The sequence below is a fragment of the Bacillus sp. FCW2 genome (genome assembly GCF_021228595.1).
GTDB lineage: Bacteria > Bacillota > Bacilli > Bacillales > Bacillaceae > Bacillus > Bacillus velezensis.
In genome coordinates this window covers 339430-395488 of sequence record NZ_CP089436.1, presented here as the reverse complement: position 1 = coordinate 395488, position 56059 = coordinate 339430, and the positions used below count along the sequence as shown (strand labels likewise).

The window sequence follows — 56059 nt, the reverse complement described above, 5'->3', positions numbered from 1 at the left end:
TAGAAATCCCGAGCACCGCAAGGCTCATGGCCGCATAATCGAGAAAGCCGCCGCGCCTGAGAGCGGCCATTATGCCGAGCGTGAGCCCGGAAATAACAGCGATGATGATCGCCGTTATCCCAAGCTCAAATGAGACCGGAAACCCGCGTTCAAGCATGGCGTTTACACTGTCTGACGGTTTTTTAATTGAAGGACCGAAATCAAAGGTAAGAATGGATTTTAGATAGATGGCGTATTGAGTGATAAGAGGTTCGTTCAGATGGTAGTAGGATTCGAGATTTCGCTGGACCGCTTCGTTTGTGCCCCGCTCTTCGTTAAAAGGCGAGCCGGGTATCACTTTCATCATGACAAATGTCAGAGTGGTGATGACGAGGACGGTCATAATCATGGCGATAAAACGTTTGATAAAATACCGCAGCAATGCCGTTCACCCCTTTAACAGAATGTTGTTCTCATGGCGAGTTCTGTCATGACGAGCATGGCCTGATAAGCTTCCGGCATGTTTTTTGCCTGAAATTGAACGATTGTCGTTCCCGGGATGATTTCTGTGCCCGGCATTAAATGGGCCCATTCAGCCTGTCCGTAGTTGGCAAATTCAATGCCTAATACAGGTCTTTCAGGCGGAGTCAGCGGTTTGACCTTATCTTTATTTTTGAGCGCATAGGCTGTTTTTTCCGTCAGGAGCCGTCCGGCTTTTTGAGGGGACAGGCATTTGACCGCGGTTCTTGAAATGGTTTGTTTGACGGCGGCAGTCGTCACATTCGGGATCAGCTCCTCCGCTTCTTTTGCGGCGCAATCATCTCCGGCAGCCATGATGACCGGGACATCGTAAAATCCGGCGAGATAGGCATTTAACCCCAGTTCACCGACCGGCTTATCATTTATGTAAAAGTGGCGGACGCCGAATATCATGCTGTGCGACATGACGCCCGGCATCGACGCTCTCGCATGATAGCCGATAAACATCACACCCGAATACGATTCATCAAGCCCCTGCATCATGGAAAACGGCTTGACATCCCCCGTAATCAGCTCTGCCTCAGGGTGAAGTTTTTCCGCGAGCAGATTATTCATCTTTGAGTGGCTGTCATTCACGGTCACTTCCGTGCATCCGTTATTAAACGCTTCTGCGATGCACCAGTTTGCTTCTTCGGTCATCAGAACTCTGCCGCGCTCATAATTGTGCATGCGGGAATTGACAAATGTTTCATCAGGCAGTCCGGAAATCCCTTCCATATCCACAGATAGATACAGTTTCATGTAATGCCTCCTTTTTTACTTAAAATTTCGATATTAAATTATGAATATTCTAACAAATTATATTAAAAAAGGATGAAACATGCAATATACCATTCTGCTATTATGGGAAAAAACAAACCCTTTTCACCGGGAAAAGGGTTTGCTGATAGAAAAAGTTACATACCGTTTTTGCTTATATGATGACGCTGAAACTGTCTGACCGCACTTCTGTATTCACGATCGGGAATGACCTGATGCCTGATCGGTTCAGGAGCCTGCGGCGAAGGCTCTTCAGCCGCCTGCTTACGGACGGCATGCGGTTTATGCGCCAGCTTATGCCCCATGCCGGTCGCATTCATGACAAATGATAAACACACTAAAAGCAAGCTCAAGATGAAAGCAATAAGAAACAAATCGCTGTATGTCCCCATCAGCAGGTCATGCGGCGATTGTGTGCCGCGCGCGCCCCGAAGCATGCCGGAAGCATCTCTTTTCGTAAAATACCCTATTAAAACAGGTGCGCCCATATAAATGAACAGCCTTAAAAACTGAACTGCCGTCATGCGTTTCACCAGTTCCGGAAGCGGTCCGCCCAACGCGGCTCCCATCAGTCCGGCTGCCACAATAAGCCCTGTCCCGGCCGCCAGCATCACGAAAAGCCCCGCAAATAGAATAAGCGGTATATGATGATCCGCCGTCATCCATTGAAAATTCACGAATACCAGTATAACAGAGCCTGTTATGCCGAGCATGCCCGGACCGACTTTATCATATGCTAATGCACTGATGACAGCGGCGATGGCCACGCCTCCCAAAAGGCTCGCATATAGGAATATCAGTTGAGTTTGTGACATATGATATGCGGTCTGAAGCTCCCCGTGAAATGCAGAAAGACTGACCGCTATGGAAATACTGCCCGCAGCGATCATGAAAACACCCAGAATCGGCTTTGGAATCAGCATAAGTTTAATCGAAATCAGCGCATGTTCGTTTCTGTACTGCATGATCAGCAAGATCAGAAGAATGACGATGCTTCCTCCAAATCCCGCCAATGTCTGCCATGATGAAAAGCCCCATTTCGGCAGATGAATAAATGTATAGGCGGTCAGCACGGCTGATACACCCGCTAACAGAAAACCGATGCCGTCAAATGGAGATTTTTCAGCATTTTTATGAGCGTCATCCCGCAGCCACATATAACTGAAAATGAGGCCGAAAAAAGACAGCAGGCCAAAAATGCCGAACAGCCAATGCCAATGGCCGGCGCTTGCCGCCGCCGTGCCTAAAACGGTCCCCATAATGACGGACCCGTAAAATCCGCCGATTAACACAAATAATGCGTAATTCCGGCGCTCAATCGGAAACGAAAGCACCAGCATCGGGATCATAATCATCAGCATAGTGCCCGCCGCAGCTCCCTGTAAAAAACGGCCCGCGGCGAGCGGATAAATATCATTTGTCACAGCAGCAAGGAGCGCTCCGATGACACCCGCGGCCATCGAAATCATATAGACAGGCCGGGAGCCGAATCTTTTTCTTAAATACGGCCCCGCCGGCACGAATAAGGCAAATGCCATATTACCGATAATAATCGGATGAAAAGAGTCAAAGTTTTCCCCGCCGACCGTCTGCCGGACAAGGCTTTGGACAGCCGAAAGTGCGGTATTCGACATCAGCCCCGGCCCGACCGCCAATACAGCGAGCAGAGAAATAATCCAATGATGTTTTTCTTTCATTTGACAACTCCTTTCTGACTATTTAACAAAGTGAAAAAGCTAACAGATTTCCCCCATTAGCTTGACAGAATTTTTCATATCTTTTCATGTGAAGGATTGAACATAATATCTCATTTATTATTTCAAATCCGATGGAAATTGTCAATATAAAGCGCCTCCGTCCGATTACGCCTTTTTCACAATTTCCCACAATCTTTTCATTATTATCCCACACTTTTTGTTTAAGATGGAGTCAGTAATAATAGGCAAATCATGCTATGATGAAAATAGAGAAACGGAGTGAACATGATGGATAACTATCGTGATGAAAATCGGACAGACCAAAAAGAACAGGAAGTCCTTTTAGTAAAAGAAAACCCGCAGCCGGCCAGATATTCCGCGTCGGACGAGGACAAGAAAAAACGAAGCTTCGGCTGGTTCAGACCGCTTCTCGGCGGAGTGATCGGCGGAGGGCTCGCCCTCGGCATCTATACATTTACGCCGCTTGGAGACCATCAGACTCAAGATACTTCCAATACGGCTCCCGCTCAGGAAACGTCATCGGTAACCGCCAAGCAGACATCTTCTGATTCCGGCAGCAGCAAATCGGCAAACAGCTCATCGGCAAATTCAAGCAGCATTTCGAATATGGTGGAAGACATTTCACCGGCGATCGTCGGAATCACCAATCTGCAGAAGCAGCAAAGCAGTTCCGATTTATTCGGATTCGGATCAAGCTCAGATTCAAACTCAAATTCATCGGGTGAAGATGCGGAAACGGGATCGGGTTCAGGCGTTATTTTTAAGAAAGCAAACGGCAAAGCGTATATCATTACGAATAACCACGTGGTCGAAGGCGCCTCTTCCCTTAAAGTGTCATTATATGACGGCACCGATGTAACAGCTAAACTCGTCGGCAGCGACTCTCTGACAGACTTGGCCGTTTTAGAAATCAGTGATAAACACGTGACAAAAACGGCAAGCTTCGGCAGCTCATCCGCTCTCAGAACGGGTGAATCCGTCATCGCCATCGGTGATCCGCTCGGAAAAGACCTTTCCCGCACCGTCACACAGGGCATCGTGAGCGGCTTAAACAGAACCGTCTCGATCTCTACGTCAGCCGGCGAGTCAAGCATCAACGTCATCCAAACCGATGCCGCCATCAATCCCGGAAACAGCGGCGGACCGCTCTTGAATACAGACGGCAAAATCATCGGCATCAACAGCATGAAAATCAGCGAAAGTGATGTAGAAGGCATCGGCTTTGCCATCCCGAGCAACGATGTAAAACCGATCGCCGAAGAGCTTCTCACGAAAGGACAGGTGGAGCGCCCTTATATCGGCGTGAGCATGATCGACTTGGAACAAGTGCCGCAAAACTATCAGGAAGGCACACTCGGGCTTTTCGGCAAACAGCTGAATAAAGGCGTTTATATTCGCGAAGTGGCGCAGGGCTCACCTGCAGCCAAAGCCGGATTAAAAGCAGAAGACATCATTATCAGCTTAAAAGGGAAAGAAACCGACACGGGCAGCGAACTTCGCAATATTCTCTACAAGAATACGAAAGTCGGCAGCACCGTTGACGTGAAGATTATCAGAAACGGCAAGGAAATGACGAAAAAAATGAAACTGACTCAAAAAGAAGAAACATCTTCTTAACAAAAATCCAAGGCAGCCGCCTTGGATTTTTTATATACGGATGAAACTTTAGGCCTGGATCAGCCGTATGACTTAGTGTACAAAGGAGGATACATACACATGAAACAAACCGGACTTTTGCTGGTCGTTACCGGTCTGATCTTGCTGCAGCTGAGCATTCAGCTTCCTCAGCAAAACGCTGCTTGGGGAATGACGCTTGGTGCAAGCATTTTACTGAACCTTTCGGGAACCGGACTGATCATGCTCTCTCTGCACACGCAGACCGGCCGCAGATGAATAAAAAAAGCCGCGGGACATTCTGTATCCCGCGGCTTTTATTTCACATAAAAGCACCCTGTCCGCTGGCCGGACAGGGTGCTTCGGTTAAGACATATGCTGGTCCCGATAAATCTTTTCATTTTTAATGCCGTACGCTTTTTGCACGATATAGAGCGGACGATCTTTTGCTTCGTCATAAATCCTTCCGATATATTCGCCGATCATTCCGAGCATTAATAGAACGATGCCGCTGAATAACAGCTGTATCACAATCAGAGAGGACCAGCCCGTAATGGTGCTGTTCGTAAACAGCTTCATGTATAAAACGATAAACATATAGAGAAAACCCGCTCCGGACATGATCATTCCCGCATAGCTTGCCGCCTTGAGCGGTTTATGAGAGAACGTTGTGATTCCGTCCATGGAAAGCTTCAGCATTTTTTTAAGCGGGTATTTCGTTTCCCCCGCAAGCCGCTCATCTCGTTCATATTCTACAGCAGTCTGCTTAAAGCCGACCCAGCTGACGAGCCCTCTGACAAAAGGATTTTTTTCTTTTAATTTTTTCATCTCATCACAGACTTTTCTGTCCAGCAGGCGGAAATCTCCGGTGTCGAGCGGAATATCAATATCAGTCACGTTCCGCAGCAGCCGGTAAAACATAGAGGCCGTCTGTTTCTTGAAAAAGGTTTCTCCCTTTCGTTTCGTTCTGACGGCGTACACCACATCGTAGCCTTCTTTCCACTGCTCAATCATATCAAGGATTAATTCAGGAGGGTCCTGCAAATCGGCGTCAATGACGGCGATTGCATTCCCCTCTGCATAATCCATACCCGCTGTGATCGCGATCTGATGTCCGAAGTTTCTGGAAAAATCAATAATTTTCACTCTCGGATCAATCAGACTTTGCTCTCTTAAAATCTCAATACTGCGGTCTTTGCTTCCATCATTGACAAAGATCAATTCATAATGCTCTTTTGTTTGATCCATCACTTCTTTCAGACGCTGATAGGTTGTCTGAATGACGAGTTCCTCGTTATAAACCGGGACGACTATTGAATATTGAATATGTCTGCTCATGTTTTTTCCTCCTATTCATCAGATTGAAGTTCGTATAGTGAAGCTGATTGATTCATTCCGCCCGGCCCGCCGCTCATTCGGCTGTTTTTACCTGAGGCCTTGCTGCTTTTTTTATCAGCTGCATCACTATTTTTCGTTTTCTGATCTGTGTTTGATTGCCATTTATCTGAAGATACTTTCTTTCCGTTTTTCTCAACCCACTGCACAATATCGTTATTTCCGCCTTTGCCCATTCCGGATGCTAAGAAGTATTTTACTTTCCCTTCTTTTACGAGCTTTTTAAATTGGGCCAGCGTAATGGCCGGGTCAGACCCGCTGTATCCGCCGATCGCCATGACCGCTTTTTTCGTTTTAATAATGTAAGGCGCCGCAGTGTTGGAATCGGTTGTTGCAAATAGATAGTCCGCTCCGGCGTTGTGTTTCTCTAAATAGTTGATCAGTTTTGTATTGACAGATGCGTTATCCATTCCCATGCCTTTTCCGCTTGTTGAAGCGAGCTGAGGGCCTGTTTCAGGCAATGAGCTGTTGCCTCCGTACAGAAGCGGTGTGCTCGCCCAATAAATCGGCATGACCATCAAGACGAGAAGGGCTGCAAGTGAAACATAGTAACTGAGCGGTTTTTGGCGCTGTTTGAATACGAACAGAGCGATGGCAGCCACTGCGCCGATAACGCCTACTCCGATGCTCCAGCCTGCGCCGATTTGATCATTGTAGTTTCTGAGGATAAACAGCTCAAATCCGGTTGTCACAAGAATAGCGGCCGGCAATAGCCAAGTTTTCCATCCCGCCTGCTTGCGGTACAGATGAACGAGGGCGACCCATCCCGCACCGACAAGTGCCGCGATCGGAGGCGCCAGCATAATGAGATAATAATGGTGGAAAAATTCTGCGACACTGAAGAATCCGGCAATCGGCACAAGCCACGCTGCCCAAAAGATCGTTTCCTTCTGTTCTGCTGATAATCGTCTTCTTTCTCTCACCCCGGCGATCAATAAACCGGCCATTCCAAAAATCGCAAACGGCAGGAGCCAGCTGATCTGATCAGATAATTCCGTTTGGAAAAGGCGCAGCGGACCAGGGGTTCCCGTACCGAACATTCCTGAACCTGATTGCATTTTCGAGCCGGTGCCTGTACCGCTTTTTCCTCCGCCGCCGGGACCGCCTCCGCCGCCATCTCCGCCGCTTGGAGGGCCTCCTTGACCGCCGCTTGGCATTTCGCCGCCGCTTGGCATTTTCCCGTTAGATGGAGGTGCCGTCATACTGCCGTTTTGTGATTTGTCTCCGCTTGCTGAACTGCTGCTTGAAGACTGGCCAGGCGGTTTTTGCATTTGTGAAGAACCGCCGGAAGAAGACATCTCTTTCGATGCGTTTCCGTCCGGCCCGCCCTGGCCGCCGCCGGAACTTTGCCCTGTCAGCCGCTGAATCCCGTTATATCCGAAAGCCAATTCCAATACGGAGTTTGTCTGGCTGCTTCCGACATATGGCCTTTTGCTGGCAGGAATATTGTCAACAATGAGCGGCCATGACAATGAAACGGCTGCTAAAACGGCTAACGCGCTTACCAATGAAATGATTTTTTTCTTAATCGTGGTGTTTGCCGCAATCATATAGAACAGCAAGAAGGCCGGCAAAATCATATAAGCCTGAAGCATTTTTGTGTTAAAGCCTGCTCCGACGACAAAAAATGCCGCCAAAAGCCAGATCAGTCTGCCCTTTCTGATCGCTTTAAAGAGAAGCCATGTGGCGAACAAGAGGAAAAAGACCAGTAAAGCATCGACATTGTTCGTCCGCGCGACCGCTACTGCGATCGGTGTACACGCCATGACAAATGAGGCGATGCGCGCCGCCGTTTTTCCGAACGTCGGCTTTATTAATAAGTACATGAATAGAACTGAACCTACACCCGCCAATGCCTGAGGCAGGATGACGCTCCACCCGTGCATACCGAATATCAGCGCGCTGATCGTTTGAATCTGGTATGTCACAGGCGGTTTATCTACCGTGATAAACCCGGCTGCGTCAAATGAAGCGTAAAAGAAATTATGAAAGCTTTGAAGCATACTCGTTACCGCTGCGGTGTAATAAGGATTCACCGTATCGTCATTCCAGATGTTGTACATATTCAAGAATGCGGAAGCGAGTAAAATGAGAATTAAGACTGCGTCTATCTCGCGTTTTTTCATTTTCACCTGTGTTTTCACTCCTTTTGTTTAACTTTGAACAAGTGTAACAACCAAATGTGAAAAATTTATTAATAAACAAAGACAATTATTTTGCCGTTTACAAATAGGTAAAAAGAATGACAAAACGGGTAAAAAAGAAAAAAAAAGATGCCCCCGTCAAGCCGGGAGGCATCTGTCATGATTTCTGATTTACTGAATCGGTTTCAGCCGCGCTTCTATTTCAGAACGGCGGTGTTCGAGATAAGGCGGGAGCGCAACCGTTTTGCCCAGCTCTTCAGGTTTTTCATCAACCATAAATCCCGGACCGTCCGTTGACAATTCAAACAGAATTCCGTTCGGCTCCCGGAAGTACAGCGCTTTGAAATAATAACGCTCTACAATGCCTGAGTTGCTGAAACCTTCTTTCGTAATGATGCGGTGCCATAAAGCAAGCTCCTCTTCATTCTGGACGCGGAAGGCCACATGGTGCACGCTGCCTTTTCCAGGACGCTCGCGCGGAAGATCGTTTCTTTCAATGAGATGGACTTCTGTACGCGCGCCTCCGTTTCCGGATTCGAGTACCGTAACCGTGCCCCGGTCTTCATGCGTTTCTTTCCCGATTTCAGTGAAGCCCAGCACATCGGTTAACACACGCAGCGTCGGTTCTGCATACGGGACGGTCAATTCAACGGGACCAAGACCGCGGAAAGAATATTCTTCCGGTATGCCGCTTTGCTTCACCGCTTCACCGATGTCTTTTCCTTTTTCGTCAGCTGTCAGCACAAGCCGCTGTCCTTCATGATCCTGAAAAGCGAGTGTGTCCCTGCCCGCTATTTTCACGATCTCACTGTGAGAGACCTGATGCTCTTCAAATCGTTTTTTCCAATATTGGAGCGCTTGTGCATCCGGGACACGCAGGCCGATTGAAGAAATACTGTTTGTTCCCGCATGAAACGGCGCAATCCGCGGAATCTCGAAAAACGTCAATTCAGATCCCGGATTGGCTGTTTCATCACCGTAAAACAAATGATACATCGTCGGTTCATCTTGGTTTACGGACTTTTTCACAAGCTTCAGTCCCAGGATGTTCCGATAGAAATCTAAATTTTTCTGCGCATCAGCCGTCAATGCTGATACATGGTGTATTCCATTAACTTTCATTATGTTATCCTCCAGTCAATTATCTCGATTTCGAGATATTTATATATACAATTTATGTTATCCGGATCGTAAAGTCAACCCATCTGCTTCACAGACGGTCTGCAGACTGCCGCTCCCTAAATAACGAACCTTTGATATAAAAAAACCATTAATGTTCGCTTTTAAAACGGTATTTTTTCCTTCTCAAAAGCAGAAACCTTTATCTTTTAGGGAAAACAACAAAATCAGAAAATTTATTTTATTCGTGTTTCAGCAATTAGGGTTTACAATATGGAAAATAGTTTTTTCATCATGACGATTTTACATCTGGAGGGAAAGGATATGCAGATTGAAGAGAACGGACTTAAAAAAGAGATCGGCCTTACCATCGCCCTCTCACTTGTTATCGGCACCATCATCGGTTCCGGCGTATTTATGAAACCAGGCGCCGTGCTTGCCTACTCCGGTGATGCGAAAACCGCGCTTATCGCGTGGCTGTTAGGAGGTATTTTGACGCTTGCAGGCGGATTGACCGTTGCGGAAATCGGCACTCAGATTCCGAAAACGGGCGGACTTTATACATATCTCGAAGAAGTGTACGGCGAATTTTGGGGCTTTTTGTGCGGATGGGTTCAAATTATCATTTACGGCCCGGCCATTATCGGAGCAATCGGCTTGTATTTCGGATCTTTGATGGCGCACTTGTTCAATTGGGATTCCGGCTGGTCTAAATTGATCGGGATTTCAGCCGTTTTGTTTTTAAGCATCATTAATATTATCGGAACGAAATATGGCGGCATCGTACAGGGAATTACGACTGTCGGCAAATTGATTCCGATTATCTGCATGATCGTGTTCGGCCTTTGGAAAGGCGATCAGCATATTTTCACAGCCGTTACAAGCAGCATGTCGGACATGAATTTCGGCGCTGCCATACTGGCCACCTTGTTTGCTTATGACGGCTGGATTCTGCTTGCGGCACTCGGCGGCGAGATGAAAAATCCGGAAAAGCTGCTCCCGAGAGCGATGACGGGCGGACTGCTGGTCGTCACCGCCATTTATCTTTTCATTAACTTTGCGCTGCTGCACATTCTTCCTGCGACCGACATCGTCAAACTCGGTGAAAATGCGACCGGCACCGCTGCCGGAATGCTGTTTGGCGACATCGGAGGAAAATTGATCAGCGTCGGAATCATCGTCAGCATCTTCGGCTGTTTAAACGGAAAGATTCTCGCTTTTCCGCGTGTCTCGTTTGCGATGGCGGAACGGAAACAGCTGCCGTTTGCCGGACAGATTTCGCGGGTTCATCCGACGTTCCGCACCCCGTGGATTGCCGTGTCATTTCAGATCGCGCTGGCCATTATTTTTATGATCGCCAGCAATCCCGATAAGCTGTCTGAAATCTCTATTTTCATGATTTATATTTTTTACGTCATGGCCTTTTTCGCCGTGTTTATCCTCAGAAAAAAAAGCGGCGGAAAACCGCGCGCCTACAGCGTGCCTTTGTATCCGATCATTCCTGTTTTGGCCATCGCGGGTTCACTGTTTGTGCTGATCAGCACGATCATTACAGATACACTGAGCTGCGCGCTGTCCCTCTTGATCGGCCTCGCCGGGCTGCCGCTTTATTTTTGGCTGAAAAACGGCAGAAAAAACTGATAAAAACGGTTCCTTTTACGGGAGCCGTTTTTTTTCTGGCAAAATCACGTGCAAAAGTTGACAGCAAATTCACATCTTTTGTTATACTTTTTAAGCAAGATGTCTGAATTCGAAGTATGTTACGTTTTTTTGGCGAAGTGGGTAACATAAGAAAAACAGGATGAGACACGTTTTTACGAAAAAATCAAGAGGCGTTTTTTTCGACTTTATCTGTTTTTTTTCGACAAAAGGCTATATAATAATTTGATGTGTGCATTGTCTCATTCAAACAATGGAGGGTTTTTAATGATAAAAAGAAAAAAAGATAAGTTCTCACTCCTTTTAACAGAAATCGCAAAAAACATAGACGAAACCGCAGAATACTTTGTCAACTTTAAAGTGACGAACCAGACGACTTTAAAGGAATTTGCCGATACGTTAAAAGAGTTTGAAACAAAAGGAGATAATCATGTTCATGTCATGATTAAAGAGCTGAACAAAGCTTTTATCACTCCCATTGAACGTGAAGACATCCTTGAGCTGACAAACAGCCTCGATGACGTGCTTGACGGAATCGAACATTTTTCAGCAATGATGGAGATTTTCTCGATCACTTCTTCCGATGAGCATATCGATAAGTTCAGCGGATACATCAGAGAGTGCGCGAAGGAAATTTTAATCACGATTGAGCTGCTTGCAGAAAACCGATTGAAGGACATTCACCCTCACGCCATTAAAATTAAGGAATACGAGCACAGCTGTGATAACCTGCACCGTAAATCATTAAAAAATCTGTTCGGCACAGAAACCGATCCGATTAAAGTGATTCAGTACCGCGAGATTTACGAAACGCTTGAGGAAATTGCCGACTCTTGCCAAAGCGTTGCCAATAACCTTGAAACCATTATTATGAAAAACGCGTAACGAGGGGTTATAATGGATACTCTATTACTTTTAACGATATTAATTGTCATATGCGCTTTGGTATTTGACTTCATTAACGGATTTCACGATACCGCAAACGCAATCGCCACCTCAGTTTCGACAAAAGCGCTGAAGCCGCGGCACGCAATCGTCATGGCCGCCATCATGAACTTTCTCGGAGCGATGACATTTACCGGTGTGGCGAAAACCATTACAAAGGACATTGTGAATCCTTATACATTAGACAATGGGTCAGTTGTCATTCTGGCGGCTCTACTCGCCGCAATCGCCTGGAACTTGATCACATGGTATTTCGGCATTCCGAGCAGCTCTTCACATGCGATTATCGGAGCGATCGCCGGAGCGGCCATTGCAGCGTCAGGTTTTGCGACGCTTAATTATAAAGGGTTCATTAAAATTATCGAAGCACTTATTTTATCACCGATCATCGCCTTTGTTCTCGGCTTTATCGTATATTCGATCGTGAAGCTGATTTTTAAAGACAGCAATCTGGCGAAAACAAATAAACGCTTCCGCAGAGTGCAGATTTTGACGGCTGCCATTCAGTCCTATACACACGGAACGAACGACGCGCAAAAAGCGATGGGTATCATTACGATGGCGCTTATGACTGCCAATTTACATAAAAGTGATGCCATTCCTTTTTGGGTGCAGCTCTCTTGTGCCCTGGCAATGGGTCTCGGCACATCCATCGGCGGCTGGAAAATCATTAAAACCGTCGGCGGGAAAATTATGAAAATCCGTCCGGTAAACGGCGTATCTGCCGACTTAACCGGCGCAGCCATTATTTTCGGGGCCACGTTTATTCATCTCCCTGTCAGCACGACACACGTCATTTCGTCTTCCATTCTCGGTGTGGGCGCTTCCCACCGCGTAAAAGGCGTAAACTGGGGAACGGCTAAACGGATGCTCATTACATGGGTCATCACCCTGCCGATTGCAGGTACACTCGGCGCCATCGCCTTTTTCATCTTAGATCTGTTTTTCTGATGACATCCGCTTCTTTACAGAAGCGGTTTTTTTTGTGACAGGAAAATGATGTCATGACATAGAATGAACATAGCAGACCATTTTTCAAATTGTGAGGGATGCTCATGCTTTTGTTTTTTCAGATTATGGTGTGGACGATGGCGGCCGCACTCATTTTATATGTGTACGCATCCTGGCGGTATGAGGCAAAGGTAAAAGAAAAAATGTTTGCCATCCGTAAAACGTGGTATTTACTATTTGTACTGGGCTCCATGGTCTATTGGACATATGATCCCGAATCGCTCTTTGCCGCATGGAGACAATATTTGATTGTTGCCGTCTGCTTTGCCCTTATTGATGCGTTTATCTTTTTGAGCGCGTATATCAAAAAGCTCGCCGGCAATGAATTAGAGACGGATACGCGGGAAATTTTAGAAGAAAATAACGAAATGCTTCACTCCTATCTTGAAAAACTGAAAACCTATCAATATCTGTTGAAAAATGAACCGATCCATGTATATTATGGAAGTACAGAAGCTTATGCGGAAGGCATCAGCAGACTGCTGGCCGCTTATGCCGAAAAAATGAATGTCACGGCTTCCTTGTGCGACTATTCCGCACAATCGGATAAGGACCGCTTGACGGAGCATATGCCTGATGCGGCAGACGTTCAGTCCCGTCTTAACCGTAAAGACGTCTACTATGATCAAAAAGGCAGGCTTGTGCTTATTCCGTTTACAGTCCAGAACCGCCATTACGTGATCAAACTCACGTCGGAAAACCTGTTGACGGAATTCGATTATTTGCTTTTCACATCGCTAACGAGCATTTATGATTTAATGCTGCCAATAGAAGAGGAAGGTGACGGTTAAATGGAGCAGGCATTTCAAAACGGGCAGCCGGAACAAAGAGCGAAACCGTTCAAAATGTTTAAAAAACGTTCAATGACAAGTATCGCAAGTTACCAGGTCAGCCCTCATACCGCCAGAATTTTCAAAGAAAACGAGCGGCTGATTGACAAGTATAAACAAAAAAAAGCTTGATTACACTAAGGACAGGAGACACGGCTCTTGTCCTTATTCCTTTTTTTCTTATCTTTCATATAATAAAACTAACAAAGAGATGCGACAGGTGATGATGTGAAGAAAATTGTCAGGCGCGTAAAGTTTGTGGATTACGGACGCTTCGGGCTTTCCGCTTATTCGCTGAGGATGCGGGCGAGGAATCTCGGGCTATTGAACCGGTTAAAAAAGAAAAAAGGCTGAATCCCGCAATGTGAACGGGACTCAGCCTTTTTTGTTAAAGCTGCATCAGAATTTTCGCTTTTACAGCGGGACCGTAGACGCCGTCAGACGTCAGTCCGTTTACAGATTGGAAGCGGGCCACGGCATCTGCGGTTTTCGGGCCGTAGATACCGTCAATGCCGTTATTGACAGCTCCTTTTTCAGGATAGAAATAAAGCGCGGCGAGCGCGTTTTGCACCTGGTATACCTTTTCACCGGACGTGTACGGCTCTGTCAGCTGAATCACCTCGTCCGGAAGAGAATACAGTGCTTCAACCGGCGGGCTGACGATCAGTACTTGTCCGACTTTAATCAGGTTCGGGTCAGCGATGTTATTCCATTTCTGCAGATCGGCCACGCTGACGCCGAATTTCCGCGCGATCGCTGACAGCGTATCTCCTTTTTGGACGGTATACGTCTGTCTTTCCCCAGAACCGATTCCCGCTTTAAACTCATCCCATGTATCCAACAGTCTTCTCGGACAAAGCTTTCCTGACCAATGCTTGTGCGCAACGACATTCGCAAGCGGGATGCCGTGCGACGTCATTAATGTGCGGATGAGCCATTGGGCGTTTGCCACGGCCTGTGAAAAGTTGCCGTCTGCGTTTTCACAAATTTCAATACCGATGGATTTACGGTTGCCGTCCCCGTTTCCGTCACCGGCATGCCAGCCGTTTTCGTTCAGCGGAAGATGCTGATAAATTTCCGTATCATCGACTGTGAAATGCCAGCTTGTCGGTGTATCGGGATTTTTCACATAGCTTGCGTGACTTTTGGCGTTAGCTCCGACTGCGGTATTGGCTGTATTGTGCACCGTAATGTAAATCGGTGTCATTGCATAGCCTGGGCGGTTATTGTTTCCTGCCGGGATAAAATCCTGTGTGATTTTTACCATATTCTCATCTCTCCTATTTCGATAAATTGTTTATTTTTAATAAAGCCTGCTGTTTTTTCCCTTTTGCTGTAACGTAATTGTTTTTAAACCAGGCGGCGGCAGTCGTTATGATTGTAAAAACGGCCGACCCGGCGGCATACAGCGTATCTGCAAGCTGATTGACCTGGTCCTCCTGAATATTCAGCGGCGATTTGCCGAACATCAGCAAAGTTTGATTCAATAAAGCAAGCAAAAGAAGCACCGTCCTGACGACCGTGCCTTTGTCCGCGAATTTCATATCGGTTTCCCCCCTACTTTTGCAGCAGATTGTACATGATGGCGATGGCTCCGCCAATGACGCCCGTGCAGATTGCTGTCACGATCGCTCCTGTAATGGTCCGCTTAATCCATGTTGTGTTTTCGTCAATTTTATTCAGTTTTTCATTCAGCGTCATGATTTGCTGATCGTGCCGGTCGGATACCCGCTCTAATACGGCCACCCGCTGTTCAAGCACCTTTTGTTCACCTTTGATTCCTGCGAATTCTTTTTGCACCGCTTGTTCATCCAGAAGCACTTCCGCTCCCCCCTCTTACATTGTTCTCACCTCCCTTCGGAAGTTTCATTCTTACGAAAATGCCGTGCCTTTGACAGAAAGGCTCCCGCCGGAAATGCTTTTGATTTCCATGACGATTTCCTTAAAGCCGGCAATATCAAATGACCACACTTCGTCTGTGCCTGATGTACCGGCGGCTGATGTTCCGTCTTCAGACCTGATTCCTCTGATCGGCACATTTCTTCCCGAGATGGATCTCCCCCAAAACGCGATATGGCCCGACTCAGCCGTGCCGGTGATTTCGATGAGAAGTTTTTTCCAAGCGCCCGCTGAGAAGATGCTTCCCTCGCCCGCCTCTGCTGCATTTTCATGAAAAATCACGTCTGTATATGAAAACGCCATATCACCGCCCGTACCGACAGATTGGTATAAAACAAATTCGGACTGCTTTTGATTTCCATTTTCAAAACGGAACCGGTAATATCTTTTTGTCAGACTGACCCACCCCGAAGCGGTCAGCACTCCGCCTTTGACTGCGACAGAATGTGAAGCCGTCCACGAATTGTTATCCTCGCTCTCTTCGATAAAAAGAGTTCCGCTGCGGTCCGAATAAGCCCACCCCTGTGCTCTGTCTATTAAGACGGCTCCTAAACGGTCTTGTCCGAATTGGCTGTATACTTCAATCGCTTCTAGCGGCGTATTGGTAAGAAGCTCTGTCATTCCGGACAAATCAGCAACCGGTGTGACATAATCGTTTTTGTTACCGCGATAAGCTTTTACTGCGCCGGGTCTGCCAAGTTGATCGGCAGGAAATTCAAATGAATGCTTTTTCATCGGCCGTCCTCCTTTTCTGATTTATTAAAAATGACAAATAAAAAAAGCCGTTCGGCTTATGACACAGCATTTTTATAGTTTTCGTATGTTTCACCCGTTATTTCTTGAAATTCCTCAGGCGTGATATACTTCGCGGCCACACCTTCCGCCAGATCTTCGGCAGAGCAGTCATCATAGCCCATAGCCTGTTTTACCATTTCTATTGAGGCCCACTTATAAAACAAAGCGTAAACCCAAAAGTTAAGTCTCTTCATTTTTTCATTCTCCTTTTATGTTTAATAATTCTAATTTTAAAGATACTAATTGTTCACCTAAAGCTTTATTCAGCATCTCTGTTTTCTCCCTTGCCACCACTTCGGCAGACAATTGTACACCTAAAGCATTTTGAGCTTGTTCTGCTTGTTTTCTCACAAGTTTTTCATCTGCCAGTTGCTGTCCGATTTCTTTCAACTGTTCCACGATGGGATCCGGCTCCACCACATCCTGATACTTGTTTTTTTGATTTTCCTTATATTCTTTATCAGCAGATTCGTTCCAAATTTTATTTACTTCATCAAACTGCGGTCTCCATAAGCCGTCCGGAGGTTTTATGGTTGTTGAGTTTTGCGGCATTGAACTTGATGTACTGTTTAAGATTTCAGGCCTTTGAAAATAAAAATTCTCATCATACAAAAAGACTTGCATATTCATCCCCCATTACAAAGTGAAATTATTATCTATTGAAATCCCTGTAATATTCCCCTCTATTTTGGCGTATTTTCCGTTAATTCTCAGTTCTCCCGTTGGTTCGGCATAATATTTTGTTATCCCGGTTGTTCCAAAGAGTGGGGCAGCCATTGATTTCTGTGTTGAAGGGTGAGCTTCAGAAGGAAGTACAGCGAAAATGCTGTCGAAATCTGGAGGAACCACTTCACCACGAGTGAATACCTGGTTGCCCCACACTGCATACTGAGGATTTCTTGCGCCAGCCTTATGCCCATTAATTAGTGTTAAATCATACCAGGTCATTTTATTAAATTCTTCTTCAGTAAATAGACGTTTCCACCCCTTAAAAACACCGTCTGTATGAACAGTCGCAATCCATACATTATTATCGTAACTTCTCCAAGCCAAAATCGACTTTCTACCTGACTCACTCTCAATCACATCATAGTTAAAAAAGGAATTATCATTTTCAACCGGATTGTTTTTCAGCTGAGCACCCATTCCATAATAAAATCCCGAGCTCAGTGCCAGTATGTCTGATCCGCTTTCTAAGCGTGTCCGTTTCCCATCATCCTTTGTCAATTTCGCCAACTGGCCGCCGTTCCATTTGTCTCTTTCGATAGGACTTATATGAATTGATGAATCTATCGCATGTGCATCGACCTTTGACTGCGCTCCAGCTATGGATTCAATTGGATACCAATTGATTGCTGTTTGATTAGAGTTATAGTAAAACCACCATGCGTTACCCTTTACGTCTACAGCATAACCATTACCTATTCCCGGCTGCCCCACTAACTGCATACCGCGCAGACTCGTATTTGACGGGTTGTCTGTTACTGCATTGGTTCCGTAAAATGTTACAGAACCAACGTCTTTTAACGAGTCATAAAACGAGCCGGAAGTTAAATTGATTTTTTGGGTGCCATTATCGGCGGTGATTTTAAACAGCTGGCCTGCGTTCCATGTATCCTTCTCAGCTTTCGTTACATGGATATCAGTCTGCTTTGTGTGGGCATCGACTTTTTTTTGGGCGCCTTCCGAAGTTTCTAACTGAACCCAATCAGTCCAGCCGGAAGCTTTAAGGGTTTTTCTCCATGTGCCGCCTTCATAATCCATCGCCAGAGCCTCACCATAAGACTTGAATCCGATATATAAACCTCTGGCGGATAGCGGGGGAGTATGAACTCCCGTGTTATTTGTGTAAAAGAAAAAAGATTGATTAAGCTGATCTACAATTTGATGAAAATCCAAGCCATCTTGTATACTTATTAAATATTTCCCTGAATCATCCGTCAGCTTTGTTAATTGCCCGTTATTCCACTTCTGGCGCTCTTCCTTCGTCACATGCCGGTCCAGATCTTGATTGTGCCGGTCGAAATCTTTTTTTGCTGCCTGCTGGACGTTGTCCACGTTTCCGAGGCCGATTTGGGCCTTTGTCGTTTTGTGCGGGTTGTTCATGTCGTTTTTATGGGCCGCCAGATCCGTGTGGGCGTCTTTTATGCCTTTTTCCCAGCGGTTGACGTCATCTTCGTTAATCGGATCGTCCGGAAGCCAGTCTGTTTTTTCTTCGTAAGCCATCGTTACACCACCTCAAAGGTAAATCTTAAATCAAGCGTTCTGTTATTGCTGAGATCTAAATTTGTTTTTCGTTCTGTGATAACGCTTCCTGTTTCGTCAAGCATCTGCACGGTTTCAATGTGTTTGACGTCTTCTTCCCTGCGTGTCAGAACGGTGACTGCGGCATCTTTTACGGAAATATCCGCAATCGGAGTTTCTTTGCCGTTTAACAGCACTTTTGTGATCCTGTTTTTCAGATCGGCTGCGGCACGCTGTCTGTAAGCGGCTGATATCATGGTAAGACCACCTCGTTATTGTTGAGTGTGACGGAATAACCGACCTTCAGTTCACTGACTTTTCGGTATCTCCGATTGTTGAGAATGACCCGGTCTTTGATTTCCAGTGTTTCGTTTAATGCGGCTCTCAGTGTATACGCCAAATGAGCGGGTTTGATTTTTTCAAGCGTTTCAATCAGCTCGTTCATGTGCTGCAGGTCATCAAGCCCGATATCGGCATAAAAACGATACTGCCCCGGAAACATCCGAACGTAAGCTGACGGATGTTTTAAAAAACGGTTTAGCGCCTGCTCGATCGCTTGATGTGTGATGGGCGGAATATTCGACATCTTCGAAATCAGCCTGAGCCGTCTCATATCCTCCGTGTCACCTGATTCCCGCGGTATTTTTAATATTTTTTCCCAGCGGTCAAGCCCCCACGTCGCCGTCGTGATAAAGAGCTGATCCGTTAAATCGAAAATATCGTTATTCTGCCGCTCAAACTCAGGAACTTCCGCCTCAAGCAGTTGTGCCATCTCCTTTAATCGGGTTAAAAACGGCGGGAGGTACGCCGTCATCTCATCGAGTCTGCTCAAGGATTGTCACCTCTTTGAGTTTAGGGATTTCCACATCACTGAGCACGAGGTTTTCCGCCGCACCGTTCATTTTGATATCGGCGTAGTCACTGACGGATGCCGAGTTATAAACGATGTTGTTTATTTGTGATAAACGGACGGTGTTTTCTTCGAAGGCCATTTTCTTAAATAAATTCAGGACGCCTTTTTCAATCTCCGCTTTTACGTCATCGATCGAGCTGTTCAGCTCAGGCAGCACGGAAGCGGAGATTTCGATTTCCTTCCATACGGCGCTTTCCACCGTTACTGCCGCTCCGATCGGCGCCTGTCCTTCTCCCTGCCCTTCGTCCGGATCAATATAATCCTTTACTTTCTTGATCAGAATACCTGATGCCGGTTCCAAATTCGCATTTGTGATGACAACCTTCACCGTTCCGGCACCGTTCCAAAGCGGGAAGATTTTCGCCCTGCCGACGCCGTCAACCTCTTCGGCCCATTGTTTATAATGCTGTTTATTTGCGCTGACTGCCTCCCGGCGGACACGGGTAAAATAGCGCGCCCTTAAGCTGTTGTCGTCTTCTTCCTCACGGCCGGGAATTAATATATCGCGCATGACTGCTTTCTCAAGCCCGGGTATCGTATCAAGCGGCAGCAGGTTCTGCCCTGAAATGCCGGCATTGCCCGCTTCACCGGCTGTTTCACATTCAAGCGTTCCATCCCCCGTATATTGAAAATACAGGTTATCAACGAAGAAACGGGAGCCTGGCGGAATGGTGATGCCCGCTGTGAATTCTCCTGCTCTGACCGCTTTTGTGGCAGGTGTTCGTTCAATTCCCGCTTCAGCAGCACGCCTGTCCAGAAATTCTCCCTGAGCCGTATCGGAAAACACGAGTTCCAGCACGGTATCAAGCCAAATATAAGACTTTGCGAGCTCAGCGGCCGCAGGCGCGAGCGCATTGTAAATGACGCTCCCTTCTCTTGTATCAATATCCGCCGTAATGCGCGCCAGCATTCTGTCCATAATGTCGTCAAACGTCTGAGCTTCAAACATCCTCACCCAGCACCTCCTCTATCTCAAGCATGCCCTCATCAGTTTCAACGGTAAAAGAGACGGTGAAGGCATCATCTTTTTTCTCAATCTCAAAATTGGTAACGGCCAAAATACGGTCATCATACAGCAAGGCTTCTTCTATCAGTCTTGGAATCTCCATTTTTTTATAAGCATCCGTCGTGTTCTGATCTGAAAGCACTTCCTGCAGTTCATTTCCGATATCATGGCTGAAAACCGAATATGAATACCGTTCTGTGTGAAGAGCGATATAGACGAATTGTCTGATTGCGTCCAGTCCGTTTATCAATTCATTGGTAATCCGGTTGTTTTCAAAATCAATTCGGTAGGTTTGTGAAGTCTCAACGGCCTCACTCGCATCCTCCAAATCTTCAAATTCGATTTCCGGTGTCAGGGCCATTGCACCCGCTCCTTTTAGATTTGATCATGTAAAAAAGCCCTCTTCGGATGATGAAGCGGCTTTAATAGGCTGATATTCTGGTACAGTTCCGTCCGGATGCCGGTTAAATTTTGTCCAGTACAAAGAAAGACTGTCCTCCTGTTAAAGCGGCGGTCATCACCCGATCTCCCGCTTGGAGCTGATCATCTTCTCCGGATCTCAACCGCTTCGGCAAAATGAGTGCATCAGACGGAATCAAAAGTTTGTCGTGATCTTTCAGTTTCAGCTCGAGCGGCGAAACGGAGGTCACTTCGGCCGGCATCAGCTCCACCGGCGCTTCGGCGTCAACCGCTCCAACGGCTAAATGTTTAATGGCATCACTTAATCTCATCAGGATGTCCCCACCGGAAGTGAATTTTTCTCCGTGACGTCAATCGTCATGGTATGTTTTGTTCCTTGGAATTCATGGCGGTCCGTATCTACATAATAGGTTTTCTTCAGCCCGATTTCCGGAATTGAAATATAGACAGGCAATCCGCTTTCCAGCCCAGGAATACCGATCGCCTGTATATTTTTCAGCTCTTTCTTAACACCTTTTTTCTCAGCCTGCTTCACTTTTGCGCGCTGTTTCAGCTGGGCTTCATTAATGTCGTCAGAAACCGTTTCGGTATACTGCAAAACGCCGAATGTTTTCATGCCCGCGCTGTCTGACGCGGAAGCCTTCACGGTTTTATTGTCTTTTTGCAGCCGCATGACGACACGGGTTGCGGTGTCATCAATTGAGGTGCTGTATTGATACCCTGTGATATTAACTCCTGTTTCCAGCACCCATATGTCAGACGGCTCCGGCCATTCACGCAAGCCGAGCCTGCCTTTTTCTGAATAGAGCTGATAATTGCGCCCCGTCTGGCTTTTTGTCTGCTTTAAAGCTTTTAGCATCATATCGTAAAGGCTTGTATCATTTTTAAAAACGAGTGATTTAATGGTATGGCCTGTGTTGGCAATGGATGTGACGGGAATTTGAAAATCGCTGGCAATCCTTTTTAATATTTGATCGGCGCGCTTGTTGGAAAACACGTAAACGTCCTGGTTTTTCACAAGGTATTGAAGCATATCGTATGCGGTGAAGGCGACGGTATGCTCATCGGGCGTTCTTGCAAAAACAACGCCGCGGAACAGCTCTTTTCCGTTCCATTTGAACAAAACCGTGTCCCCTTCTGATACGCCGTAATACGTCTGGCTGCCCTGCTTTACGACAATCTTCGCTTCGATGGAGCGGGGCGCCTGATATCTGTGTCCTTCCAGCGTGACGCTTTCTGTGACAAGCTCGAGCCACTCCGTTTCTTTTATGACAAATAGTTCAATCATCTTTTCACCCGTTTCATTGCGGTATCTTCAGCTTCTGCCCCGGGAAGATCCAATGCCCCGGCTGCCGGATATTCCGTTTGCTGCGCTTAATCATGGCGGTTTTATTCGCGTTCCAGATTTTCCGCCACTCCGTGTGTTTTCCGTAAAACTTGCCGGCGATGTCCCAAAGCGTATCCCCTTTTTTGACGGTATATGTTTTGGGTGACGCTTTGGACGGGCGCTTCGCTTTCGTTTTTTTCTTTTGTTTGATTTTTCTTGGCGAAGCGGTTTTATATTCTTTCAGTACGATATCAAAATTCCGGTCGCCGATTTCATTGTCACCTTCGCTGTAATTAAAGCTTTCAATGCTGCATGTGACATTGATTTTTGTCCCTGTAATCAAAAACTGAACGGGTTTTTTCGCTTTCATCCATGCTTCAATGGCTGAAATGGCTTTTTCCGGCGAAGGGATGCTTTGATATTCGGCAATCGGGCTGTACCGTTTCGGAAAAAAAGAAGAGAACGAAATTTCTTTCGCTCCCGGTTCTTCGATAAACGTCACCTCTCCAAGTCCGGTGACTTTCACGGAATCATTCTGCACGCTGTTTGCGATATCAATCGCTTCAGGGAGAACGGGAAGCCGGAGCTTGTCCTTTCCCTGAGAAAGCCAAAATTCGTAAACAGATTTAGTCAAAAGCAACGGCCCCCTTTGCTCCGGTATAAATGTCTTTTTGCAGTTCATCAATCAGCGCCTGTTTGATTTTGGCGGCGAGGCTGTCGGCGTCCTGTCCGTTATGGAAATGCTGATCGCCGCTGAATTCGATTTTAATTTCTTTTGTTCCCGTTTTTTGAACGGTTTGTCCGCCGCCTTTAACGGCTGCGGAAACCGTGCCGGCTGAAAGCGCCGCCGGTTCCGTCTGTGACGGGTCGGACACTTCCATGCCGAGCGCTTGAGCCGCTTTTTGCAGCAGATAACGGCCGCGGATGCCCCGCTCTTCAGGGATGATCCACTCCCGTTTGTTCCCTTCGCCGACACGGGCGATCTGCTCCTTGGTAATCAGACCCCCATTGGCATAACCGACGTAAGGGCCTCCATGAGCCATACTTTTAATCCCGGGGACATTGCTGATCGAGCCGTATCGGCTTTTAATATAGCCGATAGCGGCAGCGGCGTTGTGAATTGGATTTCTGATATCATTCATGCCCGGCGCTTTGTGATCTTCAAAGGTGCTCGGAATCGTCTGCATAAGCCCCTGTGACGGGTGTCCGGCCTTGGCGTTGCTGTCCCATAGATTAATGGAATTAGGGTTGCCGCCTGACTCATGCTGTGCGATCGTCATTAATCCCGGAAGCCAGCTGATCGGCGTATTGGTTGCTTTCATTGCGGCCAAAAGCCACTCTTTGACGCTTCCTCCCGCTGCACCCATGCCGGAAAAGGCTGCTGCAAGCGAGCCTGCCTGTTTTTCGGCGTATTTTTTTACGTCAACTGAGCCGAGACCTTTGACGACGCCGACTGAAGCAAAGCGTCCGAGACTCATCATGACACGGGAAGGAGAGTGAATATCAAGCTCTTCCCTGAATGCGTCTTCGACTTTTTTGGCCATATCTTTGGCCGCCTGTTTGACTTCGCTTCCTTTTGCAGTCATCCCTGATACAAAGTGTCCGATCAGGCCTGACCCCCAGCCGTTCGCGGAATCTCTTGATTGCACAAACGGTTTATTGATATGTGTGCTTACGTATTGCGACGTTCCCGTATCTTTTGCATTCTGTCCGGCCGAATATCCTTTCACCGTTGCGGCGCCCCATGATGACGATTGATTAACCGCCGATTGATAAGGTGTTTTCACCTTTGTTTTTAAAAATGAATCGGTGCCCGTCGGCGAAGTATTCTGACCTTTGGCATAGCCCGCAACGACTTGCTTTCCGTAACCGGATGAAGACGAAATGAGGGCATTGAACGGCGTTCCGATGTTTTTTTCCTTCCAGCCGTCCATATCCACCGCTTTTTTGCTGATTCCGCTGTCAAAGCCTTCAGTAAACTGTTTGCCGAGTGATGAAGCCGTACCGCCAAGTCCGGATGCCTCTACAGACGCCGCGGCCGATACAGATGCAGAAGAAGAAACACCGCCCGCTCCCGCCGGCACAGCAGAAGACTGAGCCGAAGCCGCGCCCATATCATCGACAACACGCATGCCGAGCTTAGACGCAGCTTGTGAAAGCAGCATCTTCCCGCGGCCGCGATTGTTGTCGACGGGGATGACAAATTCTTTACCGGCTTCACCGATCCAGGAAATGGTCGGCTTTGTAATGTAGCCGCCCGTGGCGTTTTTGTCCGTTTTTTTCTTTTTATCTCCGCCGCCTCCTGTGACAAAGTTCATTATGCCTGAAATCATTTTGCCGCCGGTTTTATCCCAAATCTTTTTCACCCAGTCGAATGCTGCAGAAAAAGCATCTGATATGGCCGTTCCCACTTTTACAAGAGGTTCTTTTATATGTTTCTCAAACCAGCCGCTTAACCCTTTCCATATATCCTTTACCGTATCTAAAGCAGTCTGGAAAGCATCTGATATTCCTTTACCGACATTTTTCACCATGTCTTTCACCGGATTCCAGACAGTATCCATGAACCAGCCGGAAACCGTACTGAAAACCGATTTAATTTTATCCCAAGCTCCTGTGATTTTACTCCAAATGGACGTCGCCACTCCGACGACAGCCGATTTTACGGGGGTCCACACGGTGCTCATAAACCAGCCGGATACTGTGCTGAAGACACCTTGAATCGTCGTCCACGCATTCACGATATTTGACCAGATGCTGGTTGCCACTCCGACGACAGCCGATGAAACCGGCGTCCATACATTCTCCATGAACCAGGATGAAACCGTGCTGAAAATCCCTTGAATCGTCGTCCACGCATTCACGATATTTGACCAAATGCTTGTCGCCACTCCGACGACAGCCGTTGAAACCGGCGTCCATACATTTTCCATGAACCAGGATGAAACGCTTCCCCAAGTATCTTGTATTGTTGTCCAAGCACTTTGCGCCGCTTTGGAAATATCATTCCACGTGTCTTTCAAAGCCCCTGAATCAAAGGCCTCTCCCAAGCTGGAACCGCCTAAACTGCCGGCGATGCCGCCTACCGCGCCGCCGATTAATGTGCCCACTCCGGGAACAACGCTGCCGATTGCCGCTCCGGCCGCAGCTCCGGCAAGACCGCCGCCTGCTGAGCCGACCTTCTCTCCTGCATTATCTTTATTGATGCCGGCTAAATCAGTAAGTGATAACAATTCACCTATGCCGGGAATTCCTTTAGCGGCACCTTTTAACCCTTTCAAACCGCCTTTTAGCGCCTTTGAATCTCCTAAGCCTTTCAAAAGCGCGCCGATGCCTTTACCTGCCCCTTTTGTTTTCGGCGTGTTTACGGATGCCTGTTTGCTTTCCTTTACGGAGGAACCTCTTTTCGAGGATTTATTTCGCCCTTCGACTTTACTGCTTTTGCCCCTCGTCACTCCGGTACAGCAGCAGCAGCCCCCCAAAGCCCCGCCGGTTTTTTTGGCTGACTTTCCTGAAGATTTTGGCGCTGTTACCGTGCGCTGCGGACCTTTTGTCAGATCAGGACGCTTCGGGCTGTTGGAGCCGCCGGCAGTAAGGCTGCCCTTACTCTTTTCTTTTTTCGTGCCGCCTCCTAATAATCCGCCGATATTGAGTTTGCCTAATTTTTCAGCGATTCCTGAAAATATTTTTTCTATTAATTCCCCGGCTTTTTCGATGATTTTGTCCGGGCTGAATTTCTCAAATTTCTTGGCAATCTTGCTGACAATTTTATCAACAAATGCCTCGGCTTTTTCGATGATCGCATCAGGACTGAATTTGCCGAACTTTTTATCAATGCCTCCGAACAGTGAGGATGTAAACTGCTCCACTTTTTCCAAAATCTTATCCGGATTGAGAAAATCGAATTTCTCAGAAATCCGGTCAATCGTGTCATTTACAAATTGTTCGGCGCGGTCGATTAGCTTATCAGGACTGAATTTACCGACAACGTCGTCGACTTTCTTCATAAACGAATCAGTAAAATGATCCAGCTCTTTCAATATGGTCTCCGGACTGAATTTGCTGACAACGTCATCAACCTTTTTCATAAATGAATCAGTGAATTTATCCAGTTCTTTCAATATGGCTTCCGGACTGAATTTACTCACGACCCCGTCTACCTTTTTCATAAACGAATCAGCGAATTTGTCCAGCTCTGCTAAGATTGTTGCCGGACTGAATTTGCTTGCGATTTCGTCCACTTTCCCCATGAATGAGGTCGTGAACTTGTCCAGTTCGGTTAATATCGTTGCCGGGCTGAATTTGCTCGCGATTTCGTCTACTTTTCCCATGAATGATGTCGTGAACTTGTCCAGTTCGGTTAATATCGTCTCAGGGCTGAATTTGCTCGCGATTTCGTCTATTTTTCCCATGAATGACGTTGTGAACTTGTCCAGCTCTGCTAAAATCGTCTCAGGGCTGAATTTGCTCGCGATTTCGTCCACTTTTCCCATGAATGATGTCGTGAACTTATCCAGTTCGGCTAATATCGTCTCAGGGCTGAATTTGCTCGCGATTTCGTCTACTTTCCCCATGAATGACGTTGTGAACTTGTCCAGTTCGGCTAAAATCGTCTCAGGGCTGAATTTGCTCGCGATTTCGTCCACTTTCCCCATGAATGACGTTGTGAACTTGTCCAGTTCCGCTAAAATCGTCTCAGGGCTGAATTTGCTCGCGATTTCATCCGCTTTCTTCATAAAGTTTGCAGCGAATTTATCCAGTTCCGCTATGATTGTTTCCGGATAAAATTTGGATGCGATGTCATTGACTTTTTTCATGAAGGTGTCTGAAATGGAGTCAAGCATTGAAAAATCGTTTTTCGGCGAAGCAGGAGCAGCAGATGCAGAAGCTTTTCCGACGTCCGGCATATTCTTTTGCATTGCAGCCAGCTGTGCTGTCACCTTTTCGTTTAACGATAATTGAATGACATTGTTTTTTCCCGTCAGCGAAGCAATGCCCGCTGAAATTCGGCCGACTGTTTTCATGACGTGATCTATGACGCGTATAGTGACAGAGTACCCGTTCTTTAACGCAGATTGCATATAGCGTTTGATACGTTCCATGGCAGGGGTCACTTCGTCTGACGCATAAAGTGAAACGGTAAATCCTTTAAAACCGGCACCCAGATCCCGCAATCTCTCAAATGCCGCTGTCGCGCTGTCTTTTGCTCCTATTTTAATGGTTAAAGACGCAGGCAGACCCGCTAATTGGGCTTGCACCTTTTGAATGACGGCACTGGCTCCGTCTTCAGCTGAAATAGAGATCATTTGTGCGCCCAGCTTTCTTTTCATAGAGCGCTGGATGCGGTCAATTGTTCTTAAAACAGATTTACTCTCCTTGCGTATATCAATTTCACTTTGGCGTTTTGTCATTTTCCTGTATTTCTCAAGCGCTCTGAAGCCATTTTGGATTTTCCTTATTTTCTTTGAAACCCGATCTTCCAATTCAAAACGGGCGGTCAGCTTTGCCATGATGTCGCTCCCCCTTTCTTCGCTTGTTTTTCAAGAATGTCCAGCTTGTAACCGATTAAACCGTACAACAGCGCCTTAAAATGTCTCGGTGCTTCATATAACTCTTTCAGTTCTGATGGAGAATAATGAAGCTCATGCATCGCGTAATAGAGATACACGGCTTCCTTATTCCCATCTTTTATCAGTTTTTTGCTTCTTGCTCCAGATCTTCTAATTCATCTTCAAAACCGTTGATCTCAATCGCTTTATTCAGCCAATTTGCATACTCACCGCCGACTGAAAGAACGCGTTTTGCCACCTCGACCGGATCTGCCGTTTTGTAAGCGTCGCGGAGCTCCTTAGAACGGAAATCAGGGTAAATCGTAGATTCAACCGCGATCCGCGCATAAAAGCGCTGGCTGTCTAAGTCTTTTACGCGGCCTCTGCCCTTCACATTTTTATATGTCGTGCTTTCCTTCTCCAGTTCGTCAATGCGCTCAGTCGTAATGGCTTTAAAAATAAAAGGCACGATGTTTCCTTTTTTATCGACAAAGCGCTTTGAAAGCGGAACCCGAATCTCCTCAGCCTCTACTGTTTTACCCGGCATAAAGAATGACAGATCATATACTTGTTCGTTTTTTTCGCTCATGATGAAAACTCCCTTACTTTTTTTTATAAAAAACAGGCCTGTAAAAAGGCCTGTTTCACTCATACCGATCTTAATTAAAACGTTTCAGAAAGCTTTTCCGGCACATCGAAATCTTCAAAGGTAAACGGCACTTCTTCTTCGAGTGCTTCTGAGTCTACGTCCAGTCCGGCGATTTTTGCAGAATCAAAGTTGACGTCATACAGAGTGACGCGTTCTGTTCCGCGGCCCGATGATTTGTCATCAAGAACGGCTTGCAGCGTAAAATACGGGTCGCTGCCTTTTTTGACATAATCCATCATAAGAACGGCGAATTTGGATGTGACCTTGTAGAATGTTGCCGTGCCCGTTCCGTTGGCGCCTGTTGTTTTATGTCCCGTCATGCGGCGGCCCATGATGTTTACTTCTGATTTGTTTTTTTCCACGTTTGCTTCAAACGTTTTAATATGCGCCATCTCTTCTCCGTCAAGAAATAAACGGCCTTCTTTTCCTGAAATCGTGTTTTGCGCTTTTAATGCCATCTTAGTTTACCTCCACGTTAAAGTAGAATTTTTCTGCCGCATCCACAGGCTGTACGGCGAGATCGATTAAAAAGCCGTCGCGGTCTTCATTCAGCCCGATTGTAATGTCTTTGTCTGAATCAAAATTTGCGATGCCGCCCGCATCCTGAAGCGTAGTCAAATATTGAATGATCATCGTTTTGACGAATTGAAGGCCGTCATTTGTCGCAGGAAGATCGCTGCCCGTGCCTTTTTTCGATTTAATTAAGGCTTTCAGTTCACGTGTCAAATCGTTATTCACCGCATCAAGCACACGGACGATTTTGTTTTTCGCGAACTTTTTGTTTTTCTCTGCCGTAAATGTCACCAATGAGTTGATATCTTTTTCAACGCTGACTGACTTATCACGGGCATCATAAGAGAAAAGGAATTCACCTTTAGAAAGACGTTCGATCACTTCATCATGAGTCAGGCGGTGCAGCACATCGACGGCGCCTTCGTATTCAACGAATGTTAAGGATTGATTAAATGCGGCGCTGGCACTTGCGCCTGCCACCCAGGCGGTCGCATCTTCAGCTTTAATCTCGGTTCCGTCTTCCAGCAGCACACCTTCAGTAACATTGATAATGCCTTCATAATCCCCGCTGTAATGGGCGGTCACCCCTTGCACTTTCTGTCCCTGCGCATCGCGAAGGCGTTTAATGAATGCGGCAAATGTCGCTTTCAGCTGATCGTTTTCCGCGACAGGAAGAGCGATGACATCAAAATTCTCCGTTTCAGCCGCAGCTAAAAAATCCGTATAGTCTGAGTTGACCGGTGCTTTATCAGTTCCTCCCGCAAGACGGATGCCTGCCTGCGGGTTTAACGTTTCCCCGGATTCTTCCTCAGTGCCTGTCAGCGGGATGGAAGCCGACAGTTCGCCGGTTCCCGTGAATGTGACATAGCCGTTTGCTTTTAATTCTTCGGCTTTTTTCACCGTTTGTTTGTCAACTTCCGCTTCATCCATGTAAGTGGTCACATCGAAAGCGGTCTGATCAAGGACGTTTTCACTGATGCGGATGATGATGTCATTTCCTTTTGACCCGCCGTACAAAGCGGTTGCTTTAACACCTTGCGAAAGATCGGCGCTCGCTCTGATTCCCTCTGTCAGACGGTACATCAAAACGGTTTTTGCTTTCTTTTTCGCCTCACGAAGCAGAATCAGTGACGGATCTTCAATACTGAGCCCCACTTTTTTATTCAAATCTTCAATGCTTGAAATGGAAACGAATGTTTTCGCTTCCCCCCAGCCGGATGCGACGGGAAGGGCGACAATCCCGCGTTCACCGATCGATACCCGCTCCTGGGCGGTTGTTTTAAAGTTAAAATAGATTCCGGCACGTTCTTTTTCTTTTCCTTGCGTAAATGTTCCGCCGTTCATTATTGCATGACCTCCTTGGTTAAAAATGCTTCAATGTAAGACTTGGCTTGCGCTTTTGTCATTTGTTTTTGCTTCACGCCGAATAAAGCCCCCTGGAGAATCTCAGGTTTTACGCCGAAAAGCTCCTTCGCGTGCTTTGTTAAATCCGCCGTGTCATAAAGAACCGCTCGTTCCGCCGCTGCGGCGTTTTTCTTTTTATGTTGTTTCACTTTTGTTTCACCCCGCTGTTAATGTCCACATCCCGCAGTGCGGGAGATGTTTGTTTCTGATAGTAGTAGCGGCTCGTCCAGCGGATTGTGATCACTGCCTCGCCTTTGTCTCCGACTCTTGTTTCGATACGGCTGATGCGGACGAAATCACCGGTATCCTCCCCTGATTCCGTAAGCAGCGGAATCAGCTGTCTTGATTCTCTCACCGCATCGGCGATCCGGTCGGCTGCATAGAGCGCCTGCACCGAGTCGGCATGGAACAGCTTCACATTCAGACTGTACGTTTTCTTATAAGTGGAGACTGTATCATTTTCGTCAAAAACAAATGGGGGCGGAATGTATAGTGACGGCACCTGAAATTGTTCAGGCAGTTCATTTTCATATACGGGCACGCCGCACTGCTGATACAAAAAAGCGGCGATTGAACCGGTTTCGCGATTCATCCGATATCTCCCCCCAACGTGTTAAGCCACTGATCGAAACGCTTGTCCAGCGATTCGGCGAAGAGTGTTTCATACAAAAGAAGGGCTTTGTCCCAAAACCCATTCCCGCTGATCCACTGTTTTTTGAGCGCCATTCCCGTTGAAGCTGACGGATCATAGATGAACCGGGAGCCTTGAAAATACCCGGGCACCCATCTGACATTTTCATCTGGGACGGTCCAATGTCCGTCATTTATGAATGAGGCATACTCTGCATTGGTGCCGATTTCAAGGGTCAGTCCCCCGTTTTCAATGATCCATACATGATCCTGCGCCCCTTTTCGGAAAGAAGACAGCAGGCTTTCTGTATCAATCCCTCCCGAATGAATAAGCTCCTCCCGTACCAAGTCGAGAAAATCCTCTCCTGACTGTTCCAGCCATTCGCCTGCCTGACGGGCAAATTCTCCGGATGATGCCTTTTGCAGCGACCGATTCCATTGTTCAAGGTTTTTTATGCTCATAGTCTGTCATCTCTCACAGCGATAACCTCCCAATGGTGCTGTCTTGCTTTCTTCGGCATTTCCAGAATATACGCCTGTCCTTCCCAAATGATTTTGTCATTGACACGCACAACGGCCTCTTTCGGAAAATGAACGAGAAACCGCTGATATACCTTATGATCAGGATCAAGCTGAATAAGCTGCTGCTGTTTTTCAACAAACAGACACGGCACGTCTTCAGCATCGGGAACTTCCCGATAAGAAAAGACAGGCTGGAGCTTTTCGGCGGGAATCCCGAAGCGTCCGGCCTTCGGAACTGACACCGTCTCATGATAAATATCGCATCTGTCAGTGAGCAGCCGTTCGTAGCTCATAACGGTCTCACCTTTGCGTTTGCAGAAACCGGGGAATAACCCGGCGCGATATATTCACAGAGAAGATGGCGCACAGCCGGTTTTCTGATCCCGCCTTCACCTGCCACCGTATAGGAATAGTCACCTATCTTTTCAGATTGATAGGCGGAAGCGGCTGCTTCATTCTGGTTGATCAGCGCAAAATATTGAGAAAGCTTTAATAACGCAAGCTTAATCTTTTCGGGAAGCGGTGAGTAAATAGGGTCAGTGAACGAATGCCCCGCCATTCTGGCCGCTTCCGCCTCCGCCTCCAGAATATCCTGTATAAGAAGCGGCTCCGGCCTGTTTTTGACTTGATCATAAACTGAATATGAAACAACGTCAGACGGCTGAATTAACATAACTGCCACCCCCGTCTTATTCTTTAACGTTTACGATTTTGGCGCTTGCATCTTCTTCTTCAAATTTGCTGTCAAGTTTAGCCGTCAGTACGATAATAAATTTGCGGCTGCGAATATCTTTATCTACTTCGATTCGGATATTCCGTGAAAAACCGAGAATGATATTTTTCGGGTGAGTCAAAATGATGTCAGACGCATCGTACTGGGAGTCACCTTCTCCGACCGAGTACGGCTGCAGATTGGACACTCCTTTGACCGGAACGCCGAATGCTGAAGACAAACCGCCCTGCACCGCAAGATCCCCCAGATTGGTCTGACGGTCAGCCACACGGTCTTTCCATTCAATCTCCATGCCTTGAGATGTGTAAAATCTGAATTCTTGAGGCAGGCGCAAATATTTTGCCGGAATGGCTTTTAAGCCTTTTTTAAATGTGGCTCTGGACAGCTCTTCCCCGTTTCCGTCAATGACGTGAGATACAGTCTGCTTACGGATTCCGTCAAGCTGTGCCAAGTACGGATCAGAAGAAGATGTATCGCCGTTTACGACAAGCTCCTCAATATCGACTGCCGCCCGCTCCGCCAAAATCTGCATGATCGTCTGCTGCAGGCCGTCTTTTTCAATATTGTTTTCAAGCGTGTCATAGGTGATATTAATTTCCGCAATGACTTCTTTCGTATTCAGCTGCACCGTACTTGTTGCCGGGACGGTCAGCTGATCGTCAGTTAAGGCTTTTCCTTCCTCAGCAGCACGCAGAATACGCTGGCCGAAACCGATTTTTTCAAATTTCTGCGAGTCATTTTCCATTTGAATCACACGCGATTCGCTGAAAATGGTCGGCGTGTTCTGCACCATGCGGATAAATGCTGAAGCTTGTGCGGGGTTCATTAAACCGCCGCTTTTTAAAGCGGAAAGTGACATTTCCGCCTTTCTGATGATATCTTGATTTCTCACTCTACAGTTCCTCCTTCTGACTGGGCTTAAAGCAGTCCGCTCCAAATGGATTTTTTAACAGGCTCTTGGCCGCCCGTCTCTTCTTCCGGCTGCTTTGATGCGCCCCTTACTTTTTCAAGCGCTTCAATGCGTTTAATAATCGGCGCGAGCATGTCCTCAACAAGCGTTTTCAGCTTTTCTTCATCAGACGGCGCAGCCGCCCCGTCTTTGTCTTCCGTGTTTTGGTCCAAGCTGTCAAGCCGCTTTAAAAGCGGGTGCAGCGCGTGTTCAATTGATTCTCTTACGTCTTCTTTTCTCATCTTGTTCAAGTCCTCTCCCTTGCGGTTTCTTGATTTGCGGTCACGGTCGAGAAAGTGCTTGACCGCGCCGAATAAGCCGGCTTGCTTTTCTGCCGGCTCTTCGTAAACGTCAGCGGTTCCCGCCATGCTGTAGCCCGTAATGATACCGGCTTTAATCTGATCCCATACTTCATCGGAAGCTTTGGTGACAAGCACCCAAGATCCTTTCCGGATCACAGCATTCCCGATTTCAAAGTCATCCGGGGCAACGTACGACTCCACCACCTCGCCGGTCCCGCCTTCAAAATTATGATTTGTATCGATGTTGCGGGCGTCCGCCAAAAAACCGTGAGCGGCCTTTTCAATTTCTTCAGCCGTCATATAATCGCCATGTGCATCCGGGACATCCGGTTCGTAAACGATGCCGTAAACAAGCTTCTGCTCATCCGATTCGCTTTTTGTAAACACCTGCACCTTTTTTTCAAATGACGGAAGGCCTCCGGCTGATTTTGTAAAAAAGAATTCCGTTTGGTTCGCCGCCTTATCGACATAGCTCACAAAACTGATGACGGCATTTCTCAATTCTCTCGGCACGAGATGTTTTCACCCCCTTTCAGGATTGCTCCTTTTTCCCTTTCAGCACCGGCCGGCTGTAGTACTCTTCAGGCCATTCCTCAAGCGTCTTCCCGAGCACTCTTCCGGCCAGATCACGGAGGTCATTAGGAGAGACCGCGCCGGCGGAAATAAATGGCGTAAGCACCTTCGCAATTTCAAGCGGATCGCGAAAATCAGGCCCTTTTAATGTGAGCTGTACATCGTGGAGACCCAGTTCAGGCAAAAATAACGTGTTGAGCTTATTAATCAGCGTTTTCCGCTCCGGCTGAAACACCTGCTCCTCCGTTATTTTCCGTGCCGTATCGGCGGTGGCTTTGTTGTATTCCTGCGCCTCGCCCGTGTAAAGCGGCGGGAGACGGAAAGCGGAACGGAGTTTATTTCTGCTCTTGTCGTCATATTCAAGAAACAGCGCATCATCCTGCAGAATTTCCGCAAGTGATTTAATTTCCACAGACACGGGCGTAATGTCTTCGCCTCCGTGAAGGTCTTTTTCCTTCGCAATGCCTTCCGCCTCAATCAGCAGAAATTTGTGGGCGTTTTCCACCCCTTCCAGGTCATTCATATAATCCTGGAGCTCTTTGTACGAGGTTTCTGACAGCATGCCGTTTTCAACCGTAATGGCGGCCGGCACGTGACGGCCCTGCTTGAAATACATAAAATTCAGTTCTTCCGCTTTCCGGGCGCCGTACAGATTGACAATATTGCCGACCCAGCGCGGAATTCCGTAAGTGCCGCTGCCGATTTTTAAGTGAATGGCTTCATTTGCCCGATATTCTTCAGACAGGGTCTTTACGTATTCGCCGGTTCTCATGTCCATCATGCGGGGATCGCCGTATTCTTTAAAAAACACTTTCCGACCGTTCAGTATCTGAACATATTTACGAAACCGTTTTTGCCTTTTAATCGTTTTGGATGCGCCGTTTTCTTCATATGAAAATGTAACTTCAACGGGATCAGTCACACCGCACACGCGCATATGTTTCACATCCAGATATTCAATCCCCGCCGGTTTTCCCGCCCCGTCCCGAAGCACTTCGAGAAAACCGTTGCCCGTTTTTTCGCGGTCTTCTATCGCATATCCGAGGATCGTCTCGGCCGATTCATCAAAATGAAGACATTTGTAAAAGCTCTCCAGCTTCATCCAGTTTTTTTCGGCCCGGGCCTTTTTTGTCGGGGAGCAATCTGGGCTATTTACATCAAAGGTATATTCCACATCGAACCCAAACCCCGTAATATTGACCCGATACGCGTCAATGCACTGCTGAAGAATCGTCGAATATTCGGCGATTGTTTTCAGTTCAATGAGATTATAGGGCGGTGAAATGATGTCTTCGCCGTACAGATCGGCAAATTGATCTTCGTTCATCTGCCTTGCCTGCGGCGCGGCCATTTTTGATTTAAAGACGGTGGCTCTAACGTTTTGATAGTTCGGCAACGCCTACCTCCTCCTTTCCCGATTCGGACGTCTCCGTTTTTGTGATGCATCTTTCAGATCCGCCGCGTCATAGTCATCCAGCGCATACCAAATGGCTGAAAGTGTGTGGGGATCAATTGAAAACTCATCTTCCGACAGAGCGCCGTTTTTGTTTTTTGCGTACGTTAAGTTCTGCAATTCGCGGATCGTATGTTGACAGCTGTCTGAGCAATAGATATGTTTGAACCGTTTCAGCTTTTTTGTATACTGAAGTCTTGAGCCCGGAAACTTTTTGGCCGCAACCATGCAAAAGCCCTGCCTGCGAAAATATTGGATGCTTTTCGGCTCAGCCGAATCCGCTTTGATCAGCTCTTTTTGATCCGCCAATTCCTGAAGCTCCTCAGCTGTCTGATCATCGGTCATTTTGTTTTTGTAATACTCCCAGAAAATATAAAGCTCTTTTTGATCCGGATCGACGGCAAGCCGGATGACCGCATTGTATGACTCTTCAAAACCGAAATCCATGCCCGTCCGAAACAGGGGGCGCCTGATGGAAGCAATCCGCTCCGTTACTTCGTTGTGCTCCATGACCTGAAACTGCGGAAACACGCGGATGCCGTTAACGCCGAACTGTCCTTTGCGAGCGATCCGGTATAAATCGGGATCGTAATGCCGTAAGCTGTCCAGCTGCTTAATATAGCTTTTCGGCAAAAACAGATTATCGCACGCTGTGGAATGGTGGTAATACGTATCTCCCTTAACGACGGTGCCTTTTTCATACAGCGTCTGATCATCCAATACGAACCGTTTTTTTTGGTCATCACGGAAAAAATGCCGGTACGTCCAATTGGAGGTGCCGACGGGATTTGTGGTGCATATCATATGAAGCGAAAGCTCGGGATGGCGCAGACGGCCGATCAGCTCCTTAAAGCCTTCATACTTCACTTCAGAGCATTCTTCAATCCAAATCAGTGAAATATGATGAATGGATTTCAATTTGGCCGGGTTGTCCATCCCTTTAAACATAATCCGGCTTCCGTTTGAAAATCTCAGCTGCATCGGTGAAGACACGGCCTTTACGGCATGTCCCAGCTCAAGCTCCCCGATAATATCTTCAAACAAGGCAAAAGTAGAATCTCTGTGCGTATCGAAAACTTCCCGCACGACAAGCGCCGTCCGCTTTTCACGAAGCAGCTTCAAGATGATTTTCAACGCGGTATGATAGCTTTTTGACGAGCCGTAGCCTCCGACGAGAAATTGGTACGTTTCATTCCAATTGAACAAATAATCTTCAAAGCGCGGGTTGACCGCTTTTTCAATCATGACCGTTCCTCTTTCCGCGTAATGACAATGTCAATCGGCTTTTGGCTGTCTTCTGTTTTTTCCATCTTCTGCTGTGCCAGCTTTAATTTTTCATTTTCGATTTTTTGTTTAAATTGATCGGGGAAAAGGTCAAAGTACAAGGACAGCTTTTCAAGAGCCTTCATCTTGTCGGCAAGCTTTATTGCAATGCCCTCTTTTCCGAGTTTTGCTTCCGTGACGATGGTTCCGTCCAGAAGGTGCGAATCTTTAACGTCAACGTAGCTGATCTCCTGCATAATCGGATTATCATTTTCGTCAAAGAGCGGCCCTGATTTTCCGAAGGCCTGAACCTCTTTTTTTCCGAAGGTTACATAATCGGTAATGTCGGCGAAAGCGATTTTCACATAGACTTGAAGAACGTCCATCGCTTCGACAAACACTTTATTGACCATTTCCTTTTTCATGCGGCTGATTTCTTTGGCGACTTTTCCGTTTTTCAACAGCCTGCTTCCCGTCACATGCGCGCTTTCCGGTGAATACCCGGCTTTTATCGCAGATTGGGTGGCGTTAAAGCTTTTCACATAATAAAGACAAAACAGCCGCTGACGTTCGTTTAACTCATCACCTTCGCCCGGGTTGTTTTTTCCGCCGCTTTCCGCGTTCTTATGGAGCGCCTCGTCCCAGCGCCCTTCTTTTTTCCATCTGCCGATCGTTCTTGCGGATACGCCTGATTTGCCGGCAAGGGCGCGATTTGTGATGCGGCCTTGATGAGACTGATAGATTGTAAATGCCTGTTCTCTTTTTGCGTTTTTCATGCTACGGCATCACCGCCACCTCCGACATGATTGTCTATAATAAAAAGCGGCTTCTAATCGGGCCGCTTTTTGTGATCGTCTGTTCACTTCTAGGTGGCAAACGTATGACAACTTATGAAGCAGGCGATTGATTTCTTTGTTCTTGCTGTTTTTGAATTTTTAGAAGCGCCCGTTTGACCGTCGTCTGTACGGTTGATTTCTTTACATTCAGCAAGGCGGCGATCCGTTCATATGAAAAGCATTCCGCTTTGTGGAGCAGCAGCATTTCTTTTTCTCTATCCGTTAAAACGGCTAATGCGTCCCGCAGTCTGATTCTGTCTTCTTCAGTCACATTCCCGGAAGGTTCAAACATCAGCGCCTGTGAATAGGTTTCTATAATTCTCGGATCTTTAATCAGCATTCTCTGATAAGCGTCTCTGCGGTCTATCGCTCTTCTTATGCCGGGCTGCCGGCCTTTTTCAAGCCATTCGATGACATATTCCACATCTGTAATGATTGTTCTGATGATTTTTTTATCTTTCAGTTCTTCTGAAGTAAGCACCGTTTCATCGGCTTCCTCCAGCTGCTTGTACCACTTTTTCGTCTCTTTCAGCGTGCGTTTATATTCAAATAGTAAGTCTTCCATGTAGATCCTCCTCTTTTTCGGAACAAAAAAAGGACACCAACCAATGCGCAGCATGTGCGCGATTGATCAGTGTCCGCAGGCTTTCCGTCTTGGACGTATTCTGTTTTTAATTCAATTTAAAGCCGATTTCATATTCGATCCGGGCCAGATCCCCTTTTCGCGTTTCGACAAGCGTTTTGCCGTGCTCCGGCGCTTCGGCGAGCCACGCTTCCTTCTTCAGTCCGTCTACAATAATCACCCGAACCTTGCCTTCTTCCAGCTGGCTTTTTAATGTTGTATGTTCAATGTCGGTCAGTTTTTTAGGATTCATGTTTTACGTCCTCCGTCTTTTTCAGGATGTTTACTTCATGTATGAGGCTTCCGAGCTCATTTATGAACGCTTCTTTTTCTTCAGAACTTTCTCCCCGGAGCAGGCGGAGAGCCGTTTCGGCCGCCTCAAAAAGTTCCGGGGCTTTCGCCATCAATGCCGCGTTGATCTGCTGAGAGTATGAACTTAAGTTGAAAACGGCCGCGATGAGCCTTCCGTTTGAATAAGGGAACTTCTCTTTATCCGCTTCGCTGTAAGCGGAATAAATGTAAATGGGTTTTTCTTCTCCGCTGTGTACGGCCCGCCATGGAGCGGGGCTGTGTTTTTCTTGCAATGGTTATCCTCACTTTCCATCAGCCTCATGCCATGCTTCAATTTGCTTTTCTATCCGTTTCGCCCTGAACAGCAGGCAAAAAAGCCACTTGATATATTTATACACGTGCATCAAGCCTCGCTTTTGCGTCTTGAACCATTCGCTCAAGACGTTTAATGACCGGCGTTAAATCAGTGCCTGTTTTGCAGTTCGGGCAAGGGTGAAAGACAGCGCCGAAACCCGTTTCCGTCACAACGACCTTCTTCGGCCCGCACAGTTTACACATTATCTCGCCCCCTCTAATCTGTGGTTTACGTCAAATGAATTGCCATTAATGATGACTAAATAATCGTTGCACATCTCATAAATTCTTGTGCCCAAGGCTTCATCAACCTGCACCAGTCCGTCACAGGCCAGCTCGCTCGAGATAAGAACCGGCTTATGATTTAAATAGCGGTAATTCACGACGGCGTACATTTGTTCAATCTGCCAATCGGTCGCCCGGGGTTTTCCGTTCAGCGGTTTGAACAGATCGTCAATAAAAAGCACATCCGCCTGTTTCATACGGCCAAGCTTTGCATCAAGCAGATCAAAATCATTTTTTAAATCCGTAAAGCCCTCCACAAAAGGAAAATACAGCACCGGTGTCTGCTTCTGTCTCATGACATAATTGCTGAGAGCGGTCAAAAGATGGGTTTTTCCCGATCCCGGACGCCCTAAAAGGGCAATGCTGTTTTTCCGGCAGTTTTTAATCTTGTCGAAGTTTTCAACATATTCAAGGGCGCACTCATATGCGTCGACGACTGCCTGAGGCTTGCCCCGCGTGATAAATCCTTTGAAATCCAGCTTCCGAAAGGCATCTGTAATCTCACTTGCGCTGAGGATGCGCTCTGCTTTTCGTTCGGCGGCGCAGCGGCACTTAACCCACACATCCATTCCCAGCTGGTTTTTGAGATAACCGCCCTGATCTTTACAGAGCGGACAGTCAAAGCGGCTTTCGTCTGATTCTTCCGGTCTGTCCGCCAGTAATGGACGTTTTCCGTTTTTCAGGTCGGCCAGTATCTGCTCGATCGTTCGTTTTGTCATGTATCGTATTCCTCTCTTTTTTTGTTGTGATTGTCCTTCCCGCAATTCGTGCATTCAAGCGGTCTTCCATATACTTGGCGCAATAGCTGAAAGCCTTGATCGTTTCAGCTGAAGAGGTGCGCCGCTGTTCAAAAGCGGTAAAGCATTCGCCGAGCCATTTGATTGCTTCTTGTGCTGACGCACCGAGGGAAACAATACGGGCGATGGCCTGATAATCCCGGGGCGAGGGGTATACGCTCCGCCCCTCCTGTGCAGACCTTAATCTGATAAAATGGGCGGCAATGTCGTTAATCGCTTCTTCAGCAGTATGATTTTTTGTTATATCTATTTCTCTCCGGACATTTTTGTCCCGGTGATCCGCCGATATTGTCCGGTCTGTGACTTCCGGACGGGTCAATGTCTTTTTCGGCGTGAATCTTTTCGAGTGCTTTACGGAGACGATGAGTCCGTAAGGGGCGCGGACGGTTTTGATATATTCATGCTGTTCCAAGCTCTCGAGCCACCGTCTGACGGTTTTTTCGCTGACGGCAAATACGTCGGCCATTTCTTTTGCTTTTACGGGTTTATGACCGAGGACGATCCCCCACTTTACGCCGTCTTTTACGTGTTCCTTTGTCGTTGAGCTGATGAACCATAAAAACAGCCATATGGCGGACCCTATTTTTTCATAATGTTCTGAATTCAATAATCCGGAATAGATGAAAAACGGGTAGCTTTTACGATTCATATTGGACGTCTCCGTTTTTCTTCAGACTTATATAGCGTTCATACTGCAATCGGTTATCAAATCGGAAGACCGGAAGTCCGCAAGCGGTAAAAGATATCGAACCGCCTGCTTTCCCTAAACATCTCTGGTCAGCCGGATTGCTGCTGAAACGGATGATTATCGGCTGCATCTCTCACCCTCCTGATCAATTTCTTATCGCGTTTTGATACATTTTGTATCCTTATGATGTTGATTATATACGATACATTTCGTATCATCAAGACCTTTTTGATACTTTTTTTATCATCTCTTTATTTTGATACATTTTGTATCTATAATCATAAGTAACTTAGGGTGTTGAAAAAAGAGAGGTCATTCGGATGATAGGCGGAAGATTAAAGAGTCTCAGAGGAAAGAAAACGCAGGAAGAAGTCGCAAATCATATCGGTGTCTCGCGCGCCAGATATTCTCATTATGAAAACGGCCGATCTGAACCCGATTACGACACGCTGCAAAAGCTTGCGGATTATTTCAAAGTGTCGACTGATTATTTGTTAACCGGAAAAGAACCTTCAGATGAAGACATGTTTGCCGATCCCGACCTGCAGATAGCATATCGGGACATGCAGGACTTTTCGCCGGAAAGCAAGCAGCAGGCCATTGAATTCATTAATTATTTAAAAGAAAAAGAGAAAAACCGCAGGCCGAAACATAAATAATCCGCTCTTTTCCTTTAAACTGCTTAACGTTCAGCCGATATAAAAGCTGAATGTTTATTTTTAAAAGAAAAGGGAATTGATTCAAAGTCCGATCAGGGCTTTTCTTTCTCGCTAAAAAAGAACATATGTTCGAAAGGGTGTATTCAATTGGGCGATTTTTTAACACATCTTGAGGAATACGTCAAAAACTTATATTGCCGCATGGGAATGACCGCCCCTCTCCATATTGATATGCAGATGATTGCCAAGGAGCTTGACATTTGGATTCATTTTGAAGATACGCACAGTATGATGCTGAAGCGGGACGGCATGTACAGCATCGTCCTGAATCAAAAAAATTCACCCGAAGAGCAATGGCAGGATTTTGCGCACGAACTGTGCCATGTGCTGAAGCATACCGGCAACCATTTTCATATGAACAAGCTGTTCAGGGAACTGCAGGAATTTCAGGCCAACCATTTTATGTACCACTTCTGTGTGCCGACCTTTATGCTGTTAAACATGGAGCTTCCCCAGCGGAGAAGCCATGCCGTTATTTTAATCGCAGCCGCTTTCCGGGTGACGGCATCATTTGCGGAAAAAAGGCTGGAGCTGTTTGAACGGCGTAAAGCAGGTATTCAATTTCAGAAGCGGCTCACTTGTCTGTTATCCGACAAGCGGCCGAATGGGTATTATGAAAGCGGACAGACACACTTGCATGCCGCTGAAGAAAAAACGCCGTATTTTATTGAAAATTAGCGGCACTCTGCGGGCAGAGTGTCAGCATTTTGACATCGGAAGAAGTGTATTGTGAAGCCACATTGGCGCCGGTTTAAGATGAGGCGCAGATGCGAACGCGACCGGGACCGAAATATACCTGAACTCGCCCCGTCCGTCAAAGGCTTCACCGCGGGCCCATCTTCCTTGTGAACTCTCATCTCCTCTGGAAAAGTTAAACAGGTCATACGACACTTCCTGCTTTTCGAGTTCACGCGGAAACGTCGCAGGCACGACAATGTCCCGTTCTCTTTCTTCCAGCTCTTTTATCGCCGCGTACCACATATTTTGATGATACGTATCTCTTGCAATTAAAAAGGACAGCATATCCCTGACACCCGGATCGTCAGTCATCGCATACAGCCGGGTCACCTGAAGGCGTCCCTGGGATTCCGCATTTAAATTTGCCCGAAAATCTGCAAGTAAATTCCCGCTGGAAATAATGTATTTCGCATTCCAAGGGTATCCTTCAGCGTCAGCCGCCATTGCGCCTAAACCTGCAACAATGGCGTGCTGCGGATTCATTCCCCCCATAACAGCCGCGACGGCCGGGTCACTTTTATAGGCATTTTCCTGCACATCAGCCGGCGCATCGTCCAAAAGCCTTGAAATCATCGTCGCAAGCATTTCCACATGTCCGATCTCTTCCGTTCCGACATCATGCAGCAAATCTCTATATTTTTCATCGGCACGGCAGTTAAAGCCTTGAAACAAATATTGCATCATGACGCTGATCTCACCGTACTGCCCTCCAAGTACTTCTTGAAGCTTTTTCGCGTAAGCCGGATCAGGACAAGACGGCTTTGCGCGGTATTGAAGCTCTTTAATATGATAAAACATACTATTCCCCCATTCTTTCAAACAATCTTAGTGTATGAAAGAATGGGCAGGCGGTGCGAGTCCGTTTTCTTTACTCATAAAAACCGGCCTTCACGGCTTCTACATACCGAAAAAACAGATCGGTTGGCGTATATTTTTCTCCCCGGCAGCCAAAATTGCTGAACAGCGCGTGTCTCTGCGCCGTGCTCACTTCCAATTGCAGCCCCATTTTCCTTTTTGTCCGATTGACAATGTTGCCGGGATTTACACCTGCCAGCCGATCGTTCTTCTCTGTCAGCTCGGCATCAAACCCCGCTTCACGCAGCAGATCACAAATCAGTCTTGCTTTTTCCAGATCCGCGCCCCCGACGAGTGTATTTGCCTTTTTCAGATCATGATACCCGTGAAAAGCCAATCCGTAATGATGGGCGTTCACTTTTTCTAAAGCCAGGGGTTCGTCAAAGCGTGTGCTTGTCAAGTGGAGAGAACGGTTATTGCACCGCTTCGTTCCTTCAAATAAATAAATTGAGCTTTGGTCAGAAAATGCCCGCACCAGCTCACTGACTCCCGGCTCAATCCTGCCGCCGTGGGGAGCGAGGACGATACATTTACTTCCCTCTTTTTCTTCATAAATAATTCTGTATTCCGATTCAGCAGCTGAAAGGGCTGCGAAATTGTCATATCTATCTTTCATGTGTAACATGCTCTCCTTTTCCAGTCAGCACCAGTTTACTCTACTCATCTGGGAATGGAAACCTTTTTATAGTATGATTTGATAGAATACGTATCAGGGGGGATATATCATGGGGTTCATCAATGGATTGCTGGGCAATGCGTCGACAATATCGACGGCTGAAGCAAAAGAAGAACTGGCCCGTATTCTGCTGGAAGGTGAGAATGTCAACGCCGCGTTTAAGCTCGTACGAGATATCATTGTCTTTACGGATAAGCGTCTTATTCTTGTTGATAAACAGGGACTCACGGGGAAGAAAACGGAGATTCAATCCATTCCGTACAAGAGCATTTCCAGATTCAGCGTAGAAACCGCCGGCCGCTTTGACCTTGATTCAGAGCTGAAAATTTGGATTTCAGGAGCGGAACTTCCCGCTGTCTCAAAGCAGTTTAAAAAAGATGAAAGCATTTATGATATTCAAAAGGCCCTTGCCGCAGTTTGTATGTAAGAAGAAACGGAAGCCCGGGGAGCTTCCGTTTTATTGATTACAGTTTTTCTTCAATTTTGGCCTTCGTTTTCGGGCCGTAAATTCCGTCTGCCGTTAATCCGCTGACGGATTGAAAACGTTTTACGGCATTTGCCGTTTTCGGACCGTAAACGCCGTCCGCCCCATGATTTTTTGCTCCTTTATCGGGATAAAAATAAAGAGCGGATAAAGCGTTTTGCACTTGTTTTACGTTTGTCCCTTTCGTCAGCGGTTTCGTCACTTTGATCACACCGGATGGAAGCGGATAGGAAGGCACAGCCTGACTTTTTGAAGAAGAACCCGTCTGAGCGAGCTTGATCACTTGTCCGACTGTAATGTGATTCGGATCGGTGATATGGTTGATGCTTTGCAGCGATTTTACGCTGACACCGTGCGATGCGGCGATTTCCGATAAGGTGTCGCCTTTTTTCACATGGTATTCAGAGGCGGAAGAAGAAATAGAGGCTTTTTTCGCCGGCATACTTCCGCTTAATTTCTTTGCAATCTTCGCCTTCACTTCATCCCAGCGGCCTTCAGACAAAATGCGGTGCGGGCAGTACTTTCCGTTCCAGTCCTGATGCTTTCTGATTCTGTCAATCCCCCAGCCCCGTTCTTTCAAAAGCTGCGCCGCGAACGCAATCGCCAGTTCTTCTGCGGCTCTGTACCGTTCGCCGCCTGACTTGCTGTAACAGATTTCTATAGCAATCGACTTTCGGTTTCCGGTACCGTTCGTGCCGTCTCCCGAATGCCAGGCATTCCGGTCCAACGGAATTCCCTGGATCACTTCTTTGTCATCAACCGCAAAATGATAGCTCGTTGATTCGCTGTTTCCCGTCATATAGCTGATTTCATTAGCGGCGGATGCGTCGTTTGCCGTGTTATGAATGGTAATATACTCCGGCGTCATCGGATTCGGACATTTTAACGCATATTTATCAGCCGATACGAGCCGTTTTTTCACTTCAATCCCCACTCTTCATCTCTCCTTATGCCTTTTTCATCAATAGGTGGCATTCGTAGGACAGATAACTTGAGCATATAGACCCTGCATTCGGATAAAAATGGAATGGATACGCATGCAAAAAATAAGACCCTTCCAAAGAAGGGTCTTTATGTTATGTTTGGTTGCGCGCGGCAATATGGAATGTGCCGTCCGCTTGGTTTTCCAAATGGCTTTCATGGCCGATCACCTGTGTAAAGCTGAACCCGACAGCAACAAGCAGCAATCCTGACAACAGTTTAGATTTCATATAGACAATCTCCTCTCTGGATTTGTTTTTGGGCGTGCACCATTTTTTCATAAAACGTGAGCGCTTTTTCAGGCTGTCCGTGTTTCATGTAAAATTTGGCAGCATCATGCGCCAATTCTTCCACATACGGATACAGCATGTGTTCTTCCAGAAAATCAAACGTGTGCCTGACGGATGCGTTATCCATTTCCTTGCCGTATAACGCATGTAAAAATTGGAACAGATTCACAAACAATTCATCATTGTATTCGCGGGCGATACTGAGCCCGAGGCGGTATTGCTTCTCTGCTTCGGCTGTAGTGTTCTGTTTATAAAGAACCTGTGTTAATGAGTAAATAGAATGCGGAAGATTATCGAACTTTTCTGACCTGCAAATGGAAACGGATGTCTCAAAATATTCGGCTGCTTTAGAGAGGTCTCCCATTTTTTCGTAACAGTTTCCGAGATTATATAAGGCTGAACTGATAAGACGGGGATTGCCTTCTTGTTTTGCAAGATCTAAAGCAAGTTCTAAGTGGGGCAATGCTCTTTCTGGATACTGCATGTCATCATAATTCCCTGCAATAACGAATTCACATTGGATTCTGCGGACGTTGTACGTCTCATACGATTGGTACGTTTCAAGGGCTTGAACGGCATAACTCATGGAGACGTAGGTTTGTTTCAGGTTGTAAAATATCTCGGCCATTTTAAAAGCAAACTCAGCTTTCTCGATGTCATCAGAAACGAGTGCAAGGTTTTTTTCAGCCCGTTTGTAATACATCATGGCGTTTAGGAACATTTTCTGTTTAAATTCGTACATTCCTCGAAAAAAATTAAAGTAGTAATCAAGCAGTCCTGTCAGTTTATACTGGTTGCCTTCAATGTCTTCCAATAATTCTGAAAACTCAGGCTGAGAAGGGTCCTCCTTTAAGGGCTTGATGTAATCCAGCATGACACGGTGTCTGAATTCCATTAATGAATAATACAGCAGCAGATCCTGATCTTCTTCCATATCCTCGATCTCTCTCTCTACTTCACGTTTGACGCGCTCCGCCTCAAGGACGTGAAACTGCCGGATATGGGTATACCATTCATTAATTTTGAGCCCGACAAAAGAGGACGGAATAGTCTGCTTCATCCTCAATAAATCCCCCCTTTTGGAATGACCGAGATATGTCATATTTTATCATATTTGCTAGAAAAAGAAGAACGCAAAAAGACCGCAATTGTCGAATTTCGGATATCCGCAACGATTTATCTCCGTCACAAGCTTATTGCTTGTTTCTTCCGTGCCGTTGATATAGCATATCCTTGCAGCTTTTATTCTGTATTAAATGGGGGTTTTCACATGACAGCACAAAATCAATTGGTCAGCCACTTTCTGTCACATCGAAACGTGACGATTGAACTGGCGGAAAAAATCAGCCGCGAGCATTACGACTACAAACCGGCAGAGACATCAATGTCCGCTCAGGAACTTGTAAAACACATCGTTTATTCTTTTCTTATGTTTGCAAACGTCATTAACGACGGAAACGGATCAGCCATCCAGAACAAACCGAAAGAAGAAGCGGAAACAGACCTCGTCAAACTGGCGGAAGCATGTACTGAAAAAACGACAGACATTCTGTCACAGCTGACTGAAGAGCAGCTGAACCGCGAAATTGACCTGACCGCCTCTTTCGGCAGAAAAGTGACCGGCGCTGCTCTCCTTCAGCTTGCCATGGAGCATGAAATTCATCATAAAGGCAACCTTTTCGTGTATGTCAGAGAAATGGGTCACACGGAACTTCCGTTTTATCAGCAAAAATCATAATCCGGCCATCCGCCGGTCTGCGACATAACAGCAGGCTGGCGGATTTTTTTGTTCTGTATAAAATTTTCCGAAAATTTAATTGATTACCGCCTCTTAATCATATATAATCTGATAAAAATAGTAGGATTATTCAGGAGGCACACAGATGACTGTAAGCATTGTGTTTATGGGTTTCTTTGTCGGAACGCTTGTCGGATTGACGGGTGTGGGAGGAGCGGCGCTTTTGACTCCTTTACTGATCGTTTTGGGGATCAACCCCTCAATCGCCGTCGGCACTGACCTTTTATATAACTCCATCACCAAACTGTTCGGTGTCGTTTCTCATTGGAAGCAGCGTACCGTTCAATTTAAACTTGTCGGCTACTTGGCGCTCGGAAGCATTCCCAGCGCAACAGCCGCCATCGGTGTTCTTCACTTGTTTCCCGCTTTTCACCAGCATCAGGAGCAGATTATCAAACAGGCGCTCGGCTACGTGCTGACCCTTGTCGCCATTTCCATTATCGCCCGCCTTTTTTTCGATAAAAAACTGCGGCCGAACCGCTGGCAGCAAAAAACGCTTGAAGAAAAGCGGACACTCATGATATTGATCGGCGTCATTTTCGGCTTCATCGTCGGCCTGACATCTATTGGGTCCGGCTCGTTATTTGCGATCGCCATGCTATACCTGTTCAGAATGAAAACGGCAGAAGTAGTGGGAACGGATATCGCACATGCCTTTCTGCTCGTAACTGCTGCCGGTCTGTTAAACGCAAGCTTCGGAAGCGTCGATTACCTGCTTGTATTGAATCTGTTGATCGGCTCTGTGCCGGGTGTGCTTCTCGGCAGCTTCTTTTCGCCGAAATTCTCACCGCGCCCGCTGCAATTTGTGATGGCGGCGATTATTTTAATCAGCGGAATAAAATTAATATAAAAAAGGCGGTCTGTTGTCAGATCGCCTTTTCCCTTATAACGTCACACCGGACTTAAAGATTGCAAGCTCCCGAAAATCGTTTTTTTCGTTATTGACGAATTCTCCGCTTGCAACTTTAATAATGTATTGAATAAAATCTCTTACAATGTGATCTTCTGTTGTTTGGTCTTCCGCCAATCTGCCCGCGTTGTAATCAATCCAATGAGGCTTTGATTGAAATAAATCGGTATTTGTTGATACTTTCACAGTCGGGACAAATGTGCCGAACGGCGTGCCTCTTCCGGTTGTAAACAAAACGATGTGACAGCCCGCCGCGGCGAGCGCTGAAGAAGCGATTAAATCATTGCCGGGCGCACTGAGCAGTGTCAATCCCTTTGTTTTCAGGGTTTCACCGTATGTCAGCACATCAGAAACCGGTGCAAGACCGGCTTTTTGGGTGCAGCCGAGCGACTTGTCTTCGAGCGTTGAAATGCCGCCTTCCTTATTCCCAGGTGACGGGTTTTCATAAATCGGCTGCTCGTGCTTCATAAAATATTGCTTGAAATCATTGATCAATCGGACTGTTTTATGAAACACTTCTTCGCTCGCCGCACGCTGCATGAGAATCGTCTCAGCGCCGAACATCTCAGGCACCTCCGTTAAGACCGTGCTCCCTCCCTGTGCAATCAAGTAATCTGAAAATCTCCCTAATAAAGGGTTTGCCGTGATGCCGGAAAAACCGTCCGACCCGCCGCATTTCAATCCGATGCTCAATTCTGACAGCGGAATCTCCTCACGTTTATCTTCCTTTGCCGCAAGGTGTATCTCTTTAAGTAGCGCAGTCCCTGCTTCAATTTCATCTGTGACAGCCTGTGATTCGAGAAATTTCACCCGATCTCCATTCACTTCAGAAAGCGTTTCCTTAATCGCCGCCAGCTCATTATTTTCACAGCCCAGCCCTAAAACCAGCACACCGCCCGCATTTGGATGACGGATGGCGTTTATCAGCATTTGTTTCGTATTCTCATGATCATCGCCAAGCTGGGAGCAGCCGTATTGGTGCTTTAAAACCAGCACATTGTCAAAGGGCGCAATGTCTTTCGCCTCTTTTACGAAGCGCTGCAGGATTTTCTCAGCGACGCCGTTTACACAGCCGACTGTAGGTACGATCCACAGTTCATTCCGGACGCCGGATGTACCGTTTTCTCTTTTGTAGCCTTTAAATGTCCGGTTCTCATTTGTAAAAGGATTGTCCTCGAAGCGCGGTGAATACGTGTATTCTTGCACATCGGATAAATTCGTTTGCAGATTATGGGTATGAATATGCTCGCCGGCCGAAATCCGCCTTGTCGCACGCCCGATCGAAAAACCGTATTTAATGATGCTGCCGTTTTCTTCAATGGTTTGCAGCGCGATTTTATGCCCCCGCTTTACAGGGTCCTTCACTTCAATCGTCAGTCCGTGTGTATGCAGCCGCTCCCCTTTGTTAAAATGGCGCATGGCGAGAAGCACATTATCGTTTTTATGGATTTTTATGACCTCTTTCATTTCACTTCCCCCTTTTTGCCGCAGCATTCATGTAACGCATGCTTCATACCCCGCTTATGAATGACAGACAGAAAAAAAGCCGTTCGTTCAGTCAGCCCCGGAAGATGATTCAGATTCTTCCCCCACAATCGCTCTTCTCCTAATATGGCAGATGCCGCTTGAAACATATCATCTTTGCAACGGGACCGCGCCATTTGAAAACGGTTAAGAACCTCCTCGCCGTCAGCCGGTTTGTTCGGTCCGTTCCAGTATGAATAGATCATGGCGCTGAACGAAAATACCAGCTTCTCAGGTAGCCGGCCCTCCTGTTCGATATAAGCCTTCAGCGTCGGCAGGTTTCTTGTTTTGAATTTCGCGGCAGCGTTAAGGGTAATGCTTTGCAGATAATGTTGGATATAAGGGTTTTTAAACCGCTGTAACACATCTGCCGCGTATTGGGTGACACCCTCCATTTGCAGCACAGGGAGGATTTCTTCATTGATCAGCTCTTCGATGAATCTGCCCGTCACCTCGTGCTCAGCCGCTTCCCGGACGGTTTGCAGTCCGTATAGTAAAGCCACTGGCGCCAATGCCGTGTGAGCGCCGTTTAAGATTCTCACCTTTTTTGTCCTGTAAGGCGTAAGGTCAGACGTGATCAGTGCGTTCAGCCCGGCCTCAGCAAAAGGAAGCTCATTCTGAAGCTGTTCCGGCCCTTCTATCACCCACAAATAATAATGCTCACTGACCACAATCAGACGGTCTTCGTATCCGAGAAAATCGGTAAGTTCTTCCGTGGTATCAACAGGAAATCCGGGAACAATCCGATCCACGAGAGTATTGCAGAAGATGTTCGCGTCATGAATCCATTGAGTAAAATCAGGCTCCAGCTCCCACAGCCCGGCATATTGAAGCACGGCAGCCTTCAGTTTCCGTCCGTTTTCTTCGACCAGTTCACATGGAAGCACAATGCACCCTTTCTCGGCGTCACCCGCAAATGCCTTATAGCGGAAATAAAGGAACGCCGCTAATTTCCCGGGGAATGTTTTTTGAGGTCTATCCTCAAGCCGGTCGCCTTTCTCAAACGTAATTCCCGCTTCTGTCGTATTGGAAATGATAAAACGAAGCTCCTCTTGTGCTGCCAGCCGTTTAAAGGAATCATAGTCAGAAAAAAGATCAATGCCGCGGCTGATGGATTTGACGATCATGTGTTCTTCAGACGGTTTTCCGTCCTTTATCCCCCGCAAAAAAAGCGTAAACAAACCGTCCTGCTCGTTTAAACGTTTGATTTTCTCAGAGCCTCTCGGCTGTACGGCGACAACGCTTCCGTTAAAATCCGTCAATTGATTCATTTGATCGATCTGCCAGTCTGCGAAGGCCCGCAAAAAGTTGCCTTCGCCGAACTGAAGGACTTTTTCAGGATATTGAATGTATTCACCGCACATCTTTTTATTCAGCTGACGCAAGCTGTCCGCCTCCTTCTGCATTTATGCACACGTTAACATTTTTCTGTACGAAAACCCGGATAATCAGACGGGCCGTTATGTGAGTTTTTTAATTGAATCTCTTATCATCACCTCGGTGTTTTCGTATATTTTTTCCGCCGCCGTATCCGGGTCGGCGATTAGCGCCAAAATCTTCTCTGCGCCGAGTATGCTGATGTTTTCAACCGGGCGTTTTACTGTCGAAAGCCTCGGCGTCATGTATTGGGAAATGCCGATGTCATCAAACCCGATAACGGATATATCTTCCGGAACGTTCAGGCCTTTGGCGAAAATGGCATTCATCGCCCCGATCGCCATATCATCGTTTGAACAAAAAACAGCCGTAGGCGGTGATTGAAGCGCCAAGAGTTTTTCCATCGCCTGACTGCCGCTTTCCATATCATAGCGGCCTTTTACACTGTATTCATGCTTAATCGGGATAGAATGATCAATTAAAGATGTCAAATAGCCTTCTTTCCGCTGAGAAGTTGACCTGAATCCTTCCTTTCCCTCAATGATCGCGATATCTCTGTGTCCGTTTGCGATCAGGCAGTCGACCGCCTGTCTGGAGCCTTCTTTATCGTTTGACAGGATATTGGTGATGCTCCGGTCATCAATGTCCCGGTTCAGCACGACAAGCGGGATGTTTTTCTCGCGAATATGATAAATAAATGAATTATCACTGTCGCTTTGGCTCATTAAAATGATTCCGTCATATCTCATGGGCGTAATGGTTTCAAAGCTTTTCAGGTCGTCAATCGCGCGGACGAACAAATTGTATTCCTCACTGATTGTGCGGTTTACACCTTTGATGGTATCGGAAAAAAAGCTGTGTGAGGTTCCGTTTGTGATGCTTGTAAAAAACAGTCCGATCGTATGGGACTTTTGCATGGCAAGGCTTTTTGCATTTACATTCGGTGTGTAATTCAGCTGTGAAGCGAGCTCTAATATTTTCTGTTTTGTATGCTCTTTAATGTAGGGGCTGCCGTTAAGTGCCCGGGATACGGTGGTGTGGGATACGTTGGCGAGTTTTGCGATATCTTTTATGGTTACCATCGTTTTTCCTTTCTTTCTGTATGCTGTCATTTATTTCTATTGTACCATTAACGGACAGTCCATAAAATCACTAAAGTTGAGGTTTTGCATGATGTAAGTCCTGAACGAGCTCGGCATGCTGCCGGTCCGTCAGTTTATACATCAAACCGATAATCAGCATGGCGCACGCTAAAGCGAAAGCCGGGTACAGCAGCAGAAGCCCTTTAATCCCGATTAACGTGCCTTTTGTCTGAGATGCATTCGGGATATAGCCGATAACGCTCAGCCCGATGCCTGAAAGAAAACCTGATAAAGATTGGGCGAGTTTTCTGGAGAAGTTGAAAAGCGAATATGTCGTCGCCTCCTTCCGTTCACCCGTCTTCCATTCTCCGTAATCAATAATGTCCGACACAAGCGCCCACGTAATGCCGTTTGGTATGCTGATCCCGATAAAAGCAATGCTCGCTAACGCCGTAAAGATATATACATTTGACGGGAGACAGAAATTCAGCGCATCAGCCGCGGCGCTGACGGCAAAACCGATCATCACCGTTTGCTTTTTTCCGAAGCGTTTGACGAGTTTCGGCATAAACAAAACACCTAAAAATGAAGAACCGATGATGATAAAACTCATGTAGGACATCAGCTCCGCATTGTTGAGATTGTACTGGGCGAAGTAAACAAGCATAGCGGATTTAATGTTATATGCCGATATTGAGAAAATCGTCATGAAAACGACGGTCAGAAGCGGTTTGTTGCCGATAAAGCATTTGAAAACCGACATGACGGACAGCTTTTCTTTCGGCGCTTCACGGACGATAATTCTTTCTTTGCAGTTTCGGTAGCAGATCATAAATCCCGCGATTCCGATTACGGCCATCATTCCCATGACTGCCGGGTAGCCGATGTGAACGTTATCAAAATGAACGAGAATCGGGATGACGATGACACTTGTAATGAGCAGCGCGCCGAGGGAGCCGATCTGGCGGAATGCAGAAAGCGCCGTTCTGTCCTCCGCATCCTGTGTAATGGCCGCGCCGAGGGAGCCGTACGGAATATTGACGAAAGAATAAGCGACCCCCCACAGCATGTAAGAAGCATAGGCGTACACAAGCTTCCAGGTGACGCTCACGTCCGGTGACACAAAAATCAATACGGTCATGACCGCAAGAATAATACTTCCGAATAATAAATACGGCCTGAATTTACCCCGGGGTCCGATCTTTTTTCTGTAGTCAATGGCCGAGCCGACAATCGGATCAGTCACAGCCGCAAACAGCTTGCTGACCAAAAAAATACTGCCGGCGAACGCTGCCGGAATGCCTGCGACATCTGTGAAAAACTTCAGCAAATAGATCTGCCCGAGATCAAACATAAATCCGTTCCCAAAATCTCCAAATCCATAGGATACTTTTTCTTTCAGACTCAGCTTATGCTCCTTCACTTTTGCGGCAGGTGCTGTCACGACAGGCACATTACTCATAGGCCACCTCTTTCATTCCATTTTTTAAAAGCGGAAATATTCCTCAGCATTCCGGTAACAAATCCCCTCGACAATCTTTCCTAAAAGCTCCATATCGTAAGGCGCTTCGCCTTGTTCCGCCCAGCCGCCGATCAGCGTGCAGACAAGCCGCCTGAAGTATTCATGGCGGGGATAGGACAAGAAACTTCTTGAATCCGTCAGCATCCCGATAAAACGGCTGAACAGGCCCATGTTTGATAACGCTTTCATTTGCTGGAGCATTCCATCTTTCGTGTCATTGAACCACCAGGCTGTGCCGAATTGAATTTTCCCCGGTGTTTTCCCATCCTGAAAGCTGTTGATCATGCTGGCGATAATATAGTTGTCATTCGGATTCAAAGAATACAAAATCGTTTTAGGCAACTGCCGCTTTTTTTCGGCGGAATCTAACAGCCGGGCAAGCGGTTTTGCGATACGTTCATCATTAATTGAGTCATATCCCGTATCAGGACCGAGGCTGCTGAACTTATTTGTATTGGTATTTCTTAACGCGTTAATATGGAACTGCATCGCCCAGTCCAGTTCGGTGTAAAGACCGCAAAGATATTTCAGCGTCCGTGTTTTGAATTTCTTTTCATCTTCAAAAGACACATGCTCTCCGCTTAATCCGGCTGCAAAAATCCGGGCCGCTTCCTCTTCGGTCGTCTCGGCATAAACCATTTGATCTAACGCATGATCCGACACTCTTCCCCCGGCATTGTGAAAAAAGCGGACGCGGGATTCTAACGCATCTAAATACGATTGGTAGGTGGTGACAGCTATTCCGGAAGCGCTCTCCAGTGAACGGACCCAATCGGCAAAACCCGGGCTGCTGATGTCCAGTCCTTTGTCAGGCCGAAATCCGGGCAGCACTTGAACCGGAAAATCACTTTCTTTCAACAGTTCGTGGTATGTCAGCGCATCGGCAGGATCGTCGGTTGTGCAAATGACTTTGACATTTGATTTCAGAATGAGATCCCTTGCGCCAAACCCGTCTCCCTGCAGGAGCTCATTCGTTTTTTTCCAAATGGCCGCGGCTGTTTTTTCATTCAATACGTCATAAATGCCGAACCAGCGCTGCAGCTCTAAATGCGTCCAGCTGTACAGCGGATTGCCTATCGCCATCGGCACCGTTTTTGCCCAGGCGAAAAACTTCTCTTCATCTGAAGCGTTTCCGGTAATGCAGCGCTCTTCAATGCCGTTGGCCCTCATAATCCGCCACTTGTAGTGGTCACCGTAAAGCCATGCCTCCGTAATGGTTGCGAAGGTTTTATTTTCATAGATTTCCTTTGGGCTTAAGTGACAGTGATAATCAATGATCGGCATGTTTTCAGCGTATTCCCGGTACAGCTTTACGGCCGTTTTACTATCCAGTAAAAAATCATCACCCATAAAAGCTTTCACACTTTCATCCTCCCTCTTAAAAATGTTAACGTTAACAAAATGGTTCTTTTTTATTTTAGCTTCCTCTTTCTCACATATCAATCATTTTTATTTTATTTTTCAGAAAATTGTATCCGTTAACATTTTCATACAAAAAAAGACACTGCCGAGAAAGTCCGGCAATGTCTTCTGTGTGATCTTAAGGATTAGTAAGCGAGGCTGAATAATCCTTTGATATGTGTTAAATAACGTACGTTACTTGCTTCTTTCATTAAAGATGCCGGAAGACCTTTCAGCGGAGTAGAGTTCGCTCCGATGATGGCAACCGCGTCTTTACGTCCGAGGCTTGCAAGCGTACCAGAGTTTACAGGCTTGAATGTTTCAAGCGTTTTTCCTTCTAAGTAAGCGAACAGGTTGTAACCGACAAGTTCACCCATCTGCCAAGCGATTTGCGCTGTCGGCGGGTACGGACGGCCGTCCGGCGCAAAGTATACAGCGCTGTCTCCGACAACGAATACATCTTCGTGAGAAGTAGATTGTAAGAAATCGTTAACCGTCGCACGGCCGCGGTTCACTTCGAGGCCGGATTCGCCGACTAACGGGTTGCCTTGTACGCCGCCTGTCCATACAAATGTGTTGGCAACGACTTTTGAACCGTCTTTCAGATCAATAACGTTTCCTTCAACATTTGTAACAGGAAGACCTGTTAAGAACTCAACGCCGCGTTTTTCAAGACTTTTTGTCGCGCGTTCGATAAGGTCATCAGGAAGAACAGGAAGAATTTTCGGACCTGCTTCTACTAATTTCAGTTTGATTTCTTTCGGATCTACGCCGTATTTTTTCGTAAGGTTCGGCATGATGTCAGCAAGCTCACCGACAAGCTCGACGCCTGTTAAGCCGCCGCCGCCGATAAGGATCGTTGCATCAGCTTCGTTTTTCGTTTTAGCGTATTCACGCACACGGTCTTCCACGTGTTTGTATACTTTGTTCGCATCAGCAGCAGATTTCAGCACCATGCTGTTTTCTTCGAGT

Annotated in this window: 66 protein-coding genes (2 of these 66 running past the window's edge); 13 read left to right on the top strand and 53 right to left on the bottom strand. The window is 46.8% G+C overall.

What is annotated here, in order from left to right; all coding sequences use genetic code 11:
- The 3 genes from K3G25_RS02190 to K3G25_RS02180 all read right to left on the bottom strand — a co-directional run.
- Window positions 1-421, bottom strand: the beginning of a protein-coding gene (locus tag K3G25_RS02190; RefSeq protein ID WP_232489560.1) for an ABC transporter permease. It extends 506 nt beyond the left edge of the window; only the first 421 of its 927 coding nucleotides appear in the window; it begins with the start codon at window positions 419-421; its stop codon lies beyond the left edge, outside the window.
- Between the two features lie 14 nt (window positions 422-435).
- On the bottom strand, window positions 436-1260 hold the full coding sequence (locus tag K3G25_RS02185) for a M55 family metallopeptidase (RefSeq protein ID WP_061862110.1): 825 nt from the start codon (window positions 1258-1260) through the stop codon (window positions 436-438).
- Window positions 1261-1415: 155 nt separating this feature from the next.
- Window positions 1416-2975, bottom strand: coding sequence for an MFS transporter (locus K3G25_RS02180; protein WP_109566887.1), 1560 nt, complete (start codon window positions 2973-2975; stop codon window positions 1416-1418).
- 288 nt (window positions 2976-3263) lie between these two features.
- On the opposite strand from K3G25_RS02180, the gene K3G25_RS02175 reads away from it, so the two are divergent.
- Window positions 3264-4613, top strand: coding sequence for a serine protease HtrA (locus tag K3G25_RS02175; RefSeq protein WP_021493818.1), 1350 nt, complete (start codon window positions 3264-3266; stop codon window positions 4611-4613).
- 99 nt (window positions 4614-4712) lie between these two features.
- Window positions 4713-4889 (top strand): hypothetical protein, encoded by a 177-nt coding sequence (locus tag K3G25_RS02170; protein WP_232489559.1) that lies wholly within the window; start codon window positions 4713-4715, stop codon window positions 4887-4889.
- A gap of 87 nt (window positions 4890-4976) precedes the next feature.
- Here the strand turns inward: K3G25_RS02170 and K3G25_RS02165 are convergent, their stop codons facing one another.
- The 3 genes from K3G25_RS02165 to K3G25_RS02155 all read right to left on the bottom strand — a co-directional run bounded on the left by K3G25_RS02165 (window position 4977) and on the right by K3G25_RS02155 (window position 9271).
- Window positions 4977-5948: a glycosyltransferase family 2 protein gene (locus K3G25_RS02165; RefSeq protein ID WP_014417531.1), complete on the bottom strand. Its 972-nt coding sequence runs from the start codon at window positions 5946-5948 to the stop codon at window positions 4977-4979.
- Window positions 5949-5959: 11 nt separating this feature from the next.
- Entirely contained in the window at window positions 5960-8137 is a 2178-nt protein-coding gene (locus tag K3G25_RS02160) for an ArnT family glycosyltransferase (RefSeq protein ID WP_021493819.1), read from the bottom strand.
- A 183-nt stretch (window positions 8138-8320) separates the two neighbouring features.
- Window positions 8321-9271: a ring-cleaving dioxygenase gene (locus K3G25_RS02155; protein WP_007610844.1), complete on the bottom strand. Its 951-nt coding sequence runs from the start codon at window positions 9269-9271 to the stop codon at window positions 8321-8323.
- Between the two features lie 321 nt (window positions 9272-9592).
- On the opposite strand from K3G25_RS02155, the gene K3G25_RS02150 reads away from it, so the two are divergent.
- The 6 genes from K3G25_RS02150 (at window position 9593) to K3G25_RS02125 (ending at window position 14067) form a co-directional block, all read left to right on the top strand.
- Window positions 9593-10909, top strand: a complete 1317-nt coding sequence (locus tag K3G25_RS02150; RefSeq protein ID WP_007610842.1) for an APC family permease — start codon at window positions 9593-9595, stop codon at window positions 10907-10909.
- 285 nt (window positions 10910-11194) lie between these two features.
- Complete coding sequence (locus K3G25_RS02145; RefSeq protein WP_003154804.1) at window positions 11195-11812, top strand: DUF47 domain-containing protein; 618 nt, start codon at window positions 11195-11197, stop codon at window positions 11810-11812.
- A 12-nt stretch (window positions 11813-11824) separates the two neighbouring features.
- Window positions 11825-12823, top strand: coding sequence for an inorganic phosphate transporter (locus tag K3G25_RS02140; RefSeq protein ID WP_003154805.1), 999 nt, complete (start codon window positions 11825-11827; stop codon window positions 12821-12823).
- 104 nt (window positions 12824-12927) lie between these two features.
- Window positions 12928-13674 carry a type II toxin-antitoxin system SpoIISA family toxin gene (locus tag K3G25_RS02135; RefSeq protein WP_007407256.1) on the top strand — a complete coding sequence of 249 codons (747 nt, stop codon included), beginning with the start codon at window positions 12928-12930 and terminating at the stop codon, window positions 13672-13674.
- Complete coding sequence (locus K3G25_RS02130; RefSeq protein WP_003154807.1) at window positions 13675-13845, top strand: type II toxin-antitoxin system SpoIISB family antitoxin; 171 nt, start codon at window positions 13675-13677, stop codon at window positions 13843-13845. It begins immediately after the preceding gene.
- A 96-nt stretch (window positions 13846-13941) separates the two neighbouring features.
- Window positions 13942-14067, top strand: coding sequence for a hypothetical protein (locus tag K3G25_RS02125; protein WP_003154809.1), 126 nt, complete (start codon window positions 13942-13944; stop codon window positions 14065-14067).
- Between the two features lie 34 nt (window positions 14068-14101).
- Here K3G25_RS02125 and K3G25_RS02120 read toward each other — a convergent pair whose 3' ends face one another.
- From K3G25_RS02120 to K3G25_RS01945, 36 genes are all read right to left on the bottom strand, one after another.
- On the bottom strand, window positions 14102-14980 hold the full coding sequence (locus K3G25_RS02120; protein ID WP_007407257.1) for an N-acetylmuramoyl-L-alanine amidase: 879 nt from the start codon (window positions 14978-14980) through the stop codon (window positions 14102-14104).
- 13 nt (window positions 14981-14993) lie between these two features.
- Window positions 14994-15257, bottom strand: a complete 264-nt coding sequence (locus K3G25_RS02115; RefSeq protein ID WP_057079949.1) for a phage holin — start codon at window positions 15255-15257, stop codon at window positions 14994-14996.
- A gap of 13 nt (window positions 15258-15270) precedes the next feature.
- Window positions 15271-15534 (bottom strand): hemolysin XhlA family protein, encoded by a 264-nt coding sequence (locus tag K3G25_RS02110; RefSeq protein WP_021493821.1) that lies wholly within the window; start codon window positions 15532-15534, stop codon window positions 15271-15273.
- A 51-nt stretch (window positions 15535-15585) separates the two neighbouring features.
- The gene (locus tag K3G25_RS02105; protein WP_174747636.1) at window positions 15586-16347 is read right to left on the bottom strand and encodes a phage portal protein; all 762 of its coding nucleotides are present in this window, start codon (window positions 16345-16347) and stop codon (window positions 15586-15588) included.
- A gap of 56 nt (window positions 16348-16403) precedes the next feature.
- Entirely contained in the window at window positions 16404-16601 is a 198-nt protein-coding gene (locus K3G25_RS02100; protein WP_007610833.1) for an XkdX family protein, read from the bottom strand.
- Window positions 16602-16605: 4 nt separating this feature from the next.
- Complete coding sequence (locus tag K3G25_RS02095; protein ID WP_021493823.1) at window positions 16606-17031, bottom strand: XkdW family protein; 426 nt, start codon at window positions 17029-17031, stop codon at window positions 16606-16608.
- Window positions 17032-17043: 12 nt separating this feature from the next.
- On the bottom strand, window positions 17044-18633 hold the full coding sequence (locus K3G25_RS02090) for a hypothetical protein (RefSeq protein ID WP_029973066.1): 1590 nt from the start codon (window positions 18631-18633) through the stop codon (window positions 17044-17046).
- Window positions 18634-18635: 2 nt separating this feature from the next.
- Entirely contained in the window at window positions 18636-18908 is a 273-nt protein-coding gene (locus K3G25_RS02085) for a hypothetical protein (RefSeq protein ID WP_003154822.1), read from the bottom strand.
- Entirely contained in the window at window positions 18905-19483 is a 579-nt protein-coding gene (locus K3G25_RS02080; RefSeq protein WP_021493825.1) for a putative phage tail protein, read from the bottom strand. Before K3G25_RS02080 ends, K3G25_RS02085 begins: the two co-directional genes overlap by 4 nt.
- Window positions 19467-20513 carry a baseplate J/gp47 family protein gene (locus K3G25_RS02075; RefSeq protein ID WP_232489731.1) on the bottom strand — a complete coding sequence of 349 codons (1047 nt, stop codon included), beginning with the start codon at window positions 20511-20513 and terminating at the stop codon, window positions 19467-19469. Before K3G25_RS02075 ends, K3G25_RS02080 begins: the two co-directional genes overlap by 17 nt.
- Window positions 20506-20931 carry a DUF2634 domain-containing protein gene (locus K3G25_RS02070; protein ID WP_020955689.1) on the bottom strand — a complete coding sequence of 142 codons (426 nt, stop codon included), beginning with the start codon at window positions 20929-20931 and terminating at the stop codon, window positions 20506-20508. The genes K3G25_RS02075 and K3G25_RS02070 overlap by 8 nt, the downstream gene beginning before the upstream one ends.
- Window positions 20932-21034: 103 nt before the next feature.
- Window positions 21035-21301, bottom strand: coding sequence for a DUF2577 family protein (locus K3G25_RS02065; RefSeq protein ID WP_022553480.1), 267 nt, complete (start codon window positions 21299-21301; stop codon window positions 21035-21037).
- Window positions 21301-22278, bottom strand: coding sequence for an XkdQ/YqbQ family protein (locus K3G25_RS02060; RefSeq protein ID WP_232489558.1), 978 nt, complete (start codon window positions 22276-22278; stop codon window positions 21301-21303). Before K3G25_RS02060 ends, K3G25_RS02065 begins: the two co-directional genes overlap by 1 nt.
- 13 nt (window positions 22279-22291) lie before the next feature.
- Window positions 22292-22951, bottom strand: a complete 660-nt coding sequence (locus K3G25_RS02055; protein ID WP_007610816.1) for a LysM peptidoglycan-binding domain-containing protein — start codon at window positions 22949-22951, stop codon at window positions 22292-22294.
- Window positions 22944-27827 carry a transglycosylase SLT domain-containing protein gene (locus tag K3G25_RS02050; protein WP_232489557.1) on the bottom strand — a complete coding sequence of 1628 codons (4884 nt, stop codon included), beginning with the start codon at window positions 27825-27827 and terminating at the stop codon, window positions 22944-22946. The genes K3G25_RS02055 and K3G25_RS02050 overlap by 8 nt, the downstream gene beginning before the upstream one ends.
- Complete coding sequence (locus tag K3G25_RS02045) at window positions 27815-27967, bottom strand: hypothetical protein (protein WP_015239684.1); 153 nt, start codon at window positions 27965-27967, stop codon at window positions 27815-27817. The genes K3G25_RS02050 and K3G25_RS02045 overlap by 13 nt, the downstream gene beginning before the upstream one ends.
- A 41-nt stretch (window positions 27968-28008) precedes the next feature.
- A complete protein-coding gene (locus K3G25_RS02040) occupies window positions 28009-28455 on the bottom strand; it encodes a phage tail assembly chaperone (protein ID WP_003154836.1) in 447 nt (148 codons plus the stop codon).
- Between the two features lie 74 nt (window positions 28456-28529).
- Window positions 28530-28973, bottom strand: a complete 444-nt coding sequence (locus K3G25_RS02035) for a phage tail tube protein (protein ID WP_003154837.1) — start codon at window positions 28971-28973, stop codon at window positions 28530-28532.
- Window position 28974: 1 nt separating this feature from the next.
- Entirely contained in the window at window positions 28975-30372 is a 1398-nt protein-coding gene (locus tag K3G25_RS02030; RefSeq protein WP_007610810.1) for a phage tail sheath family protein, read from the bottom strand.
- The gene (locus tag K3G25_RS02025; RefSeq protein ID WP_007610809.1) at window positions 30372-30581 is read right to left on the bottom strand and encodes a YqzN/YkzM domain-containing protein; all 210 of its coding nucleotides are present in this window, start codon (window positions 30579-30581) and stop codon (window positions 30372-30374) included. The genes K3G25_RS02030 and K3G25_RS02025 overlap by 1 nt, the downstream gene beginning before the upstream one ends.
- On the bottom strand, window positions 30578-31024 hold the full coding sequence (locus tag K3G25_RS02020; RefSeq protein ID WP_029973074.1) for a hypothetical protein: 447 nt from the start codon (window positions 31022-31024) through the stop codon (window positions 30578-30580). The genes K3G25_RS02025 and K3G25_RS02020 overlap by 4 nt, the downstream gene beginning before the upstream one ends.
- Window positions 31021-31524, bottom strand: a complete 504-nt coding sequence (locus K3G25_RS02015) for an HK97 gp10 family phage protein (RefSeq protein WP_072177410.1) — start codon at window positions 31522-31524, stop codon at window positions 31021-31023. Before K3G25_RS02015 ends, K3G25_RS02020 begins: the two co-directional genes overlap by 4 nt.
- The gene (locus tag K3G25_RS02010; protein ID WP_022553487.1) at window positions 31521-31877 is read right to left on the bottom strand and encodes a DUF3599 family protein; all 357 of its coding nucleotides are present in this window, start codon (window positions 31875-31877) and stop codon (window positions 31521-31523) included. Before K3G25_RS02010 ends, K3G25_RS02015 begins: the two co-directional genes overlap by 4 nt.
- Window positions 31874-32257: a protein YqbG gene (locus K3G25_RS02005; RefSeq protein ID WP_021494026.1), complete on the bottom strand. Its 384-nt coding sequence runs from the start codon at window positions 32255-32257 to the stop codon at window positions 31874-31876. Before K3G25_RS02005 ends, K3G25_RS02010 begins: the two co-directional genes overlap by 4 nt.
- A 16-nt stretch (window positions 32258-32273) precedes the next feature.
- On the bottom strand, window positions 32274-33209 hold the full coding sequence (locus K3G25_RS02000; protein ID WP_007407274.1) for a phage major capsid protein: 936 nt from the start codon (window positions 33207-33209) through the stop codon (window positions 32274-32276).
- A 26-nt stretch (window positions 33210-33235) separates the two neighbouring features.
- Complete coding sequence (locus K3G25_RS01995; RefSeq protein WP_021494027.1) at window positions 33236-34081, bottom strand: XkdF-like putative serine protease domain-containing protein; 846 nt, start codon at window positions 34079-34081, stop codon at window positions 33236-33238.
- A 19-nt stretch (window positions 34082-34100) separates the two neighbouring features.
- Entirely contained in the window at window positions 34101-35492 is a 1392-nt protein-coding gene (locus tag K3G25_RS01990) for a phage portal protein (RefSeq protein ID WP_089072483.1), read from the bottom strand.
- Window positions 35493-35540: 48 nt separating this feature from the next.
- The gene (locus K3G25_RS01985) at window positions 35541-36839 is read right to left on the bottom strand and encodes a PBSX family phage terminase large subunit (protein ID WP_007407277.1); all 1299 of its coding nucleotides are present in this window, start codon (window positions 36837-36839) and stop codon (window positions 35541-35543) included.
- Entirely contained in the window at window positions 36836-37633 is a 798-nt protein-coding gene (locus K3G25_RS01980) for a terminase small subunit (RefSeq protein WP_022553491.1), read from the bottom strand. Before K3G25_RS01980 ends, K3G25_RS01985 begins: the two co-directional genes overlap by 4 nt.
- A 112-nt stretch (window positions 37634-37745) precedes the next feature.
- Window positions 37746-38258 (bottom strand): sigma-70 family RNA polymerase sigma factor, encoded by a 513-nt coding sequence (locus tag K3G25_RS01975; RefSeq protein WP_007407279.1) that lies wholly within the window; start codon window positions 38256-38258, stop codon window positions 37746-37748.
- A 106-nt stretch (window positions 38259-38364) separates the two neighbouring features.
- Entirely contained in the window at window positions 38365-38568 is a 204-nt protein-coding gene (locus K3G25_RS01970) for an XtrA/YqaO family protein (protein WP_007610788.1), read from the bottom strand.
- The gene (locus tag K3G25_RS01965; RefSeq protein ID WP_015239676.1) at window positions 38558-38899 is read right to left on the bottom strand and encodes a hypothetical protein; all 342 of its coding nucleotides are present in this window, start codon (window positions 38897-38899) and stop codon (window positions 38558-38560) included. The genes K3G25_RS01970 and K3G25_RS01965 overlap by 11 nt, the downstream gene beginning before the upstream one ends.
- 97 nt (window positions 38900-38996) lie before the next feature.
- Window positions 38997-39164 (bottom strand): hypothetical protein, encoded by a 168-nt coding sequence (locus tag K3G25_RS01960; RefSeq protein WP_162838272.1) that lies wholly within the window; start codon window positions 39162-39164, stop codon window positions 38997-38999.
- Window positions 39164-39964 (bottom strand): ATP-binding protein, encoded by an 801-nt coding sequence (locus K3G25_RS01955; protein WP_053285036.1) that lies wholly within the window; start codon window positions 39962-39964, stop codon window positions 39164-39166. The genes K3G25_RS01960 and K3G25_RS01955 overlap by 1 nt, the downstream gene beginning before the upstream one ends.
- Window positions 39864-40691: a phage portal protein gene (locus tag K3G25_RS01950; protein ID WP_014417519.1), complete on the bottom strand. Its 828-nt coding sequence runs from the start codon at window positions 40689-40691 to the stop codon at window positions 39864-39866. Before K3G25_RS01950 ends, K3G25_RS01955 begins: the two co-directional genes overlap by 101 nt.
- Window positions 40681-40860: a hypothetical protein gene (locus K3G25_RS01945; RefSeq protein WP_014417518.1), complete on the bottom strand. Its 180-nt coding sequence runs from the start codon at window positions 40858-40860 to the stop codon at window positions 40681-40683. The genes K3G25_RS01950 and K3G25_RS01945 overlap by 11 nt, the downstream gene beginning before the upstream one ends.
- Window positions 40861-41050: 190 nt before the next feature.
- Between K3G25_RS01945 and xre the strand changes: the two genes are divergently transcribed.
- Together xre and K3G25_RS01935 are read left to right on the top strand one after the other, a co-directional pair.
- Window positions 41051-41389 carry an HTH-type transcriptional regulator Xre gene (gene xre, locus K3G25_RS01940; RefSeq protein ID WP_003154871.1) on the top strand — a complete coding sequence of 113 codons (339 nt, stop codon included), beginning with the start codon at window positions 41051-41053 and terminating at the stop codon, window positions 41387-41389.
- Between the two features lie 147 nt (window positions 41390-41536).
- On the top strand, window positions 41537-42127 hold the full coding sequence (locus tag K3G25_RS01935) for an ImmA/IrrE family metallo-endopeptidase (RefSeq protein WP_232489556.1): 591 nt from the start codon (window positions 41537-41539) through the stop codon (window positions 42125-42127).
- A gap of 21 nt (window positions 42128-42148) precedes the next feature.
- On the opposite strand, the gene K3G25_RS01930 is transcribed toward K3G25_RS01935, so the two are convergent.
- Together K3G25_RS01930 and K3G25_RS01925 are read right to left on the bottom strand one after the other, a co-directional pair.
- Complete coding sequence (locus K3G25_RS01930) at window positions 42149-42985, bottom strand: manganese catalase (protein ID WP_021494033.1); 837 nt, start codon at window positions 42983-42985, stop codon at window positions 42149-42151.
- A gap of 70 nt (window positions 42986-43055) precedes the next feature.
- Window positions 43056-43658: a poly-gamma-glutamate hydrolase family protein gene (locus K3G25_RS01925; RefSeq protein WP_021494034.1), complete on the bottom strand. Its 603-nt coding sequence runs from the start codon at window positions 43656-43658 to the stop codon at window positions 43056-43058.
- Between the two features lie 109 nt (window positions 43659-43767).
- Here K3G25_RS01925 and K3G25_RS01920 point away from each other — a divergent pair, with 109 nt between their 5' ends.
- Complete coding sequence (locus K3G25_RS01920) at window positions 43768-44145, top strand: PH domain-containing protein (protein WP_017417600.1); 378 nt, start codon at window positions 43768-43770, stop codon at window positions 44143-44145.
- 37 nt (window positions 44146-44182) lie between these two features.
- Here the strand turns inward: K3G25_RS01920 and K3G25_RS01915 are convergent, their stop codons facing one another.
- The 3 genes from K3G25_RS01915 to K3G25_RS01905 form a co-directional block, all read right to left on the bottom strand.
- On the bottom strand, window positions 44183-45136 hold the full coding sequence (locus K3G25_RS01915; protein WP_017417599.1) for an N-acetylmuramoyl-L-alanine amidase: 954 nt from the start codon (window positions 45134-45136) through the stop codon (window positions 44183-44185).
- A gap of 142 nt (window positions 45137-45278) precedes the next feature.
- Entirely contained in the window at window positions 45279-45413 is a 135-nt protein-coding gene (locus K3G25_RS01910) for a PhrA family phosphatase inhibitor (RefSeq protein WP_003154881.1), read from the bottom strand.
- Window positions 45403-46539: a Rap family tetratricopeptide repeat protein gene (locus K3G25_RS01905; RefSeq protein WP_087920760.1), complete on the bottom strand. Its 1137-nt coding sequence runs from the start codon at window positions 46537-46539 to the stop codon at window positions 45403-45405. Before K3G25_RS01905 ends, K3G25_RS01910 begins: the two co-directional genes overlap by 11 nt.
- Before the next feature lie 204 nt (window positions 46540-46743).
- Between K3G25_RS01905 and K3G25_RS01900 the strand changes: the two genes are divergently transcribed.
- The gene (locus K3G25_RS01900; RefSeq protein WP_021494037.1) at window positions 46744-47211 is read left to right on the top strand and encodes a DinB family protein; all 468 of its coding nucleotides are present in this window, start codon (window positions 46744-46746) and stop codon (window positions 47209-47211) included.
- 145 nt (window positions 47212-47356) lie between these two features.
- On the top strand, window positions 47357-48121 hold the full coding sequence (locus tag K3G25_RS01895) for a sulfite exporter TauE/SafE family protein (protein WP_007610763.1): 765 nt from the start codon (window positions 47357-47359) through the stop codon (window positions 48119-48121).
- A gap of 33 nt (window positions 48122-48154) precedes the next feature.
- Here the strand turns inward: K3G25_RS01895 and K3G25_RS01890 are convergent, their stop codons facing one another.
- From K3G25_RS01890 to K3G25_RS01865, 6 genes are all read right to left on the bottom strand, one after another.
- Window positions 48155-49648, bottom strand: a complete 1494-nt coding sequence (locus tag K3G25_RS01890; RefSeq protein WP_072177404.1) for a UxaA family hydrolase — start codon at window positions 49646-49648, stop codon at window positions 48155-48157.
- Entirely contained in the window at window positions 49645-51090 is a 1446-nt protein-coding gene (locus tag K3G25_RS01885) for a tagaturonate reductase (RefSeq protein ID WP_021494039.1), read from the bottom strand. Before K3G25_RS01885 ends, K3G25_RS01890 begins: the two co-directional genes overlap by 4 nt.
- A gap of 75 nt (window positions 51091-51165) precedes the next feature.
- Window positions 51166-52164, bottom strand: coding sequence for a LacI family DNA-binding transcriptional regulator (locus K3G25_RS01880; RefSeq protein WP_007407297.1), 999 nt, complete (start codon window positions 52162-52164; stop codon window positions 51166-51168).
- Between the two features lie 70 nt (window positions 52165-52234).
- On the bottom strand, window positions 52235-53626 hold the full coding sequence (locus K3G25_RS01875) for an MFS transporter (protein ID WP_014417510.1): 1392 nt from the start codon (window positions 53624-53626) through the stop codon (window positions 52235-52237).
- Between the two features lie 24 nt (window positions 53627-53650).
- Window positions 53651-55048, bottom strand: coding sequence for a glucuronate isomerase (uxaC, locus tag K3G25_RS01870; RefSeq protein ID WP_095061413.1), 1398 nt, complete (start codon window positions 55046-55048; stop codon window positions 53651-53653).
- A 185-nt stretch (window positions 55049-55233) separates the two neighbouring features.
- Window positions 55234-56059: the 3' portion of an NAD(P)/FAD-dependent oxidoreductase gene (locus K3G25_RS01865; RefSeq protein ID WP_014417508.1), read on the bottom strand. It continues 353 nt past the right edge of the window; the window shows 826 of its 1179 coding nt (coding positions 354-1179); its start codon lies off the right edge, out of view; it ends in the stop codon at window positions 55234-55236.

Coding starts and splice junctions, on each gene's coding strand:
- K3G25_RS01945 (WP_014417518.1), bottom strand. CDS start 40,860: ATGCAGCCGATAATCATCCGTTTCAGCAGCAATCCGGCTGACCAGAGA.
- K3G25_RS02100 (WP_007610833.1), bottom strand. CDS start 16,601: ATGAAGAGACTTAACTTTTGGGTTTACGCTTTGTTTTATAAGTGGGCC.
- K3G25_RS01925 (WP_021494034.1), bottom strand. CDS start 43,658: ATGAAAGATAGATATGACAATTTCGCAGCCCTTTCAGCTGCTGAATCG.
- K3G25_RS01880 (WP_007407297.1), bottom strand. CDS start 52,164: ATGGTAACCATAAAAGATATCGCAAAACTCGCCAACGTATCCCACACC.
- K3G25_RS02165 (WP_014417531.1), bottom strand. CDS start 5,948: ATGAGCAGACATATTCAATATTCAATAGTCGTCCCGGTTTATAACGAG.
- K3G25_RS02175 (WP_021493818.1), top strand. CDS start 3,264: ATGGATAACTATCGTGATGAAAATCGGACAGACCAAAAAGAACAGGAA.
- K3G25_RS02030 (WP_007610810.1), bottom strand. CDS start 30,372: ATGAACGGCGGAACATTTACGCAAGGAAAAGAAAAAGAACGTGCCGGA.
- K3G25_RS02070 (WP_020955689.1), bottom strand. CDS start 20,931: ATGGCCCTGACACCGGAAATCGAATTTGAAGATTTGGAGGATGCGAGT.
- K3G25_RS01985 (WP_007407277.1), bottom strand. CDS start 36,839: ATGATTGAAAAAGCGGTCAACCCGCGCTTTGAAGATTATTTGTTCAAT.
- K3G25_RS01980 (WP_022553491.1), bottom strand. CDS start 37,633: ATGAAAAACGCAAAAAGAGAACAGGCATTTACAATCTATCAGTCTCAT.
- K3G25_RS02035 (WP_003154837.1), bottom strand. CDS start 28,973: ATGGCATTAAAAGCGCAAAACACGATTTCAGGAAAAGAAGGCCGTTTA.
- K3G25_RS02060 (WP_232489558.1), bottom strand. CDS start 22,278: ATGATTGAACTATTTGTCATAAAAGAAACGGAGTGGCTCGAGCTTGTC.
- K3G25_RS02015 (WP_072177410.1), bottom strand. CDS start 31,524: ATGAGCATAAAAAACCTTGAACAATGGAATCGGTCGCTGCAAAAGGCA.
- K3G25_RS02045 (WP_015239684.1), bottom strand. CDS start 27,967: ATGCATGAGCTTCATTATTCTCCATCAGAACTGAAAGAGTTATATGAA.
- K3G25_RS02185 (WP_061862110.1), bottom strand. CDS start 1,260: ATGAAACTGTATCTATCTGTGGATATGGAAGGGATTTCCGGACTGCCT.
- K3G25_RS02115 (WP_057079949.1), bottom strand. CDS start 15,257: ATGAAATTCGCGGACAAAGGCACGGTCGTCAGGACGGTGCTTCTTTTG.
- K3G25_RS01970 (WP_007610788.1), bottom strand. CDS start 38,568: ATGAATCCTAAAAAACTGACCGACATTGAACATACAACATTAAAAAGC.
- xre (WP_003154871.1), top strand. CDS start 41,051: ATGATAGGCGGAAGATTAAAGAGTCTCAGAGGAAAGAAAACGCAGGAA.
- K3G25_RS01875 (WP_014417510.1), bottom strand. CDS start 53,626: ATGAGTAATGTGCCTGTCGTGACAGCACCTGCCGCAAAAGTGAAGGAG.
- K3G25_RS02135 (WP_007407256.1), top strand. CDS start 12,928: ATGCTTTTGTTTTTTCAGATTATGGTGTGGACGATGGCGGCCGCACTC.
- K3G25_RS01950 (WP_014417519.1), bottom strand. CDS start 40,691: ATGAATCGTAAAAGCTACCCGTTTTTCATCTATTCCGGATTATTGAAT.
- K3G25_RS02120 (WP_007407257.1), bottom strand. CDS start 14,980: ATGGTAAAAATCACACAGGATTTTATCCCGGCAGGAAACAATAACCGC.
- K3G25_RS02085 (WP_003154822.1), bottom strand. CDS start 18,908: ATGATATCAGCCGCTTACAGACAGCGTGCCGCAGCCGATCTGAAAAAC.
- K3G25_RS01890 (WP_072177404.1), bottom strand. CDS start 49,648: ATGAAAGAGGTCATAAAAATCCATAAAAACGATAATGTGCTTCTCGCC.
- K3G25_RS02020 (WP_029973074.1), bottom strand. CDS start 31,024: ATGAATCGCGAAACCGGTTCAATCGCCGCTTTTTTGTATCAGCAGTGC.
- K3G25_RS01920 (WP_017417600.1), top strand. CDS start 43,768: ATGGGGTTCATCAATGGATTGCTGGGCAATGCGTCGACAATATCGACG.
- K3G25_RS02145 (WP_003154804.1), top strand. CDS start 11,195: ATGATAAAAAGAAAAAAAGATAAGTTCTCACTCCTTTTAACAGAAATC.
- K3G25_RS02065 (WP_022553480.1), bottom strand. CDS start 21,301: ATGAGATTAAGTGATGCCATTAAACATTTAGCCGTTGGAGCGGTTGAC.
- K3G25_RS01910 (WP_003154881.1), bottom strand. CDS start 45,413: ATGAAATCTAAACTGTTGTCAGGATTGCTGCTTGTTGCTGTCGGGTTC.
- K3G25_RS02140 (WP_003154805.1), top strand. CDS start 11,825: ATGGATACTCTATTACTTTTAACGATATTAATTGTCATATGCGCTTTG.
- K3G25_RS02090 (WP_029973066.1), bottom strand. CDS start 18,633: ATGGCTTACGAAGAAAAAACAGACTGGCTTCCGGACGATCCGATTAAC.
- K3G25_RS01975 (WP_007407279.1), bottom strand. CDS start 38,258: ATGGAAGACTTACTATTTGAATATAAACGCACGCTGAAAGAGACGAAA.
- K3G25_RS02050 (WP_232489557.1), bottom strand. CDS start 27,827: ATGGCAAAGCTGACCGCCCGTTTTGAATTGGAAGATCGGGTTTCAAAG.
- K3G25_RS01955 (WP_053285036.1), bottom strand. CDS start 39,964: ATGACAAAACGAACGATCGAGCAGATACTGGCCGACCTGAAAAACGGA.
- K3G25_RS02180 (WP_109566887.1), bottom strand. CDS start 2,975: ATGAAAGAAAAACATCATTGGATTATTTCTCTGCTCGCTGTATTGGCG.
- K3G25_RS02150 (WP_007610842.1), top strand. CDS start 9,593: ATGCAGATTGAAGAGAACGGACTTAAAAAAGAGATCGGCCTTACCATC.
- K3G25_RS02155 (WP_007610844.1), bottom strand. CDS start 9,271: ATGAAAGTTAATGGAATACACCATGTATCAGCATTGACGGCTGATGCG.
- K3G25_RS01900 (WP_021494037.1), top strand. CDS start 46,744: ATGACAGCACAAAATCAATTGGTCAGCCACTTTCTGTCACATCGAAAC.
- K3G25_RS01895 (WP_007610763.1), top strand. CDS start 47,357: ATGACTGTAAGCATTGTGTTTATGGGTTTCTTTGTCGGAACGCTTGTC.
- K3G25_RS02075 (WP_232489731.1), bottom strand. CDS start 20,513: ATGTTTGAAGCTCAGACGTTTGACGACATTATGGACAGAATGCTGGCG.
- K3G25_RS02040 (WP_003154836.1), bottom strand. CDS start 28,455: ATGAGCGAAAAAAACGAACAAGTATATGATCTGTCATTCTTTATGCCG.
- K3G25_RS01930 (WP_021494033.1), bottom strand. CDS start 42,985: ATGTTTTATCATATTAAAGAGCTTCAATACCGCGCAAAGCCGTCTTGT.
- K3G25_RS02095 (WP_021493823.1), bottom strand. CDS start 17,031: ATGCAAGTCTTTTTGTATGATGAGAATTTTTATTTTCAAAGGCCTGAA.
- K3G25_RS02010 (WP_022553487.1), bottom strand. CDS start 31,877: ATGAGCTACGAACGGCTGCTCACTGACAGATGCGATATTTATCATGAG.
- K3G25_RS02130 (WP_003154807.1), top strand. CDS start 13,675: ATGGAGCAGGCATTTCAAAACGGGCAGCCGGAACAAAGAGCGAAACCG.
- K3G25_RS02170 (WP_232489559.1), top strand. CDS start 4,713: ATGAAACAAACCGGACTTTTGCTGGTCGTTACCGGTCTGATCTTGCTG.
- K3G25_RS01960 (WP_162838272.1), bottom strand. CDS start 39,164: ATGTGTAAACTGTGCGGGCCGAAGAAGGTCGTTGTGACGGAAACGGGT.
- K3G25_RS01990 (WP_089072483.1), bottom strand. CDS start 35,492: ATGGCCGCGCCGCAGGCAAGGCAGATGAACGAAGATCAATTTGCCGAT.
- K3G25_RS02105 (WP_174747636.1), bottom strand. CDS start 16,347: ATGAAAAAGCATTCATTTGAATTTCCTGCCGATCAACTTGGCAGACCC.
- K3G25_RS02005 (WP_021494026.1), bottom strand. CDS start 32,257: ATGTTAATTCAGCCGTCTGACGTTGTTTCATATTCAGTTTATGATCAA.